Below are 57,671 nucleotides of genomic sequence, written 5' to 3'. Positions count from 1 at the left end.
TTAAAAAGACCAAAAGGAAAAGCAGTCACTAATAAAGATATGGTGATGAAAACAGCGAAAGAAATAGGGTTTCCAGTCCTTGTCAGACCTTCCTATGTAATTGGTGGAAGCCAAATGGAAATCGTATATGACGAAGAAGAACTCGCTACTTATATACAGAAAATAGGGGCCATTAATCCGAATAAACCGTTATTAATAGACCAATATCTAACAGGAATTGAAGTAGATATAGATGCAATCAGTGACGGAGAGACAACTTTTGTTCCCGGAATTATGGAACATATTGAACGTGCTGGAGTTCACTCTGGTGATTCGATAGCAGTTTATCCGCCGCAGCGTTTAAGTGAGTCTGTCAAGCAAAAATGTCTAAAAGCGACAGAAAAAATTGCCAAAGCGCTCGATGTCGTCGGTTTAGTAAATATCCAATTTATTATTCAACAAGATGATGTCTATATTATAGAGGTAAATCCTCGGGCAAGTCGGACAATACCTTTTTTAAGTAAGGTAACGGGAATCACAATGGCTAATTTAGCAACAAGATGTATTCTCGGAAGTAAATTAAGTGAAAATGGATATGAAACAGAAATATATCCAGAAAGTGAAAATGTATATGTAAAGCTTCCTGTATTCTCATTTGAAAAATTGCGCAGTGTCGATACAACATTAGGTCCTGAAATGAAATCGACAGGAGAAGCAATCGGTTATGATATTACATTAGAAAAAGCTTTATATAAAGGCTTTACAGCATCAGGTATTTCTATTCCTTTGGAAGGTTCAGTCTTACTAACTGTTGCGGATAAAGATAAAGAAGAAGTTTATAAAACGGCAAAACAGTTTTATGAACTAGGATTCCAACTATTTGCTACTGAAGGGACTGCAGCATTTTTGAATAAAAATGACCTCCCTGTTATATCAGTTGGTAAAATTGGTTCCCCTGAAAAAAATGTTCTATCTTTGATTCGAAATGGAGATGTTCATTTTGTAGTAAACACGATAACATCAGGTAAAAAGCCGAGATCAGATGGATTTAGAATTCGAAGAGAAGCGGTGGAACATGGAATTATCTGTCTAACAAATTTAGATACTGCGGAAGCAATTTTGCATGTTATAGATTCTGCAACCTTTCGAGTAAGATCATTAACAGACAAAGGGGCAATAATAAAATGATAAAAAAGGAAATCCTAAAGGTAATGTCTGTGAAAGAAATAGCTACAGATTCATATGAGATGTCATTAGAAAATGAATATATAAGTACTCATGCCGTTCCAGGCCAGTTTTTACATCTGTCTATTCCTGGACATACGCTAAGACGTCCGATTTCTATCGCGTCATGTAACCAAATGGATAAAGTGGTGAAAGTTCTTTTCAAAACAATTGGAACAGGAACTAAAGAATTATCGGGTTACCAAAGTGGTGAACAATTGGATGGATTAGGCCCAATTGGGCACGGGTTTCCTATAGAAGATTTAAAGCCGAATGATTCCGTCTTACTTATAGGTGGGGGGATCGGCATACCCCCAATATATTTTTTAGCAACTGCGTTAAAAGAACGTGGCATAAAATTGCAATTTATATTAGGTTTTCAATCAAAAGATTTTGTGTTTTATGAAAAAGAATTTAATATGTTAGGTGAAACATATATTGTAACAAATGATGGTTCTTATGGGCATCGTGGTTTAGTTACCGATCTGATTCCTAATGTCTCTTCTTTTGATCGCTATTATGCTTGTGGTCCATTGCCGATGCTAAAAGCAGTGAAAAAAACATTAGCACATAAAAAAGGATATATATCCTTTGAAGAACGGATGGGTTGTGGAGTTGGAGCATGCTTTGCTTGTGTTCTTAAAACAAATGATGGAATAGGATATAAGAAAATATGTCAAGATGGTCCAGTTTTCGCCGCTGATGAGGTGATAATATGATCGACTTATCTGTAAATTTACCAGGACTTAAATTGAAAAATCCTATTATGCCAGCTTCCGGTTGTTTTGGATTTGGACGTGAATATAGTCAATTTTATGATTTAAGTAAATTAGGAGCTGTTATTATGAAAGCAGCAACTGGATCAAAAAGATTTGGAAATGAGACTCCAAGAGTTGCTGAGACAGCATCAGGAATGCTAAATGCGATTGGCTTACAAAATCCTGGCGTAGAGAAGATAGTTGAAAAGGAAGTGCCTTTTTTAAAACAATATCATATTCCGATCATCGCAAACGTTGCTGGTAGTACAATAGAAGAATATGAACAAGTAGTTACAACATTAAATCATAGTCAGGATATTGCTGCTATTGAATTAAATATTTCATGTCCAAATGTGAAAGAAGGCGGGGTACAATTTGGCTTGGACCCGGCTATGGCTAGCAAAGTGACAGAAAGGGTAAAAAAGCTTAGTAATGTACCAGTCTATGTAAAAATGTCTCCTAATGTAAGTAATATTACTGAAATGGCAGTTGCAATAGAAGCGGCTGGAGCAGACGGATTGTCTATGATAAATACATTAACAGGAATGCAAATTCATTTACCTAGCAAGAAACCCATTCTTTCTAATAAAACTGGAGGGTTATCTGGTCCTGCAATTAAACCTGTTGCCATTCGGATGATCTATGAAGTAAAAAAACATGTAACGATTCCTATCATTGGAATGGGAGGCATTCAAACAGCTGAAGATGTACTTGAATTCTTATTAGCTGGAGCAGATGCTGTCGCGATTGGGACTGCTAATTTTCAAAATCCCTTTGTCTGCTCAGAAATAATTGATGAATTACCTAATATTCTTAATAAATATCAATTTACATCAGTTCAAGAAGCAACAGGAGGAGCGCATCAATGAATAATATTTTTCTCGCATTAGATTTCCCTAATTGGGAACAGACACGCCAGTTTCTAGATGAAAATAACTTACATGGTATACCTGTAAAAGTAGGCATGGAGTTGTTTTATAAAGAAGGAGTTTCTGTTATTGAAAATTTAAAAGATCGAGATCATGCTATATTTCTTGATTTAAAATTACATGATATACCAACTACTGTTATGCGTGCAATGAAAAATTTAGCAGCTTTGGAAGTTGACTACGTAAACTTACATGCTCTTGGTGGGGGGCAAATGATTCAAAAAGCTAAAGAAGGATTACAAAGTAAATCAGCAAGTTCTCATCACACAAAATTGCTCGCCGTTACAATTTTAACATCAACGGATGAACAAAGAATGAACAAAGATTTACGATTAAAAGGAACGGTGGAAGAAAATGTAGTCCATTTTGCAAAACTAGCAAACGATAATGGAGCAGATGGAGTAGTTTGTTCAGTACATGAAGTAAAAAAGATTAAACAAAGCTGTAACGAATCGTTTCTTACGATGACACCTGGAATTCGTTTACGAGAGAGTACTAGTGATGACCAAAAAAGAATCGCAACACCTGCATTTGCAAAAGCGCAAGGAACCGATGCGATCGTGATTGGACGGAGTATTACAAAATCGCAAAATCCGAAGAATGCATATGCACAAGCAGTAGAGGAGTGGGAAAATGGAACTTCAAAATGAAATAGCGAGAGATTTATTAAATATAAAAGCTGTACAAATTAAAACAGACAGTTTCTTTACATGGACATCAGGGATACAATCACCTATTTATTGTGATAATAGATTAACGATGTCATATCCTGCTATTCGTCAAAAAATAACAAAAGCGTTTATTCAGAAACTACAAGACTTAAATATTAAACCTGATATTATTGCAGGATGTGCAACCGCAGGAATTCCTCATGCTGCTTGGTTAGCGAACGAATTAAACATCCCGATGATTTATGTCCGATCAAAACCGAAAGGACACGGTAAAGGAAATCAAATTGAGGGTAAAGTAGAGAAAGGACAAAAGATTGTAGTTATAGAAGACTTAATATCAACAGGTGGATCTTCTCTAGAAACAGCTAATGTCTTACGAAGTAAAGGCTTGGACGTTCAAGCAATTTTAGCAATTTTTACGTACGGATTAGAAGTTTCTGACAAACGATTTAAAGAGGAAAATCTACCAGCTTTTACAATTACAAGTTTTGATAAGCTCCTTGACGTATTGGTAACAGATGATGAAATCACTGAAGTAGATCGTAAAAAGTTACTGAAATGGCGAGATCAATTATAATAATAAACAGAGTTTGAGCAAAAATGTTTTAGTCATAGAGAAATCCGAACTGATTCGATATACATGGAGTCAGTTTAGATTTCTTTTTTTCTTTTTAAAGATGCTGCCGTGCATTGATAACCCAGAGTATGCCAATGAATCTCCTTATGATAAATAGTTTATCGGCGAATTACACTCATATAACGGCGGGGTGGCCTCTAATATCGGCGGTGGAGCAGTTATAACGGTGAAGCAAATTGAATTATTGGCGGAAAACATAAGATAACGGCGATAAATAGTTTATCGGCGAGTTGTACTGGGATAACGGCGGATTGGCCTCAAATATCGGGCGGTTGTGTAGTTTTATCGGGGGCAGAGGTGATTTTATCAGCGGTAATCAGCGTATAGTGTTGCCCGCGGTAAAGGAGACACAGTGAAAGTAAGTGGTAGTGTTTCTTAAACTGATGTCGCTCTTATGCCTGTGGTGAAAGCAATTGTCCGTTGCACAAATTAACGATGCAGTATCTAGGTTTGGAAGAGGGGACATAAATAAAGTACGTCACAGTCTACGTAAACTAGTTAGTAGAAACTATATTCCCCGACTGGTAATCTCTCGTCTACGGAATTAGTTATGTTCAACTTGTAATCTACATTCAACTATCTATTCTTATGTGTAATATGCTTCTTTCACATAATATTAATAATGAATGAAATTATTTTAATATTATTATATAATTAAAAGTGATTGAAAATACTTATACAAGCAAAGGGTTATATAATGAAAATTGAAGACTATGAGTTATTATTGCAGTTAGAAAAGATCGGAACTGTTAGGGGGACGGCAAAAGCAGTGCTTATTTCTCAGCCTGCCGTATCTCAGCGATTAAAATTTATTGAAGAATATTTTGGTGAGCAAATTTTTATTCGAACATCTAAACGTCTGAAACTAACACCTAGTGGGGAAATGATTTTAAGGCATGCGCAGGAAGTTGTAGACCGAGAAAAAGATATTAAAAATAAACTGGCTGCTTCAAGTATTGAAGTACGAGGTACATTATCGATTGCATGTTCTTCGGTCATCAGTCAACGCTATTTACCTTCAATTTTATCGAAATTTACAAAGATGTATCCTCTTGTTTCAATTGACTTAGTAACTGGCATGAGTGAAAATCTAAAGCGAGATCATACGAAATATCATGTAACAATTATTCGAGGGGAAAAGATTAAAGATAATACCTCTATTTTATTATTCAAAGATCCTTTATATATTTTTGATACGAAACCATTTAAAAAGGAAGAAGTGAAGGAGCGTCCACTTATTCAATTTAAAAGTGACGACGATTTACATGATTTAATGAACCATTGGCTATTTTATCATCAAGATAAGATCAAACCTATACAGAAAATTAGTGTAGATCAAATTGAAACATGTAAACAATTTATGAAACAAGGATTAGGCATGGCAATTCTCCCAAAAAGTGTTTCCGATGTATTGATGGATAAATATCCACATTTACCTCTTGAAGTGCAAGGAGAAGCTATTACACGGGATACATGGCTTTGTTACCAAGGTGGAATCCGAAAATTACCACAAGTAAATAGTTTTATCGATCTATTATTAGGTGAACAGTTTGAATAGTTAACTCACCACCATGCAAAAATATTTAGTAAACCCTTCTTCTTAAGTTCGTATTCGTGAACTGGAAAGAAGGGTTTTACTATGTTATACTTTTAATTTTTTTATCACTTCTTCATCTGGAGTGACGTATAATGTCTTTTGATCTGTGTAAATAACAAATCCAGGTTTTGCTCCATTCGGTTTCTTTACATGACGTATTTCAGTATAATCTACCGGAACAGAAGAGGATTGTTGGGCTTTGCTAAAATAAGCTGCTAATTGAGCGGCTTCCTCTATAGTCTGTTCACTAGGATTTGCTGATTTAATCACCACGTGGGAACCAGGAATATCTAATGTATGAAGCCAAATATCACTTTTATTAGCTAATGTATGGGTAACATATTCGTTTTGTTTATTGTTCCGACCAACGTAAATCGTTGTTCCATCTGTAGATATAAATTCATCTGGTATAGGTTTTTTTCGCTTTCTTTTCCGCTTAGTTTGTTTCTTAAGATACCCTTCTTCTCTTAATTCTTCACGTATTTCATCAATATCTTCATCTCTAGCACTATTCATTTGTTGGAGGATACTTTCTAAATAATCGATCTCTGCTTTTGTTTTTATTATTTCTAGTTCTGCATTTTTCTTTGCAGTTGATAGCTTACGATACTTTTTAAACAACAATTGTGCATTTTCACTAGGCGTCTTATCGTGTAAAAGGTCTATTGTAATTTCTTTTTGATTAGGATCGTAATAATCAACAACCGAAATGGATTGGTCTCCTTTTTTTATCAGATGCATATTAGCAGTAAGCAATTCACCTTGCTTTTGATACATTTGTGCATTTTTTGCTTTTTTAATTGTAGTCTGGTGGATGGTAAGTTTTCTATTATTTTTCTCTAATTCATTTTTTACTAGACGTTCTAAATCACGTGCTTGCTGTTTGACACGGTCGCGCTCTGCCTTATTTGAATAAAAAGCATCCACCATGTCATTTGTACTTGTAAAAGCCTGTTTCTGCTCCATATAAGTTACAGGTATGACATGAAAATCCTCTTTATTATTTCGATAAATTGCTGGTTCAAATTTATTTTCGATAATCTGTTTTTGAAAGTTTAAAAATTCTTTCATATAGGTTGTTTCTGATCCTAATTTTGCACGATGAATTAATTCTTTTGCTGCCATCGGTGAAACACCAGTTAATATTTGAACGATTTGTCTATCTAATTTACCTGAATTGAAATCTAATTTTTTAATAAATTCTATTTCATTCGTATTAAGGACATTGAGCTTGTTTTGGGACGGAGGTAATTTATAGTCTGCTCCTGGTAGCAATGTACGATATCTGTTTTGAAACGGAGGTACATGCTTTAAACAATTAATAATCGTGTTTTTATTTTCGTTAACTAAGACAACATTACTATGTCTTCCCATTATTTCAACCATCAACACTTTCATAACGATATCTCCAATTTCATCTATCGCTCGAAAACGAAAGGCGATGATACGTTCCATATCATACTGTTCTATTTCTTCGATGATTGATCCAGCTAGATGTTTCCGTAATAGCATGCAAAACATTGGCGGCTCATCTGGATTTTTATAGGTGTCATTTGTTAAATGAAGTCGCGAATAAGAAGGATGAATCGATAAAAGTAAAGCATGATTTTCTCGATTATTTCTTACAGTAAGTACAACCTCAGTATTTGTAGGCTGATAGATTTTGTTAATTCTACCGCCAACTATTTTTTCTCCCAATTCATTTACAATTGCCCTTGTTACGATTCCGTCAAATGGCATTTTGCTCACCTCACCGGCTATTATAGCATTATTTTGGACGAGTCTGCATACATATTGAACAAGTGGTTTGTATTTCTATATTGCTGAAAATAGGTGGGGATGAAATGTGAAATGGTATCAACTTGATGTAGAAGATGTCGAACGAAAATTACATGTTTACCAGGAAAAAGGGCTGACAGAAAACCAGGTAGAAGAGCGAAGAAAAAAATTCGGTCTTAATGCTCTACAATTTTCTAAAAAACAACCCCTATGGATATTATTTGTCAAGCAGTTTCAAGATTTCATGGTACTCATTTTATTAGCGGCAACGCTGATCGCTGGTATGCTAGGTGAATATATTGATGCCTTAGCAATTATGGTTATCGTGCTATTAAATGGTTTTATTGGTTTTTTTCAAGAACAGAAGGCAGAGAAATCATTAGAAAAATTAAAAGAATTATCTGCACCCCAAATACGAGTCCTTCGAAATGGGGAATGGAAAACCATTCCGTCTGAAGAAGCTGTTGTTGGAGATGTCATTCGGATCACAACAGGAGATCGTGTTCCGGCGGATATACGAATTATTATTGCGAACGAACTTGAGACAGAAGAGTCAACACTTACTGGCGAATCGTTACCGGTACAAAAGACAAGCAATGCCATCCATCAAGATAATATTGCCATGCAAGACCAACATAATATCGGATTTAAAAGCACATTAGTTACAAAAGGAAACGGACTCGGGATTGTTATCCAAACGGGAATGAACACGGCAATTGGACAAATCGCAAGCCTAATGGATAAAACGGAGAAAGTAATAACTCCTCTAGAATTAAAATTAGTCGAATTAGGGAAAGTCTTAATATATGTTGTTTTCCTTCTAACAGCTTTAACAGTTGGAATAGGAATTTATCACGGACAACCATTGTATGATATGGTACTCGCTGGTGTTTCATTAGCCGTTGCTGTAATTCCAGAAGGATTACCTGCAATTGTCACAGTTGCATTATCATTAGGTGTCCAACGAATGATCAAGAGGAAGGCAATTGTGAGGCAGTTAGCCGCAGTAGAAACATTAGGGTGTGCATCGGTAATTTGTACAGATAAAACAGGTACTATTACAGAAAATAAAATGACTGTCAAAGAACTGTATTTAGACGATCAACATGTGTATGTTTCTGGAGAAGGATATACGACAACTGGTGATTTTTTCATAAATAATAAAAAGATTGATCAAAACTATCCTAATTTGGAACAAATGATGTTATATGGTTTATTATGTAATGAAGCCTCCCTCCTAGTTAAAAAAGGAAAATACATTATTGATGGAGATCCAACAGATGGAGCGTTATTAATTGCAGCAAGGAAACTCGGTTTGAATCATGTTGTGAAAGATCAATTTAAAGTTGTAAAACAATTCCCATTTGATTCTACTAGAAAACGAATGACTGTAGTAATTGAAGATAAAAATAAGCGAAGATTTGTCATTATAAAAGGGGCACCAGAAAGAATAGTACCACGATGTACGTATCGAATGAATAAGCATGGCAGGGAAAGATTACAAAACACAATAGAAATTGAAAAACAAATGACTGAAATGGCTGAGAAAGCATTAAGAATTATTGCCATTAGTATGAAGCCGATCAGCAAAGATTATTCATTAGATTTGCCTAGTTTAGAAAAAGATTTAACATATATTGGGTTGTTCGGATTGAAAGATCCGCCTCGAAAAGAAGTGAAGGAATCGATTAAACTTTGTAAAAAAGCAGGTATTAAAACGGTAATGATTACAGGAGATCATAAAAAGACGGCAATTGCAATTGCACGAGAGATTGGCTTGCAAGAGGAGGATGAATTGACATTAGAAGGACATGATCTTAATCAAATGGATACAGATGCTTTGGCTAAAATTATTGAAAAAGTAACCGTTTTTGCTAGAGTAACCCCTGAACATAAATTAAAAATTGTTCAAGCATTCCAAAAGCGGGGTCATATTGTTGCAATGACAGGAGATGGGGTAAATGATGCACCTGCTATTAAAGCGAGTAATATAGGTGTAAGCATGGGGATTAGTGGAACAGATGTTACAAAAGAGGCTTCCTCACTTATTCTAATGGATGATAATTTTAATACGATAAAAGAAGCAATTCGAGAAGGGCGGAACATATATGAAAATATACGAAAATTTATCCGTTACTTATTAGCTTCTAACGTAGGTGAAATCTTCGTGATGATGTCTGCCATGTTGCTAGGATTACCCTTGCCGTTAGTACCTGTTCAAATCTTATGGGTAAACTTAGTGACAGATGGATTACCTGCCATGGCGCTAGGTTTAGATCCTCCAGAAAAAAATGTGATGAATCAAAAGCCACGTGATCCGCGGGAAGGTGTCTTTGCAAGAGGGTTAGGGACAAAAATTATTACTCGTGGTTTAATGATTGGAATCGTATCTCTAATTGCATTTATTGTGGTTTATGATAATAGTCCTGAAAATCTTTCTCATGCGAGAACAATAGCTTTTACTACTTTAGTGCTAGCACAACTCATACATGTATTTGATTGTCGAAGTGAAAATGGGATTTTTACTAGAAATCCGTTTAGCAATATGTATCTAATAGGAGCAGTTATATCATCTATTGCTCTCTTATTAGTTGTATTATATGTCGAGAAATTACAGCCGATATTTTATACAACTGCTTTAGGATTGCATGATTGGCTATTAGTCATCGTGTTAAGTGCAATACCAACTGTTCTTTTTGGATTCTCAAAAAAGATTTAAAATAATATCTTTAACTTCAGCAGTGATTCTCTTAATCACACTGTTTAAAAGAAAATAAACTTTATATTGATAAAATGATTCCTTTAAGCATTTCTCCTTAGAAGGAGAATCTGAAAAGTTTTAACTTATTACCAAGTTTACGTAAACTGCAACATTACTGAAGATGTAATTAGCATAACGCTACGGAAATATGTTTCGCTTTCCATGGGCGGCTGTTGAGCCTCCTTGTGCTAAGCACTGCGTAGTCTCATCTAGGCCTATGCTTCCATAGGAGTCTCCACATATTTCCTCCGCTAGAATTTGTTTTCTGCTATACAGCGTAAATTGCTCTGTTTTGAAGGTTGATTGAAGCAGAGGGCAATCGACTCCTGCAGGAAAAGCGACAGGGGGAACACAGACTAAGTACGCCAAGTCCTGTGGCAACATCTGCACTAGTAAATCCTGTACGTCGGAAGATCCCTGTAGCTTCTCGTTAACGAGAAGCTATAGAAGCAGATCGCCGTGCCTGCGGTAAAGGAGACACAGTGAAAGCGAGTGGTAGCGTAGCTTGAACTGATGTCGCTCTTATGCCTGTGGTGAAAGCGAAGTGTTTTTCAGAAGCGGCATCTGAAAATTATTAAAGTTGATGCAATTAATGTACAGTTTATATCACCACTTAACTAGGAATTTTAAATCAGCAATGGAAGATCCGAATCGATTCATTAATTGAATCGGTGTTCGGATCTTTTTGAAATAAACAATTTGTCTTAGAATCTTCTTTTTATTTTAGAAAAAATCAAGGTGAAATTATTCTCGTTTTTTATTTTCTTAGGATTTTTCTCGAAAAATATTTAAAGGAACAATTTACAAGTTTTTAATAGAGAAAATAGAATGAAGCTTGTATAATAATTAGTATTGGAGTGATACATATGGTAAAGAGTATGACTGGATATGGAATTGATACATTTCAAATGGAAGAAACTTCTATTACAGTAGAGATAAGAAGTGTAAATAGTCGTTACTTGGATTTTATACCTAAAATTCCACGTTCTCTCCATCATTTGGAAATGGAGATTAAGCGAATAATACAAGATAATTTTCAACGTGGAAGGATCGAAGTTTACATATCCATATCAGGTGATTATTTAATTCAAAAAAAGTTACAAGCCGATTGGGACTTAATGGATCAATTCATAAATCATATAAAGTATGCAAAAGAAAAATATGAATTGAATAAAGAGATTCCATTATCAATATTATCTACGGTGGAAGACCTTTTTACTGTCCAAGAAATAAAAAAAGATTCAAGTCAATTTAAACCTCTACTACTCCAAAGTATAAGCCATGCCGCAAAACAAGTCTTATCAAGCCGACAAGGCGAGGGAGATTTTTTGCAAAAAGATATTCAAAATAGAATCAAAACAATAGAAAATATGTTAAAATCAATAGAAGCTAGGAAGGAAGATGTGTCCGTTCATTATCGGGAGCGAATTCAAAATCGTTTACAGCAACATATTGGCGACACATTAGATATCGATTCTGCTTATCTGGTGCAAGAAATAGCTCTCCTTGCAGAAAAAGGAGATATAGCTGAGGAAATAACACGATTACATAGTCATATTCACCATTTCCGACAAATTCTGGATCAAAATAGTCCAGTGGGCAGGAAATTAGATTTTATTACACAAGAAATGCATCGAGAGACCAATACGATCGGCTCTAAATCTGTAGATTCCAAAATAAGTGAATGTATAGTTGGAATGAAAAGTGAAATAGATAAAATAAAAGAACAAGTTCAGAATATAGAATGAGTGAAAGACTTATCTTTCAAGGCCAAGCTATCTTTTATCAAACTTTGAGGGATAAGTACAAATACAATGTAATGTACATTGTACTATGGAGGTTACTGCTTTGGGATTACATCTAATTAATATTGGTTTTGGGAATGTCGTATCAGCCAATCGAATTATTTCGATTGTATCGCCAGAATCAGCACCAATAAAAAGGATTGTTCAAGTAGCACGAGATAATAACAACTTAATTGATGCTACATACGGTAGGCGTACTCGAGCAGTTATCATTACAGATAGTTCGTATATCATTCTCTCTGCTGTACAACCAGAAACAGTAGGTCAACGGGTTATTACTAATGAAGAACTAACCGAGGATTAATTAGGAGGAACAATTTTGTTTGAAGAAAAAGGCATTTTATTTATTTTATCAGGACCCTCAGGAGTTGGAAAGGGAACTGTCAGACAACGTCTATTTGAACAAGAGACGCATTTAAAATATTCCGTATCTGCAACTACACGATCAAAGCGTCCGGGTGAAAGAGATGGAATTGATTATTTCTTCAAGACGAAGCAAGAATTCGAAGAAATGATTAAAGAGAAAAAACTTTTAGAACATGCAAAATATGTTAATAATTATTATGGCACACCGAAAGATTATGTTCTAGAACAATTGGAACTTGGAAATGATGTATTTTTGGAAATAGAAGTCAAAGGTGCTTTGCAAGTAAAGGAAAATTTTCCTGAAGGAGTATTTATTTTCTTATTTCCACCAAGTTTAGATGAATTAAAAAACAGAATCGTTAGTCGAGGAACAGAATCGAACGAGCTTGTTGTAAATCGATTAAAAGAAGCAAAGAAAGAAATTGATATGATGAGCGAATATGATTATGTAGTTGTTAACGATGATGTGGATGTTGCTGTATCAAAAGTAAAGGCAATTATTAAAAGCGAACACTGTAAACGGGAACGAATTGAAAAGCAATATAAAAAGATTTTGGAGGATGACACGAATGTTAGAACCATCAATTGACAGTTTGCAAGAAAAAATTAATTCAAAGTATACTTTAGTAACTATTTCAGCAAGAAGAGCTCGAGAGTTACAAGGTGAAAATAAAGCGCTAGTTGAACATCCTAAATCCTTGACATATGTAGGAATGGCACTTGAAGAGATTGACCAAGAAAAGTTATTCGTGAAAGAAACAGAATAAGATCTAGAAACCCTTGCTAATTAGTTGCAAGGGTTTTTGCGATATGGACCACAGAAAACAAGTGCTTAGAAGTCCGTTTAACCCTGTTAGTAGAATGAAGAGGTGCTTACTATGTTACAAAACAAGAAAATATTATTAGGAGTTACAGGTGGAATTGCCGTCTATAAGGCCTGTGACCTAGCAAGTAAACTTACTCAACAAGGAGCCGAAGTAAGGGTAATGATGACGCCGGGCGCAACGAAATTTGTTTCGCCATTGACATTTCAGGCATTAACAAGGAATCCGGTATATACGGATACCTTTGATGAGAAAGATCCGAATAAAATTGCCCATATAGATATAGCTGATTGGGCTGATATAGCCATTATTGCACCTGCGACCGCTAATATAATTAGCAAAATAGCATTTGGAATAGCGGATGATATGTTAACAACGACGTTGCTAGCAACGAGGGCTGATATTTACATCGCACCCGCAATGAATGTGCATATGTATGAACATCCAGCTGTTATTGAAAATATGAAAAAATTAGTAGAATGGGGATATCATTTCATTGAGCCTGGTGCTGGATATTTAGCATGTGGATACGTAGGAAAAGGCAGATTGGAAGAGCCAGAAACTATTATAAAGACGATATGCACACATCGACAGCATGCGAATTTATTAGAAGGAAAAAAAGTGCTTATCTCAGCTGGGCCGACTCGTGAAGTGATAGATCCCGTCCGTTATTTTTCCAATCGTTCTTCCGGTAAAATGGGTTTTGCCCTTGCAGAAGCGGCAGCAAAATTCGGAGCAGAAGTAACACTTGTAGCTGGACCGGTTGAATTAAAAACTGTGCATCAATCTATTAAACGAATCGATGTTGTAACAGCAGAAGATATGTATCAAGCAATGTGGGAATACTTTAACGAAGCGGATATAGTCATTAAAGCTGCAGCCGTCGCTGATTACCGCCCTAAAGTAGTATACAATGAAAAGATGAAAAAACAACCTGGCGACCTTGTAATTGAAATGGAACGAACAAAAGACATTTTGCAATCATTAGGAGAAAATAAGTCTAATCAATTTATTGTCGGTTTTGCTGCAGAAACGAATACACCGTTAGAATACGGGAAGGAAAAATTACGGAAAAAACATTTGGATGCCATCGTAATAAATAATGTTGTGGAAGAGGGAGCCGGTTTTGCAGTAGATACAAATATAGTTACTTATTTTAATAAATCTGAGGATGAAGTGGCTATACCTCTTGCAACAAAAGATGAGATTGCTGAAAAAATCCTTCATTTCGTTGATAGAGATATGAAAGAAGGATGGAAGTGAATATTGCAAAAGTAATTGTCGACGTCCCGTCAAGTGTTGTAAATCAGACATTTGATTACAGAATCCCTGAAAAGTTTCAAGAGATGTTAAAACCTGGCATGCGGGTTGTTATACCTTTTGGGCCAAGAAAGATTACTGGGTTTGTAATAAAGAGAATACATGAATCGTCGTATGAAAATTTACGTGAAATTATGGATGTCTTGGATATCACCCCAGTATTAACGGATGAGCTACTACAATTAGGGCGTTGGTTAGCAGAAAAAACAGTTTCTTTATATATTTCGACATACCAAGCAATGTTACCACAAGTTTTAAAAGCAAAATACTCAAAAGAAATTATTCGTTTAACAGACATACCGTTGCCAAATGTACTTGAACAAAAACTTCAGCAAAAGAACGCAATTTCATTTGAAGAAGCTCTTGCTGTTTTAGGTTCTTATAAAAATCTTCAGTACTACATTGAAAAAGGGGATCTTGCAGTCCAATATGTAGTAGCATCTAAGGCAACTAAACGATATAAAACATTGGTCTATCCCTCATCACCAGAACATTTAAAAGAGGGATTAAAGAAAACAAACAATCGGGCGATTCGTCAGAAAGAAATTCTCCAGTTTTTTATTCAGCATCCATACCCAATTGACCAAACAGAATTATATCAACAATTACAAATTAATCGAAGTAACCTAAAAGCCTTAATAGACAAGGAATTGCTTACTCTTAAAAAAGTAGAAGTGTACCGAAATCCGTATGAAGAGGAATTCAAGAAAACAAAGAATTTACAATTGACTGATGAACAAGAGCTTGCTATTCGTCCAATTAATAACTCGATAGAAAACAATGTTCATAAAACATTTTTACTGTATGGCGTCACCGGGAGTGGAAAAACTGAAATTTACTTGCAAGCGATAGAAAAAGTTATTCATAAAGGCAAGGAAGCAATTGTTTTAGTACCAGAAATTTCATTAACTCCACAGATGGTAAAACGTTTTAAAGGTCGATTCGGTTCTAATGTAGCTGTACTTCATAGCGCCTTGTCTGTTGGTGAGAAGTATGATGAATGGCGTAAGATCCATCGAAAAGAAGTAAAAGTTGTAGTCGGAGCGAGATCTGCAATCTTCGCTCCGTTTGAAAACTTGGGTATTATTATTATTGATGAAGAACATGAAACGACTTACAAACAAGAAGAATCCCCTCGTTATCATGCTCGAGATGTTGCAATTAAACGTGGTGAGTATAATGACTGTCCAGTTATCCTTGGTAGTGCAACTCCTACTCTCGAGTCGTATGCACGAGGAAAAAAAGATGTGTATCATTTGTTGAAATTAACGAAAAGAACAAATGAGAAACCGATGCCACAAGTTGATATTATTGATATGAGGAAAGAGCTTCATGAAGGAAATCGAACGATGTTCTCTAGAGCGTTAACAGAAAAGATTAAAGCTTGTCTAATAAAACAAGAGCAAATCGTATTGTTGTTGAATAGAAGAGGGTATTCCACCTTTGCCCTTTGTCGTGATTGTGGTCATGTAGAAGAGTGTCCTAATTGTGATATATCGCTAACTTTTCATAAAGGTGAAAATGCTCTTAAATGCCATTATTGTGGACATGAGCAGCCAATGCCTATCTATTGTCCTAATTGTGAGAGTACGTCAATTCGTTTTTTTGGAACCGGAACAGAGCGTGTTGAAGAGGCATTAACAAAACTGATTCCAGAAGCTAAAATTATCCGAATGGATGTAGATACAACAAGAAAAAAAGGAGCACATGAAAGGCTCTTAAAAAGATTTGCCGAAAAAGAAGCAGATATTTTATTAGGTACACAAATGATTGCAAAAGGATTAGATTTTGAAAATGTAACCTTGGTGGGAGTACTTGCAGCAGATTCTATGTTGCATTTACCTGATTTTCGCTCAAGTGAAAAAACGTTTCAACTTATTACTCAAGTAAGTGGACGTGCCGGGCGCCATGAACTAACTGGTGAGGTTATCGTTCAAACGTACACACCAGATCATTACAGTATTGAATTGGCAAGTAAATATGATTTTGAGACGTTTTTTAATCATGAGATGCAAATTAGAAAGACTTTTCTTTATCCACCTTATGTATTTTTAGCGTTAATAACAATATCACACGAAAATGAGCAAAACGTTTATTCTGTTGCACAACAAATACGTAGTAAATTAGAAAATAAATTGCATGACGGTTCTTTTATTTTAGGTCCATCGCCTTCTCCGATTGCTCGGATAAAAAACCGTTATCGTTATCAGTTAATGATAAAGTATCGTCATGAACCATATCTACAACAATCTATTAATAAGATATTAGAAGACTTTCAGGATGAACGAAGAAGGGATTTACAAATTTTAATCGATTTTAATCCATACCAGTTAATGTAGAAAGGAATTAAGTATGAAAAAAATTATTTTTATGGGAACCCCAGATTTTTCTGTACCAATATTACAAGCGCTAATTGAATCCTCGTATGAAATAGTTTTAGTTGTTACTCAACCAGACCGTCCTAAGGGAAGAAAAAGAGAGTTAACTGCACCTCCAGTAAAGGAGAGTGCAATTAAATTAGGGATACCAGTCTTTCAACCCGAAAGATTGTCAGACGAATATGAAGAACTACTAAAATATGATGCAGATTTAATTGTTACTGCAGCGTATGGACAATTACTGCCAAAAGAAGTGTTAAATTACCCGCCATATGGATGTATTAATGTCCATGCATCCTTATTACCTGAATTGCGTGGAGGTGCACCAATTCATTATGCTATCTTAGAAGGAAAAAAAGAAACTGGCATAACCATTATGTATATGGCTGAAAAGTTGGATGCAGGAGATATTATTTCTCAAGAAAAAGTACCTATTCTCCAAACAGACCATGTAGGTACTCTCCATGATACGTTATCAATTGTGGGAGCAAAACTATTGGTAAAAACATTGCCATCTATATTTGATAAAACAAATGAGAGAATAAAACAAGATGAAAATAAAGCAACATTTGCACCAAACATTAAGACAGAACAAGAAAAAATTGATTGGTCTAAATCAAATGAGACTGTTTATAACCAGATTCGAGGACTTCATCCTTGGCCAGTTGCTTTTACTAAATTTGAAGGTAAAAGGTTAAAAGTCTGGTGGGCAGAATTAGATAACAATAAATACGAGAATAGGCAACCTGGCGAGATCGTGCACGTTACTAATAATGAATCATTTACAGTAATTTGTGGAAATAATAAAGGCGTTACTATTACTGAATTGCAACCGGCAGGGAAAAAACGGATGCAAGTTAGTGAGTTTTTGAGAGGAAATCCTGATCTTATACAAGTTGGCCAAAAGATGGAGTGAATACCATGCAAAAAGAACAAAATGTGAGATATATTGCACTCGATCTATTGTTACGAATCGAAAAAGAAGGCAGTTTTAGTCACTTGCTTTTATCACAAATGATCCATAAATCTAAATTGAGCGAACAAGATGAAAGACTCCTAACTGAAATCGTGTATGGAACAATGGAAAGAAAAATGACACTTGATTATTATTTAACACCTTTTATTCAAACTCCAAAAAAAGTAACTGATTGGGTTATGACGTTACTTAGAATGTCTGTGTTCCAGTTACAATTTTTGGATAAGATACCCGCCTATGCGGTAATTGATGAATCTGTAGAAATAGCTAAACATAAAGGCCATAGAGGGATTGCCTCCTTTGTTAATGGCATATTACGTAATATGCTAAGAAAAGGTGTTCCTGCATTAGATAAAATACCAGACCCGATTCTCCAATTATCCATTAGTACAAGCCATCCTAAATGGTTAGTTGAAAGATGGGTCGATCAATATGGGTTTGATTTGACTAAACAAATGTGTGAAACAAATGTTACTAAAAAACCTATTAGTATTCGTATAAACAGATTGCGAACGACTCGTGAACAAATCCTTGATAGATTAAAGGATGAAGGAATCACTGCCGAAGGTTCACCATATTGTAAAGATGGTATAATTATTCGAAATGGGAATATATTGAAAACAAATCTTATCGCAGAGGGATTAATTACTGTTCAAGATCAAAGTTCCATGTTAGCAAGTAGAACATTGCAAGTTGAACAGAACATGCAAGTACTAGACACTTGTAGTGCTCCCGGAGGTAAAGCTACTTATCTTGGCGAGCTAATGAATAATAAAGGGACTATCCATTCATACGATCTTCATAAAAATAAACTTAAATTAATCGAAAACAATGCTTCTAGACTAGGATTAACGAATATTCAAGTTGGACAGTGTGATGCCCGAAGTTTACAAACTGTTTACAAGCCAGAAACTTTTGATCGTATATTGGTTGACGCACCTTGTTCAGGACTAGGGGTTATTCGTACAAAACCAGATATTAAATATAATAAAAATGTAGAAGATATTAATAAACTGCATGATATTCAATTTGCTATACTAGAACATATAGCTCCATTATTGAAAAAAGATGGTAAAATCGTCTATAGTACGTGTACGGTTGATACTACTGAAAATGAAGAGGTTGTACGTCAATTCATAAAAAAACATAGTAATTTTTACGTAGATAAGACTTTTCTTGATGAACTATCTATTCATTCTGAAAATGCTAGGATAACAGAATTTGGAATCCAACTGTTCCCGCACACAATTCAATCGGATGGATTTTTTATTACAAGATTAGAAAAAAATGATCATTAAATTTAAGTTTCTTTGAAAAAGAGGTGATGAAAGTGTATGGGCAATTTATAACAGATCGTGGCCAATTGCGTGCAACAAACGAAGATGCCGGTGGTATTTTTTATAATAAAGCCGGTCAATTACTTGCGATAGTGGCTGATGGCATGGGTGGGCATTTAGCAGGAGAAGTTGCTAGTCAATTAGCTGTTTCATTTATTAAAAAGCAATGGGAATCAATCGATAGAATAGATACCCCAGTCGAAGCAGAAGATTTGCTTCAAACGATAATGACGAAAATGAACACTGAAATATATCACTGTTCATTAGAAAAAGAAGAATACGAAGGAATGGGAACGACTGTTGTCATCAGTATTTGTACAAAGGACTTTGTATCAATCGCTCATATAGGTGACAGCCGCTGTTATTTATTAAATGAAACAAAGTTTGAACAGCTAACAAATGACCATTCGCTTGTAAATGAGTTAATCCGAACTGGACAAATTACTAAGCTTGATGCGGAGCAACACCCAAGGAAAAATGTATTATTAAAAGCAGTTGGTACAGAGGAGTCCGTACACCCTGATATTCAAACAATCAATTGGGAAGCTAATAATATATTGCTACTATGTTCAGATGGGTTAACGAACAAAATAACGGATGAAGAAATTGAACGATATTTACGTGATGGACAGGAAATTGATCATTTAGCAAAGGAATTTATTCATTTATCAAATGAACGTGGCGGAGAAGATAATATATCGCTTGCTCTTATAAAGAAGTCTACTTCAAATCAAGTAGGTGATTCGCCATGTTAGAAGGACACTTACTTAGCGAAAGGTATCGCATTAAACGAACAATTGGTGGCGGTGGAATGGCTAATGTGTATTTAGCCAGAGATATTATTTTAAACCGTGATGTTGCAATAAAAGTTTTGCGACTCGAATTTGCAAACGACCCAGAGTTTATTGAACGGTTTGATCGCGAAGCACAAGCCGCAACGAGTCTTTCACATCCAAATATTGTTAATATTTATGATGTTGGGGAAGAAAATCATATTCTATATATGGTAATGGAGTATATCGATGGATTAACATTGAAAGAATACATTATTCAAAATGGACCACTTGAAGTACATGAATCAATCGAAATCATGAAACAATTGACAGACGCTATTACTCATGCACATGCAAATGGATTAATTCATCGGGATATTAAGCCGCAAAATATTTTAATGGATCGGTTTGGAAATATTAAAGTTACTGATTTTGGAATTGCTATTGCATTAAGCGCAACGTCATTAACGCAAACAAATTCTATATTAGGATCTGTTCATTATTTGTCACCCGAACAAGCGCGTGGAGGGATGGCTACAAAAAAATCGGATATTTATTCCCTAGGGATCGTTTTCTATGAATTGTTAACGGGACATTTACCTTTTTCGGGTCAATCTCCAATCTCTATAGCCTTAAAACATTTGCAAAATGAAACACCTTCAGTTAGAAGTTTAGATGCAAATATACCACAGAGTGTTGAAAATATTGTATTAAAAGCAACTGCTAAAGATCCATTTCATCGCTTTGAAAGTGTATATGAAATGGAAGAAGCATTAAATGTAGCGTTGGATCCTAACCATATGAATGCTGAAGTATTTAAACCTCCAATTGAAGAAGGGGAAGAAACGAAAGCCATACCGATTATTACGGATGAAAAGCTGCAGGTGAACGATAACGACACAATCGTACATACGAACACAAACGTGGAAAAAACAAAGGAACTTAAGAAGGAAAATCAATCATCGACAAAAAAGAAACGATTTTATAAACGCAAAGGATTTATTGCTAGCATAGTTTTATTATTGATCGCTCTTACTGCACTAATTGTATTTGCGATGAATGCTCCAAAGGATGTAACTGTTCCTGACGTAGTTGGTCTCGATTATGATGAGGCAAAAGAAGAGTTGGAAAGCCGACAGCTCAAAGTGAATAAAGAATTAATTCCTTCTGAGGATGTGGAAGAGGGAATTGTTATAAAGACGGATCCAGGAGAAGGAAGAACTATTAAGGAGAAATCAACTGTTGACGTATATGTTAGTTCCGGTAAAGAGAAAGTAGAATTTGGTGATTATGTTGGTAAAAATTTCAGCCAGGTAAAACGTATTTTAGAAGATGCAGGTTATGAAGTGATCGATTATGAAATAGTGTCTGATAAACCTGTTGGAGAAATTGTTAACCAAATTCAACCTGAACCAACTAAAGAGGTAGTTCCAAGTGAAACAACTGTTATATTTGAAGTTAGTGGTGGACCAAATAAAGTAAGTTTAAGTAGCTTAAATGGAATGACAGTAAACCAAGCAAAAGAATATGCAGAAAAAAATGGGTTAAAGCTTGAAGTCAGTGAAGAACATGCAGATGCTGCAGAAGGAACTATCATTAAGCAGAGTCCCGCTGCCAATACGGATATGACAGAAGGAAGTTCTGTACAAGTAATAGTTTCAAAAGGGCCTAAAGAATTACCACCAAAATCACATAATGTAAAATTTACAGTCCCCTTTCAACCATCTGGAGATGATGAAGACGAAGAAAACCAGACACAGACTGTACAAATATATGTAGAAGATATGAACAACTCAATTTCTAACGTTTTTCATGAAGATCAAATTCAAGGAGATCAAGAATATACGTTGACATTGGTAATTGCACCGAATAAAACTGCTGAATATAAAGTTGTACGAGATGGAGAAATTATCATTCAAAGAAATGTTGAATATAAAGAAGGTGGATAAATGGCAGAAGGCAGAATCATTAAAGCGTTAAGTGGATTTTACTATGTTCAGTCTGACAATAAAATCTTTGCATGTAAAGGTAGAGGGGTTTTTCGTAACAAAAAAATAACCCCTTTAGTTGGCGATTATGTTACGTTTGATATCACTGAAAATGAAGAAGGTTATATTCAGAACATAAAGCCAAGGAGCAATGAATTAGTTCGTCCGCCTATTGCAAATATAACTCAGGCGATTATTGTCAACGCTGTATGTCAACCGACTTTCAGTCCATTACTGTTAGATCGATTTTTAGTGATTGTTGAAGCAAAACAAATCCATCCGATGATTATAGTTACAAAAAAAGATTTAGCAACTGAAGCTGAGATAGAAACAATGATAGAGTATAAAGCAGATTATGAAAGCCTAGGATATACGATTGAATTTGTCTCATTAATAGAAGATGATGATTTGACAAAGATTAGGTCCTTCTTTCAAGAAGAAACAACTGTTTTGATGGGGCAATCAGGGGTAGGAAAATCTACTTTACTGAATGCTGTAGAACCGGAATTTAAAATTGAAACCGGAGAAATTTCAACAAGCTTAGGCAGAGGGAAGCACACAACAAGGCATGTTGAATTATGGGCTGTTGATAATGGTCTTGTTGCGGACACGCCGGGTTTTAGTTCCATAGATTTCACCAATATAGAAACAGAAGAGTTGTCAAATTATTTTGTAGAAATTCGCGAAAAAAGTATCCATTGTAAATTTAGATCTTGTGTACATGTTAAAGAGCCTCATTGTGCAGTTAAACAAGCTGTAGAAGCAGGAGAAATTAAACAATATCGCTATAATCATTATTTACAATTTTTACAGGAAATTATTGAGAGAAAGCCGAGGTATTCAAATGACTAAAATAGCACCGTCAATATTGTCAGCCGATTTCGCTAAATTAGGGGATGAAATAAAAGAGGTAGAGGAAGGTGGAGCCGATTATATACATGTTGATGTAATGGACGGTCATTTTGTACCGAATATTACAATTGGACCACTTATTGTTGATGCGATTCGTCCAATCACTTCACTTCCTTTAGATGTTCATTTAATGATAGAAAATCCTGATTCCTATATACCAGCCTTTGCGAAAGCAGGTGCAGATATTATTACGGTTCATCAAGAAGCATGTATTCATTTACATCGTACAATCCAGTTAATTAAAGATGTAGGTGTTAAACCAGGGGTTGTATTAAATCCTGCTACACCTTTAGAAATGATCCGAGAGATTTTGTCAGATGTAGATTTAGTGCTAATTATGACGGTTAATCCCGGCTTTGGCGGACAATCTTTTATTCATGAAATGGTCCATAAAATTAAAGTATTACATCAATTGCGCCTTGAAAACAACTATTCTTTTGAAATTGAAGTCGATGGTGGAGTGAATGTTGATACGGCTAAACTCTGTACAGATGCGGGTGCAAATGTTCTCGTGGCAGGAAGCGCCATTTTTAACGAAATGAATAGAAAGCAAGCGATTCAAAATATTAAAGATGCGATCAAGTAAAGAAATTTTTTTCTCTTTCATTCATTTAAATCATATAATTGGACTTTGTGCATACGATTAATAATAGAAGTACGTGCACATATTTAATATTATCTGTTTTATAGTGATTAGGAGGAGGAATAAATGAAGTTTTATACTATTAAACTCCCAAGATTTATCGGTGGTTTTGTACGTGTTGTTATGGGGATGTTTAAAAAGGATTAATATAAGACCATCCCCTAATTTTTCTACCTATTTAAATGAATAATTGGAACGAAAAAAGCACCTACTAAGGTGCTTTTTTACATGGTTTTGTAAATAGTTCGTGGATATAACATAAGAGGTATATAAACAGTGTTATACACGTTTAATTTTACCTGATTTTAAGGCACGAGCTGAAACATAAACACGTTTAGGTTTGCCATCTACCATAATTCTTACTTTTTGTACATTTGCTTTCCATTTACGTTTATTTGCATTCATCGCGTGTGAACGGTTATTTCCAGTTCCTGTTTTACGTCCAGTAATAACACATTTTCTTGACATACAAACCCCTCCTTACTACATGTGTCAATTCATACCTTATTTAATTTAACATAACAAGTGTAATAATGCAATTGATTTTTATTTCTAAAGGAGGAGCTCTTAATTTGGTGGATTCATTTTATGAATATACTTTTCTAGTTGTTAATACACTCATGGCATCACGTACTTTCTTGGCAAAAGACTCCGGTTTATCAATTGATACCCAATGCATAAACATTAGTCTAGGATCTTCAAATAACCAATGATTATGAACGGCAGTTACAATAATCTCACACTCCCTAAGTTTACTAATAAATGGATTGATTTCTTCCTGAAGAATTACAGTTTCCCCTGCACAAAGTGCAGTCCCATTTCTTGAAATAGATTCGAAGGTAAACATTTGCGGTATAGTAAGAAATGAACGAGTACTTCTACCCAAAATAGTTGGCATAATATTAAGTCGTGACCTCATCACGATACATTGATCGTTCTCGAATGAATGCATCGTGCCTCCCAAAATATCATTAAATCTGTCACAAATAGCAGACAATGATTCTTCATTTTGGTCGGAATATAATTTTGGAAGTAGTGAACCATAATGGTTATTCCTACTATTATCATTAAATTCAGGGTAAAAGGTTCTTGATTTCTCCGCAACGTAAACTGGTTTCTTAATCAGAACTTTCATTGCTTTTCTAATTTTTCTTGCAAATGTGAGAGGATCTTCAATTGATTCAAAGTGCATATACATTAGACGGGGTTTGTCAAAAAGCCAATGATTGTGGATTGCATTAACAATAATATCCTCCTCCCTAAGTATGCTCATAAAAGGGTTAATTTCCTCCTGCAAAAGCACTGTTTCGCCAAGACAAAGAGCACGTCCTTTTCTATCCATATTTTCAAATGAAAAAGCTTGTGGAACAAACATGAAAGATTCAGCAGGTCTGCCTAATACAACTGGATGGATGTTTGTACGTGAACGAGTGGCTATACATACACCATTGATTACTCCCGCAGTTGAATCCAGAATCTCCGCGAACTCTTCACAAAGACCAGATGGTTCCATATTATCCAAAGTGGTATCCCCCTTACAAAATAGTTTTGTATTATTAACGCATTATATGTATGTAGTGGGGAAATGTGCTGTTGACCTAAATAAAAGCTGGTGACTTGGTAAATTGTAGAATATACGAAAAGAAAGGGGTATCATTTCCCTTCTTGTCATTTATGGGTACAATATAGTAGTATGTTTTTATATATAATTAATAAGATCTTTTTATAAGGAAGGGTCGGTTGTGATTTTAAGGAGGACTATAATGTGAATATTAACAAAATCAACAGTGCTTTATTATTAAATATGATTCAAATGGGCGCTAAGAATTTATCTAATCATAGAGATTTTGTAAATAAATTAAATGTGTTTCCAGTTCCAGATGGAGATACGGGAACAAATATGAATTTATCGATGGGCTCCGGGCTCAAGGAAATGATGGTAAGGCAAACGGAAGAGCTGCCTTTAATTCTTAGTGCATTTATTAGAGGATTGTTAATGGGAGCACGCGGAAATTCAGGTGTAATATTATCTCAATTGTTTCGGGGTTTTTCAGAAAGTCTTCAAGAAGAAACTGAAATAAATAGTAGTGCTTTTGCTGCCGCGCTTAACAATGGGGTGAAGGTTGCCTATCAATCCGTAACAAACCCGGTTGAAGGTACTATTTTAACAGTTGCAAAAGATGCAGCAAGGCGAGCGTATGAGGTAGCCGAGACGGAAGACGATCTCGTTAAACTAATGGAAGAAATAGTGATTGAGGCAAAACAGTCATTAGAGCGAACACCAGAATTACTGCCGATTCTAAAAGAAGTTGGTGTAGTAGATTCAGGTGGAAAAGGATTAGTCGTAATATATGAAGGATTCTTAGCTGCATTAAAAGGGGACGAGCTGGGAAATCCTGATTCAGAAATTGATATAGAAACGATGGTACAGTTAGAACATGAACGATCCGCCCAATCCTTCATTAGCGCAGATTCTATAGAGTATGGCTATTGTACCGAGTTTTTCGTAGAATTGGATCAAAAAAATAAAACATCATTTGAGGAAACGAAATTTCGAAATCAATTAAGTGAATATGGAGACTCGTTATTAGTTGCATCTGATGCTAATCTCGTGAAGATACATATTCATACTGAGTATCCAGGCAAGGTTATGAATTTGGCCCAAGCCTATGGTGATTTAGTAAATATTGATATAGAGAATATGCGAAAGCAGTATGAAAAGATTGTTAATAACGAACAGGAAACATCCTCTCTGTTAGAAAAGAAAAAATTTGGAATTATTGCCGTTGCTTCAGGGGAAGGTCTAAAAGAAATGTTTACAAGCCTTGGAACTACTTTAATTATTGAAGGCGGCCAAACAATGAACCCTAGTACAGAAGATTTGCTTGTCGCAGTTCAAAAAGTAAATGCTGAATATACTTTTATTTTACCAAATAATAAAAATATTGTTTTGGCTGCAAATCAAGTTAAGTCACTATCTGAGCAAAACATAATAATTATTCCAACGAAATCTATCCCTCAAGGGATCGGTGCCTTGTTCGCATTTGATTCCGAAGTTTCAATAGAGGAAAACGAGGAAAACATGCTTGATGGAATGCAAAATGTGAAAACCGCTTCAGTGACATATGCGATTAGAGATACAATTATAAATAATATGGAGATTAAACAAGGTTCCTATATGGGTTTAAACGAAGACACAATACTTGTGACGAACCCTGATAAAATTGAAACAGTTAAAGATTTGCTTGAAAAGATTGTTGATGAAGATGACGAGATTGTTACTATTTTTTACGGCGTAGATGTTAGTGAAAAAGAGATAACAGATCTTGAAAAGTATGTAGAAGAACATTTAGAAGATGTAGAGATTGAATTACATGAGGGAGATCAACCAATATATTCATTTATCATTATGGTTGAATAGGTTTCATTAATTAATAAGCAATAAGTCTAATGAAAATACTATTAAGGAAAGTAGAGGGTGATCCATTCATCTCCTACTTTTTTTATTATGCATCTTTAAACCATGTTGTTATAATATAATTGGATATTTTAAGTTCGGTAAAATGATTAGGGTAAAAGAATAGCAGTACATATTTGATGAAGTAGTACTATACATTCATACGAACAACATTTAATAGGATGCTGCCATTTTTAGATTAGAGAAAAGAGTGGATCAATGTGCTAAGTGATTCTGTTGTTACGTTAAAAGGAGTAGGGGAAAAAGTAAAAGAAGATTTACATCATATGGATATTTATTCGATAGAAGACTTACTTGAACATTTTCCGTTTCGATATGATGTTGTTGAATTAAAACCATTGCATGAACTAATTCATGATGATCAAGTGACAATTACGGGTGAAGTGATATATCCGCCTACTGTTACTTATTATGGAAGAAAAAAATCTCGTCTTCAGTTTAATGTTCAAGTGGATCAGGTTACTGTCAAAGCTGTAATGTTTAATCGCACTTTCGCAAAAAAACATTTAAACAAAGGGACAACGGTTACGTTAACCGGAAAATGGGATGCACATCGTCTCCAAATTACAGTTAACCACTATCAGTTAGGTGAACTTAATAAAGATGTTGCTATCAAAGCAATTTATTCTGTTAAAGGCAGTATTACTAGTGGTAGAATAGCTAGTTTGATTAATCAAGCATTAAAAGAAAATGATCATTTCATTAAGGAAATACTTCCTCCGTCCTATTTACAAAAATATAAAATACCGAGTAGAAGTGAAGCAATTAGATGGATTCATCGTCCTGAAAATCAAAACCAATTAAAACATGGCCGTAGAAGATTTGTTTATGAAGAATTATTACTTTTTCAATTAAAGATGCATCTTTTAAAACAGAGAACGCAATTAACTAATCAAGGCTTTGAACAAAGGTTTGACGAGAAAAAAGTGACTAGCTTTATTAATAAAATGCCGTTTAAGCTAACAGAAGCGCAGGAGGCATCATTGGTAGAAATTTTAGCCGATATGAAAGCTCCTATCCAAATGAATCGATTGTTGCAAGGGGATGTTGGTTCTGGTAAGACTGCAGTTGCGTCCATCTGTTTATACGCTACCATTAACGCGAACTTCCAGGGAGCTTTCATGGTGCCAACAGAAATTTTAGCAGAGCAACATTATGATTCTATAAAAGAAATTTTTGGAAGAGAAATTAATATAGCTTTATTAACGAGTTCAGTCAAAGGGAAAAAAAGAAAGGAAATCTTGGAAGGTATCAAGCAACATGACATTAATCTTGTGATTGGAACGCATTCTCTCATTCAAGAAGAAGTTGTATTTCATCGTTTAGGATTAGTTATTATCGATGAACAACATCGTTTTGGGGTGGAGCAACGAAAGGCTCTTAGGGAGAAAGGCTTGCAACCAGATGTTTTGTTTATGACCGCGACTCCAATTCCTAGAACGCTAGCTATTACTGCTTTTGGTGATATGGATATATCTGTTATTGACCAATTACCTATAGGTAGAAAAGAAGTTGAGACCTATTGGATAAAAGAGAATATGTTAACACGAGTATTAGAGTTTATTAAACAGCGAGTTGATGCCGGTGAACAAGCTTATATTGTCTCTCCTTTAATTGAAGAATCCGAAGCATTTGACTACCAAAATGCGATCGATTTATTCTATAAATTACAAGACTATTATGGAGAGGAACTTAAAATAGGTTTGCTTCATGGAAAGCTTCCCGCAAATGAAAAAGAATCAATAATGAAGCAGTTTATGCGAAATGACTTACAAATATTAGTTGCAACAACAGTAATTGAAGTCGGTGTAAATGTTCCAAATGCGACAGTGATGCTTATTTATGATGCGGAACGTTTTGGATTGTCTCAGCTTCATCAGTTAAGAGGCCGAGTAGGTCGGGGAGATAGACAGAGTTATTGTATTTTACTAGCGGATCCAAAAGGAGAGATAGGGAAAGAGAGAATGCGAATCATGACAGAAACAACAGACGGTTTTCGTTTAGCTGAAGAAGATTTAAAGCTTAGAGGTCCCGGTGACTTCTTTGGGAAAAAACAGAGCGGTTTACCCGAATTTAAAGTTGCCGATTTAGTCCATGATTACCGTGCTCTTGAAGTGGCTCGTAATGATGCCAAAGATATTGTTGAGCGTAAATTACTAGAAAATAATTTAGATTTTAAGCAATTGAAAGAGCAATTAGAGGAAGTTTCATTTGATCAGAGATTTGATTAATCTATAACATTTTTCCACTTGCATTAATAGACATGGTGTTATATATTACTATTATTACCTAGTCATAATTAATATGCTATGGATGTGGATAACATGAGAATAAAAAAATCAGAGCGTCAACGATTATTGGTGGAAAAAATTGAACAGACACCTTTTATAACCGATGAAGAACTGGCGAATCACTTCCAAGTAAGTGTGCAAACGATTCGTTTAGACAGACTTGAGTTAGCTATACCGGAATTAAGAGAACGAATTAAATCTGTTGCCACCAATCAATGGAATGAAACGGTAAAATCATTACCTTTAGAAGAAGTGATTGGTGATATCATCGATTTAGAATTAGATCATAGAGCAATCTCCATCATGAAAATTCAACCTGAACAAGTTTTTTCTCGAAATAAGATTGCGCGTGGTCACCACTTATTTGCACAAGCTAATTCGCTAGCTGTTGCTGTAATTGATGATGAATTAGCGTTAACAAGAAAGTCGGAGATTCGTTTTAAGAGACAGGTCAAACTGAACGAACAAGTTGTTGCAAAGGCTGAAGTGAAAGAAGTATTAAAGGATGAAGTAACAGTTGTCCATGTAAAAAGTTACGTGAAAAATGAAATTGTTTTTTCAGGGATTTTTCACATGTATCGCTCGAGTGAAAAGGAGAAATAAACGAATGAGAATAGCTATAGATGCCATGGGCGGAGATCATGCACCAAAAGTAGTCGTTGAAGGCGCAATGCAAGCGATAGCGGATATTAAAAGTTTACATATAACTTTAGTTGGTAATGAAAAAGCGATTAGAAAATATTTGACAAATGAAGAACGAATTTCAATTATTCATACAGATGAAATGATTGCCGGTGATGAGGAGCCAATTCGTGCTGTCCGTCGTAAGAAAAATTCGTCGCTTGCATTAATGGCAAAAGAGGTCAAAGAAAAAAGGGCAGACGCGTGTATTTCAGCAGGGAATACCGGTGCACTTGTTGTCGCCGGATTGTTTGTTGTTGGTAGAACAAAGGGAATTGATAGACCGGCTCTGAGCCCGACTTTACCGACTACAAATGGAAAAGGCTTTTTACTACTTGACGCAGGTGCAAATGTAGATGCAAATGCACATAACTTAGTTCAATATGCAGTAATGGGTTCTATATATAGTGAAAAAGTGAGATTAATCCAAAAACCGACAGTAGGTTTATTAAATGTCGGTACAGAAGATGCGAAGGGAAGCCAACTAACAAAGAAAGCATTTAATCAATTGTCGAATGCACCAATTCATTTTATCGGTAATATTGAAGCTCGTGATCTATTAGACGGAGTCGCAGATGTAGTTGTGACAGATGGATTCAGTGGTAATATTACGTTAAAAGCGATTGAGGGGACAGCGCTTCATGTGATGAAATTATTAAAACAGACATTAACATCATCTATTAAAACAAAATTAGCAGCTGGTCTTATTAAAGGTGATTTGAAAAATTTGAAAAACCAGTTAGATTATCCTGAATATGGAGGGGCTGCGCTATTTGGGTTATCTGCTCCGGTTATAAAATCTCATGGATCTTCTAATAGCCGAGCAATTTATCATACGATAAAGCAAGCTTGTCATATGATTGATAATCAAGTGATTCAAACGATTGAAAAAACAATCAAAACACTAGATTTAGTCGAGGAGGATTAATATGAAAAAGATTGCTCTTATGTTTCCTGGTCAAGGCTCACAAGTGGTCGGCATGGGAAAAGACTTCTATAACCAACACGAAGAAGTAAAGCAATTATATATATTAGCAAATGAGGTTTTACATAAAAATATTACAGATCTTATGTTTCAAGGTCCGGCAGAAGCATTAACTGAAACAGAAAATGCACAGCCAGCCTTATTATTAAGTAGTATTGCCGCTTTTACGTTATTGGCAAAAGAAAATATTCAACCAGTTGCGACGATTGGTCATAGTTTAGGAGAATACAGTGCTTTAGTTGCAGCACAAGCAATTACGTTAGAAGAAGCGCTACCTCTAGTCGCTACAAGAGGCAGATTGATGGAACAAGCATTTCCAAAGGGAAAAGGAACGATGGCAGCTGTTCTAGGGATGGATGAAGCATCCATTGAAAAAGAATTGGAGAAAATCGTTGAAAATGAAGTTGTTGATATTGCTAACTTAAACTGCCCTGGTCAGATCGTTATTTCTGGATCTAAAGGCGGGATCGAACAAGCAGAAACTTTATTAAAAGAAGCTGGTGCTAGACGAGTGTTACCGTTAAATGTAAGTGGCCCTTTTCACTCTCGATTAATGCAGCCTGCTAATGATGAATTTCAGGTGTCATTGAACAATGTCGATGTAGAAAATGCCAATGTTCCTGTATATGCAAATGTTACAGCAAAACCAGTAGTAAATAAAAATGAAATAAAACAGTTACTTATTAAACAGTTATACTCCCCTGTACGGTTTGAAGAATCGATTCGAAACATGTTGTCCGAAGATATAGACGCATTTGTTGAGGTAGGTACAGGTAAAGTATTATGTGGATTAGTTAAGAAGATAGATCGAAAAGTAAAAACATTTGCAGTCGAAGACTCTGCTTCTTTATCTGCATTTTTAACGTGGTATAAGGAGGATGCATAATATGTCTTTGCATGACAAGGTAGCGTTAGTAACTGGTTCGTCACGAGGAATTGGACGAGCTATAGCGATTGAATTAGGAAAAAAAGGTGTCCATGTAGCAGTTAATTATGCAGGAAATGAACAGAAAGCGACTGAAGTTGTCGAAGAGCTGCAAACATTAGGTGTTAAAGCGATTAAAATTAAAGCGAATGTTTCGAACGAAGATGAAGTGAAAAAAATGATTAAAGAAGTTGTAAAAGAATTTGGTCGTCTGGATATACTAGTGAACAATGCTGGGATCACTAGAGATAACCTATTAATGCGTATGAAAGTAGACGAATTCGATGAAGTAATTGAGACGAATTTAAAAGGTGCTTTCTTATGTACAAAAGCAGTAACGAGACAAATGATGAAGCAACGTTACGGAAAAATTATTAATATCGCTTCAATTGTTGGTGTGAGCGGAAATCCGGGACAAGCGAATTACGTTGCAGCAAAAGCAGGGTTAATTGGATTAACGAAATCAACTGCAAAAGAGCTGGCTACTAGAAACATTTTAGTTAACGCTGTTGCTCCTGGTTTTATTACCACTGATATGACAGATATTTTGACAGATGAACAAAAAGATACAATTTTAGCTACGATACCACTAGAGAAGCTAGGTGAACCAGAAGATATTGCAAATGTTGTTTGCTTTTTGGCATCAGACGAATCGAAATATATTACAGGACAGACGATTCACGTAGACGGTGGTATGGTTATGTAAGTAGATTTTAACTAGTAATTTTATTTATTTTCACATATACTATTGAAGGGAGGTGAAAGAAATGTCAGACGTATTTGAACGAGTAAAAGAAATCATTGTTGAACAACTAGACGTGGAAGAGTCACAAATTACAATGGAAGCCTCTTTTAGAGATGACTTAGAAGCAGATTCATTAGATGTTGTTGAACTTGTCATGGAATTAGAGGATGAGTTTGATCTTGAAATTGCTGATGAAGAAGCTGAAAACATCAACACTGTTGGTGATGCTGTTAACTATATAGAAGACAAGCAGTAATTTACGTATAAAAACTGTTATTATACAAAATATTAGTAGTATACATAAGAGCACTTTGTAACTACCACAAATTTAAGTCTCGCATGTGCGGGACTTTTCACTTTATTTAAAGAAGGAGCACACGTATGGATGTAGCAGAGCTAGAAAGAGCATTAAATATCACTCTCTCTAACAAAAAATTAATGATACAGGCTTTTACACATTCATCATATGTGAATGAGCATCATAGAAAGCATTTAGCTGACAATGAGCGACTGGAGTTTTTAGGAGATGCAGTCCTTGAACTTGCTGTTTCTGACTACTTATATAATAAATTTCCCAAAATGACTGAAGGTGAAATGACAAAATTAAGAGCAAGTATCGTTTGTGAGGAATCTTTATTCCATTTTGCAGAAATACTTGAATTCAGTCAATATGTTTTATTAGGTAAAGGGGAAGAAAGAACTGGAGGCAGGAAACGGCAGGCATTGCTTGCAGATGTTTTTGAAGCCTTTTTAGGCGCGTTATATTTGGATCAAGGAATGAATGTATGTCAAGCCTTTTTGGAACGTCATATCTTTCCCAATATAAATACTGATGCTTTTTCGTATGTGATGGATTATAAGACAAAGTTACAAGAAGTCATTCAACAAGAAAGAGGCAATTCGTTGCAATATCGAATCATTGAAGAAAAAGGCCCGGCACACCGTAAAGAATTTGTAGCAGAGGTAATCATTAATGGTGAAAAACGGACTAAAGGGACAGGGAATTCTAAAAAGACCGCAGAACAATTTGCTGCTAAACGAATGTTAGAAGAACTTTCTAAAAATGAGAAATAAAAAAATCTGTACTACTTTTATAGGGAAAAAGAGTACGTGATTAGTCAATTTTGCCCTTATAAAGTGTCCAGACTTTTAGGTTTTCATATGTTAGGATTTTCTAACAGAACGTAATTCATCGATGAATGCATGAGATTCAGCAGGACTCAACGTACCTGACTTTACAACATGATCATATAAAAACTTTAAATCATCGTACCGATTTAAATCATAATCTTTTTCATCGAGTAATATTCTATTCGCGACACCTAATTTATCTCCTAATTGTTCAAGGAGGTATTTCAAGTTTTCCGGTGACGGTTTATCAAGATCCATTCAAGCACCTCACAGTATAATCAATAAGTATATAAAATAGTATAGTTTTAGTTTACAATGATAGATATAATAACACAACCCTTTTAAATCTTTTAGAAACGAAATAAAAAGATAACAAAAATTTCACAATGCAGATAGGAATGTTTCTCACTTCTGCTAAATTAATTCGACAACGGCTTTCATTAGTCTAGCTTTTAAATAAGGAGAATGAATATGTTTTTAAAGCGTTTAGAAACGGTTGGATTTAAATCCTTTGCTGAACGTATTCAAGTAGAATTCGTTTCAGGAGTGACAGCAGTTGTTGGTCCAAATGGAAGCGGGAAAAGTAATATTATTGACGCTGTTCGCTGGGTATTAGGAGAACAATCGGCTAGATCATTACGGGGAAAAAAGATGGAAGATATAATCTTTCAAGGTAGTGATACGAGAAATGCATTAAATTTTGCCGAAGTTTCACTTGTTTTAAATAATGATGGAGAAAAATTACCAATTGATTTTCATGAAGTCAATATAACTAGACGAGTATATCGGTCTGGTGAAAGTGAATTTTTTATTAATAAACAATCTTGTCGTTTAAAGGATATTGTCGATTTGTTTATGGATACCGGACTTGGACGAGAATCTTTTTCTATCATTGGACAAGGAAAAATAGATGAGATTTTAAGTTCTAAAGCAGAAGAAAGAAGAGCTATATTTGAAGAAGCGGCAGGGGTATTAAAATACAAACAACGTAAAAATCAAGCTAAATTTAAATTAACGGAAACGGAAGATAACTTAGACCGTGTAGAAGATATCATCCATGAAATTGAACAGCAAATTGAACCGTTAAAAAAACAAGCCTCTGTTGCAAAAGAGTATAAAGCAAAAAAAGCTGATCTGAAAAAAAATGAAATTGCATTATTAGTAACAGAAATAGAGCAATTACACTCAAAATGGAAACTCTTATTAGAAGAAATTGAAAAAGAGAAATTATTAGAAGTAGAAAAGAAAACTGCTATTCAAAAAAGAGAAGCAGAGTTAACTGAAGAACGCCAAAAAATACAGCAACTTGATAATGAAATTACATCCTTGCAAAATGAACTGGTAGTTGTAACAGAGCAGCTTGAACAGTTTGAAGGAAAGAGAAATGTTTTAAAAGAGCGGTTTAAACATTTATCTGAAAATAAACAGAAGTTAATTCAGGAAAAAACATTGAAAATGGAACGGATTAACGAGATTGAACAACATATTCAACAAGAGAAGACTGTATTAGCGGAAGTAAACAATACAATCATGAAAGCAACTGATGAGATTCAACAAATTGAATCTAATCTTTATGAAGGTCTTGACGAAATTAAAGAAGAAATAGAAGATCTAAAATCAGACTATATTGAACATCTAAATAAACAAGCAGTTTTACAAAGTGATTTAAATACAATTAAAAGACAATTAGAGACTGCCGAAAATAAGACGAAAGATGAATCCGTTGATTATGAACGACTTCAGAAACAGGAACAAACACTAATTACAAGTCTCCATCAATCGGAAACTAATATTACATCCCTTATCGATAAAATAACTGTTACAGAAAAAGAAATTGAGCATGTAAAACATCAAGTCCTAACATCCCGGACTACTTTTGAAGAGATGCAAAAAAGGCTGTACGAAGGTAATGAACAAATAGCTAAGATCATTTCGCGAAAAGAAATGTTAGAAGAAATGAAAGATAGCTTTCAAGGATTCTTTTATGGAGTAAAGGAAATTCTCAAGGCAAGTAAGGAAGATGTTTTGACCGAAATTCATGGGGCTGTCGTTGATTTAATTGATGTTCCTACAGATTATATGACAGCTATAGACACTATTTTAGGGGCACAAGCTCAATATATAGTTGTGCCAAACGATGAAGTTGCGAGAAATGTCATACATTGGTTAAAAAAAGAAAACAAAGGTCGGGCAACGTTTTTGCCTTTAGAATCTATCGAAGCCAGGCAGATCCCTGCATCTATTTGTACTCAATTAGATAAACAGCAAGGATTTATCGGTATTGCTAGTAATTTAGTAAAAGTAGAACCGGAGTTTCAAAAAGTAGTAGAGCATTTAATGGGCAACGTCATTTTAGCTACTGACTTACAATGCGCTAATCAACTGGCAAGATTGACGAACAGAAAATTTCGTGTTGTTACGTTAGAAGGGGATGTTGTATATCCAGGCGGATCAATGTCTGGAGGTGCAAAAAGAAAAGCTAATCAATCATTGTTTACTAGGGAAAAAGAGATAACCTTATTAACAGAGAAGTTGGAACAGTTTACAAAACGAAAAGAATCTTTTATGAAAGAAATAGATGTACAACGAGAAATGATTGCAGATGATGAAGCGAATATAACAACATTAGAAGCAAAGCTTAAGAAATTAAAAGAAGATCTAGAAGGTGAACAGGCAAGACATAATGATATTGCTATTAAATGTCAGTCTATAACTGATGAATTAGCATCTTATCGTATAAGCAAAGAACAAGAAAAGGAATATACAAGTAATCTTCATGTTAACTTGAAAGAAATACAACAAAAATTAGAAACAGTAAACAATCAAATTAAAGCAACAGAACAACGAATTGAAAAACGAACTGCTGAGGAAAAAAATATAGAAGATAACAAAAGAAATCTTGAGACACGATTACATGAGTTGCAAGTAAAATTAGCAGAATTAGAAGAAAGGAAAAAGAGTGTTGAGGATAGAATACATAATTTTTCCAACCAACTTAGTGAACATAGAGATGAATTGGAACAAATCGATGCCCAACTGAATGAATTAGATGAACTGGAGCAATCTGAAAACAAAGAGAATGATTTGATGCAACGTATTCTCTTGCAACGAGAGAAACGTGAAGAGACTACTCAGATGATAGATAATAAAAGAGTAGAACGGGATCAAAAGGTTCAATTATCTGAGGATGAAGAAAGAGAGATAAGGCAAATATATAAGTTACATGAGGACTTTGTTCGTAAAGTTCAAGATAAAGAAGTGCAAGCGAACAGGTTAGATGTATCATTAGAGAATCATTTATCTCTTTTACAGACGGAATATACGATGACGTACGAAAAGGCGGCACAACAATATGAGAAAGTTCAAGATGTCCAGGTAGCCTCTCAACAAGTAAAAGCAATAAAACAAGAAATTAAACAACTAGGTACAGTAAATTTAGGTTCGATTGAAGAATATGAGCGATTATCTGAACGGTATGTCTTTTTATCTGAACAAAAGCAAGATCTAGTAGAAGCAAAAGAAACATTGTATTCTGTTATTCAAGAGATGGATAAAGAAATGACGAGTAGATTTACCGGTATGTTTACAGAAATACAGACAGCGTTTACGGATGTCTTTAAACAGTTATTTGGCGGCGGTCATGCCGAACTTACGCTAACTGATCCAGATAATATTTTAGAGACTGGCATCGAGATCGTTGCTAGACCTCCAGGTAAAAAGTTAAGAACGCTCGGTTTGCTATCTGGTGGTGAAAGAGCTTTAACAGCAATTGCCCTTCTTTTCGCTATTTTACGAGCTCGACCAGTACCTTTTTGTATTCTGGATGAAGTAGATGCTGCACTAGATGAGGCTAATGTCGCCAGATTCGGAAGTTATTTGAAAACCTTTAGTAAAGATACGCAGTTCATTGTTATTACACATAGACAAGGAACAATGGAAGAAGCAGACGCGCTATACGGAGTGACAATGCAAGAATCGGGAGTTTCAAGGCTCGTCTCTGTAAAGCTTGAAGATACAAGTGATTTAGTAAAAGCAACATAAGGGATAGAAAGGAAGTTACAGTATGAGTTTTTTTAATCGACTTAAAAATAGATTTAGCAAAAATGTAGAAGAAACTGAATCCTATAAAGAGGGAATGAAAAAGACACGACAATCATTTACGAATAAATTAAATGATTTAATGGCCCGTTATCGACAAGTTGATGAAGAGTTTTTTGAAGAACTAGAAGAAGCTCTTATCATGTCCGATGTTGGTGTATCAACCGTCATGGATTTAATCGATGAATTAAAGTTCGAAGTTAAACGCCGAAATATTAAAGATACAATTGAAGTTAAAGACGTTATTTCCGAAAAGTTGGTTGAAATCTACTATGGAGATGATGATGAGTCGATTGAAAAGTTAAATATTCAAAACGATGAATTGACAGTAATTCTTGTTGTAGGTGTGAATGGAGTAGGGAAGACAACCTCCATTGGAAAGTTAGCAGCTCAATTAAAAAACGAAGGAAAAAACGTTGTATTGGCTGCCGGTGATACGTTTCGTGCTGGTGCGATTGAACAGCTGGAAGAATGGGGGAAACGGGCGGAAGTCGAAGTCATTAAACAATCAGCAGGAAGTGATCCTGCTGCAGTTATTTTCGATGGGATTAAAGCTGCAAAATCGCGTAAAGCTGACGTGTTAATTTGTGATACAGCTGGTCGATTACAGAATAAAGTAAATTTAATGAATGAACTTGCAAAAATCCACCGTGTAATTGAAAGAGAAGTTCCAAATGCGCCCCATGAAGTTTTACTCGTATTAGATGGTACGACGGGACAAAATGCACTTAGTCAAGCCAAAACTTTTTCAGATGCTACAAAAGTATCAGGCATCGTTCTTACTAAGTTAGATGGTACAGCAAAAGGTGGAATTGTTCTAGCGATTCGAAATGAGTTAAACATACCGGTGAAATTAGTTGGATTTGGTGAAGGCATTGATGATTTGAAACAATTTGATGCTCATAAATTTGTATATGGCCTATTTGCTGACATGTTGGAAGAAGATAATTAAAGGATGGAGTACATGCTTGAAAAAACGACAAGAATCAATATGTTATATGATTTCTATCATTTATTGCTCACTGATAAACAAAAAACGTACATGGAATTATACTACCGTGAAGATTATTCTTTAGGAGAAATTGCAAGTGATAGTAACGTGTCAAGACAAGCTGTTTATGATAACATTAAAAGGACGGAACAATTACTAAATTCGTACGAAGAAACTCTTAAATTATATGAGAAATTTCTTCGACGTCAAGAACTCTTATCTCAATTAAAAGAAAAAGTTGTTAAAATGGAACGTTCAGAAGAACTAATTATCTTAATCGATCAGATACAGAAAATAGACTAGGAGGATACCTTCTATGGCATTCGAAGGATTATCAAGTCGTTTACAAGAAACGATAAAAAAGATAACAGGTAAAGGAAAAGTAAGTGAACAAGATGTAAAAATAATGACGAGGGAAGTACGACTTGCTCTTCTTGAAGCTGACGTTAACTTCAAAGTAGTAAGAAATTTCATTAATGAGATTAAGGAACGAGCTATTGGTCAAGAAGTAATGGAAAGTTTAACGCCAGGTCAACAAGTTATTAAAATAGTCCAAGAAGAGTTGACAAAATTAATGGGTGGGGATCAAAGCAAAATTGCCGCAAGTGATCGACCTCCCACTGTCATTATGATGTCAGGACTACAAGGTGCGGGTAAAACAACGACAACAGGTAAATTAGCTAATCTACTAAGAAAACGATATAACAAGCGTCCATTACTAGTTGCATGTGATATTTATCGTCCGGCTGCGATTAAGCAGCTGCAAACACTCGGTAAGCAATTGGATATGCCTGTGTTTGAGATGGGGACAGATGTAAGTCCTGTTGAAATTAGTAAAAAAGCGATTGAATATGCTAAGGAAGAACATTTAGACTATGTGTTAATTGATACTGCAGGGAGATTACACATTGATGGTGAATTAATGCAAGAGCTCACCGAAGTAAAAGACGCCGTTAAACCAGATGAAATCTTTCTTGTTGTTGATGCAATGACAGGACAAGATGCTGTGAATGTTGCAGAAAGTTTTAACGAACAACTGGATTTAACAGGAGTAGTGTTAACAAAGCTCGACGGTGATACTCGTGGTGGAGCAGCATTATCGATTAAAGCTGTTACAGATAAACCGATTAAATTTATCGGTATGGGTGAGAAGTTAGATGAGCTGGAAGAATTTCACCCAGAACGGATGGCATCACGGATCCTTGGTATGGGGGATGTTCTAACACTTATTGAAAAAGCACAAGCAAATATCGATGAGAAGAAAGCCAAACAGTTAGAAGAGAAAATGCGGACAATGTCTTTTACATTCGATGATTTTCTTGACCAAATGAGTCAGGTGAAACAAATGGGTCCACTGGAGGACTTATTGGCAATGATCCCTGGAGCAAACAAGATGAAGGGGATGAAAAACATTCAATTCGATGAAAAGCAACTTGTCCACGTAGAGGCAATCATTCAATCAATGACGAAAGCGGAACGGCAAGATCCATCAATTATGAATGCTAGTAGAAAGAGAAGAATTGCTAAAGGATCAGGGACCAATGTATCCCAAGTAAATCGTTTGCTGAAGCAATTCAACGAGATGAAAAAGATGATGAAACAGATGACTAATATGCAGAAAGGTAAAAAAGGGAAAGGGTTCCAATTACCTTTTATGTAGCCTGTCATGTAAAAACACTTTACAGATAAAATGATCCATGTTACTATAAGTAAGGTGCTAGATGAAACATAGGAGGTGTAAGTATGGCAGTTAAAATTCGTTTAAAAAGAATGGGTGCAAAGAAAAACCCTTTTTACCGTATTGTTGTAGCAGATTCTCGTTCACCACGTGACGGACGTTCTATTGAACAAATTGGAACATATAACCCTGTAGCAGATCCAGTAGCAGTTAACATTGATGAAGAAAAAGCGTTAGACTGGATGAAAAAAGGTGCAAAACCAAGTGATACAGTACGCAATTTATTCTCTAAACAAGGCATTATGCAAAAATTTCACGATGCGAAAAATCAATAGTAAAGTAGTGTGATTACATGAAACTTTTAATTGAATCAATCGTGACCCCGTTAGTAGATCATCCAGAGGATGTTGTAGTGAATGAACGGGAAGAAGATAACAAGATTGTATACCATTTAACTGTTAACGAGAACGATGTCGGAAAAGTGATTGGGAAAAATGGCAGAATCGCTAAAGCCATTCGTACAATTGTCTATTCTGCCCGCCAAGAAACTAATAAACGGGTTTATTTGGATATAATGTAAAACTGCAAGGGAAAAGGATTACCTTTTCCCTCGTATTTTATTTCCTCAATTTTAACTCCCCAAAAAAATTATCGATTAACTCTACATGTAGTTTACATCCCCATCATTTATGTCATACTGTCAATGATCGATATTTTTTGCATTTTCTAGAATTCTGTTAGAGAGTGAGGATCAAAGATGCAAATTATTAAGAGAATTCAGATCAAACAAGTGATAACAGAAAAGAGTAAAGATAACTTACGAAAAAAATTTGAACAAAATAAAATTCAGTTAGAACGGGAATGTCAACAATTACTGTTTGAACAAAGAAAACTTATAAACAAGTTGGGTAATTCTAAGCATAATATTAAGGAACGCTTTGAACACGAGATTTCCGCTCGTAAAGATAAAATAACTATTTTAGACTTTAAATTGGACCAATTAGATTTATTAGATATTGGTAGTGAGATTATTGAACAGGAAGTTGATGCAATTATCGACGTTAAAGTTGGGGCGAATTGGGAAGAGCTAGTCGGTAATCAGTCGATTGTAATTAAAGACAATATTGTGGAAAGAATTGATAATAAATAGGTGATTATATGTTTGTAATTGGTAAAATAATAAATACCCATGGAATTAAAGGAGAAGTAAAAGTAAAACAGATTTCTGACTTCCCAGAGAGATTTAAACTTGGATCAACAGTCTATTTAACTAATCATGATGATGAATTAATTACGTTAAAAATAGCTGGAATGCGATTACATAAAGGCTTTTTATTACTTCAATTTGAAGGATATGAATCGATTAACGATGTTGAACATTTAAAAGGGGTAGAATTAAAAATAAAAGAAGAACAACAAGAACCTTTAGGAGAAAATGAATACTATTATCATCAAATTATAGGTTGTAATGTTGTTACTACAGAGGGAGAAGAAATAGGTATAATAGAATCTATCCTATCTCCCGGTGCAAATGATGTATGGGTGATTCGGGGAAAAAACAATCAAGAAATTTTAATACCTTATATTGAACCGGTTGTAAAAGACGTAAATGTGGAAGGAAAACAGGTTATAATAGAATTAATGGAAGGATTAATAGATTGATGCAAATTGATATTTTAACATTATTTCCAGAAATGCTTGATGGGGCATTTAATAGTTCTATCTTAAAAAGAGCAATAGAGAAAGAGCAATTTAACTATAACCTAATTAACTTTCGAAATTTTTCTACGAATAAACATAAAAAAGTCGATGATTATCCATATGGTGGAGGAGCAGGTATGGTATTAACTCCCCAACCAATTTTTAATGCTGTAGAACATATTACGAAAGATAAAAAGACAACTCCTCGTGTCATTTTAATGTGTCCTCAAGGAGAAACATATACACAAAAGAAAGCGGAGGAATTAGCTGAAGAAGACCATCTTATTATCATTTGCGGCCATTACGAAGGCTATGATGAACGAATTCGAACATCTCTAGTAACAGATGAGATATCAATCGGTGACTATATTTTAACAAGCGGAGAAATAGGAGCCTTAGTTGTAGTTGATAGTGTCGTTAGACTACTTCCAAACGTATTAGGGAATACCGAATCGGCTAAAGAAGATTCGTTTTCGACTGGTCTTTTAGAACATCCTCACTACACAAGACCAGCTGAATTTAAAGGGATGAGGGTTCCTGATGTTTTATTACAAGGTCACCATGCCGAGATTGATCGTTGGCGGATGAAGGAATCCCTAAGAAGAACGTATGAACGCCGACTAGATTTACTTGAAAGTTTACAGTTAAACGAAGAACAATTGCGTTTATTGGAAGAGATAAAAAATGATGAATAATGGATTTGTTTAATACTGCTTAGTTGAAGAATCGATTATATCGTATGATAATTTTCTTTTAAAATTATTTGTATATATTTTAGTTGTTACCTTACCAATCTTATGGTATATTATAAAATGTGCTTAATTCGTTTAAGCTTGAAAACGATGTTCCGCTACCTACTTTTTAAGGTAAGAGCATTAGTTTGGAAGGAGTGAAAGAACATGCAAGATCTAATTTCAGAGATTACAAAAGATCAATTGCGTACAGACCATCCTGATTTTCGTCCTGGTGATACTGTAAAAGTTCACGCTAAAGTAGTAGAAGGAACGAGAGAAAGAATTCAGATTTTTGAAGGGATCGTCATTAAAAGACAAAATGGTGGAATTCATGAAACATTTACAGTAAGAAAAATTTCTTACGGTGTAGGTGTGGAGCGTACTTTCCCATTACATTCACCACGTGTTGATAAAATTGAAGTTACACGTCGTGGACGAGTACGTCGCGCTAAATTGTACTATATCCGTAACTTACGCGGTAAAGCGGCACGTATTAAAGAGAGAAGATAATAAATACAAGAAAAAGGAGCTATGCTATGTGCAAGCTCCTTTTTTGGTAATATAGGCGCTCAATCATTAAAAAAAAGATAATTTACAAACTATCGTCAAATTGTTTTGTTTTTACATCATTTATTTTACATTTATATGACGTTATTATAATTATTGGCAAAATCATTCTTGCTACATTACAATAATGGAAGATATAAAATGTATTAATGGAGGGGGAAAATATGTCATCCAATAGAGGTACAGATGAATCTTCGGATTGGCTGAAGATATTTATTATTGCACTCATTTTAGCATTAATAATTCGAAAGTTCTTTTTTTCCCCAATAATTGTTGATGGGCCCTCCATGCAACCAACTCTTTACGACCGTGACCAAATGATTGTTAATAAATTTATATATTATGTTAAGGATCCCGACCGTTTTGATATTGTTATTTTTCATGCATCAGAGGAAAAAGATTTTATAAAACGTGTCATTGGACTTCCTGGAGAACATGTAATGGTAAAGGATAACATCTTGTATATTAATGGAGAAAAAGTAGATCAGCCATTTCTTCACCATAATGAAAATACGCCGATTGTTTATCCGATCATCACGAATGATTTTACATTAGAGATGTTACCGGGTCACCATAATGTTATACCGGAAGGGTATGTATTGGTTTTAGGGGATAATCGTAGCAATTCAACCGATAGTCGTTCAATTGGATTAATAAGTATCGATCAAATTGTTGGGAAAACTAATCTTGTTTATTGGCCTTTTGAACGAATGCATTTAGTCAAAGAATAGGAGTGACAATAGTGATACAATGGTTTCCGGGCCATATGGCGAAAGCAAGAAGGGAAATAAATGAAAATTTAAAATTAGTAGATGTAGTTATAGAACTTGTAGATGCCCGTGCACCCCATGCTTCGCAAAATCCGATGTTGCAAGAATTAATACAAAATAAACAAAAAATTATTTTATTGATGAAAAATGATTTGGCGGATGCGGCGAAAACGGAAGAATGGGTACATTACTTTCACACCCAAGGAATAGAAAGTCTCGCAGTCAATGTAAACAATAACTCAGATATTTCTAAAGTGATTGAACTTGTTACTAGTAAAGGGATGGAGCAACAGAAAAAAAGATTGGAAAAAGGAATACAGAAGAGATCTGTTCGTGCTTTAATTGCTGGAGTTCCAAACGTGGGGAAATCTACTTTGATTAACCGGTTGGCTAACAAACGGATAGCGAAAATTGGAGACAAACCCGGTGTTACGAAGCAGCAGCAATGGATAAAGGTAAGAGAAAAATTTGAGCTGCTTGATACTCCCGGTATTCTTTGGCCAAAATTTGAGGAAGAATCCATTGGAATGAAATTAGCAGCAATTGGGACGATTAAATATGAATTAGTTCCTACTCAAGATGTTGCCGCGTTTGTCATTACATATTTAGCGGAGCATTATCCTCAATGTCTATTTACACGATATAAGCTTGAAGAGCATATCGAGATGTGGGATACGTTTGAACATATTGGTAAAAATCGAGGTGCTCTTGAAAGTGGCGGTCATGTAAACTTTGATAAAGTTGCTGATATTGTTTTGCAAGATTTCAGAACCGGAAGATTAGGAGAAATAACATTAGAAATACCGAAAGAAGGTGTGTGAGACATAAAGTCTGAACACACCTTCTTATATTATTATAAAGATATCCGATATACATAATAAGGAGATAAATCATGAATAAAACACCTATACATATATTACAAAAACAGCTTGAATCAGGACAATTTGATGAGGGAGTAGTTGATCTGCTTAGAAGCGATAGTAGAAAAGGTGTTCAGCGCCTAATTGCTCAATATGATAAAAAGCGACAAATAGAAAAACGATTGGCAGAAGAAGTTCAAAATAAATTGGCTTTTGATGATCAGTTTCGTTTGAGAGATGATTGCTACTTAGCAGGAATTGACGAAGCCGGAAGAGGACCGTTAGCGGGACCTGTTGTAGCTGCAGCAGTTATTTTACCAAGAGACTTCAAACCACTTGGTTTAAATGATTCAAAACAAATGACTGAAAAAGACCGATCGTTATTATTTGAAGCAATTATTAAACATGCAATTAGTTATTCAATCTCTACTTTATCTGCACAACATATTGATGAACTCAATATTTTTCAAGCAACTAAACAAGTTATGGGTAATGCATTAAACAGTTTACATAGACATCCTGAAGTAGCACTTATTGATGCAGTAAAATTATCGGATTTCCCTTTTTCTACACATGCGATTATAAAAGGAGATGAAAAAAGCTTAGCTATTGCAGCTGCTAGCGTCTTAGCAAAAGTCACTAGGGATAAAATAATGGTTGACCTGCATGATATGTACCCTGAGTATGATTTTAAGCAAAATAAAGGTTATGGAACGAAAAAACATCTCTTAGCATTAAAAAAGTACGGACCAACCGAACATCATCGAAAGAGTTTTTCTCCCGTTCAAAATACATATGAAAAAATGTCCTAAAGGAGGTAAAGTAATTGCCGGTTACTGAGATTTTCCGTGATCGATTTGGAGCAATCCAGACCGAACCGAAACTTATTCTAAGAAAAGGACAAATTATCCAAGGAAATATAGTGAAATTATTTCCACATAATAAAGCCGAAATTCAAATAGGGGCCCATCGATTAGTTGCTGAATTAACTACATCATTACGAGCTGGAGATAGCTATTACTTCCAAGTACAGGAAAAGGATCAACAAATTCAATTAAAAGTGCTTAGTGATTACAAAAATAATCACAGTGAGAATATCAATGATTTAGCAAGATTATTAGGCTTTAAACCGACTAAATCCATCACAAACTTAATTGAAGTATTAACAAATGCAAGAATTCCATTTGATAAAACCCAAATTGCACGTGCAGTTAATATTATTGAGTCGAATGGTTCTACTCACGAATCCATATCTTTGCTTAAAAAAATGATTCGCAACGGATTACCGATAACAGAAAATACATATCAAGCACTACATACAGCTTCAACTGAATCATTAACAAAGATAATGACAAATCTATTGCAAGCTCTTCCTGCTTCTTCACAAGGAAATGAGACGGAGCAAATTCTGTCCAATTTACTTAAGCAGTTATTAATGAAAATGGAACCAATGCCAGGGAAGCAAACTAATGCGACTGTTCCAAATGAAGTTATGAAGACTTTGCGCACATTAACAACGATGCCAAATATCAATACAGTTAATAATCATTATATTTCTGAACTAATAAGACAATTACCTAATAATCCGATTACTAATGCTCTTGAGTCCATTATTAAAAATGAAGTAGAATTAAAAGAGCAAGCTCAAAATATCCTAAAACACTATTCAGACATTAAATATGGCAGGTTAACAACAGATCAAATACCAATGGTAACGAAGGAAATAATAGACCATTTGGCACCTCGCTTACCTAAACCTGCTCAAGAAGTATTGTTTCGGCTTGTAAATGAGCCCACTCAATCAAACCAAATAGAGTTAGCTAAATTCCTTATTTCGTTAACCGAAGACCAAACATATGAAGCAGCGGTAAAAGAGGCGAAAGGGAATTTAAATCCTTTATCCATACAACGTCAGTTTATTTCATTCGCCCAACAATTTATAACAATTATGGGATTACAAGATGAAAGTATTTTAAAACATATATTTCAAAATAATGATGAACCCGAGCATTTACAGACAATAAAATCACATTTGCTCAGTCTTCTTTCGGATAATAAAGCTCAAGCAATTGAAAAGTATCAACCACTATTACATTTTATCAATGGGATGCAATTACAATCAGTTCAAGATACAAATCATTTACTTATTGCTACTTTACAGTTACCTGGAGAAAAGTTTTCATTAAATGAAGATCTTTTAATGAAATTTGAGGGGAAAAAGTCAGAAGATGGGAAGCTTGATCCTGACTTTTGTCGTATTCTTTTCGTACTGAATTTGCAAAACTTAAAAGAAACGGTTATCGATATGAATATACAAAAACGTGTAGTAACTATCACGATTTATAACGATCTTTATAAAAACTCCCAAGTTCATAAAAGTTTAACGCAACTATTAGATAATAATTTAAACCAGTTAAATTATCAGCTTTCCTCCATAAAGTGGAAAGAACTACATGAGCAAAAAAGAACAAAACAAATAAGTATACAAGACAAAATTAATCATAAAAAGGGGTTTGATTATCGAATATGAAGGAAAATGGAAAGAAGGCAGCCGCATTATCTTATGATCGATCTGTTGATATGACACCTAAAGTTACTGCACTTGGGAAAGGGTTAATAGCTGATGAAATTATTCAAAGAGCAAATGAACACGATATACCTATATTAGAAGATCCATCTTTAGTTGAATTATTAGCAAATTTAAATATAAATGAAGCGATACCAAGTGAACTATATGAAGCTGTAGCAGAAGTTTTTGCATTTATTTATCAAATGGATCGAAAATTAAGTTAATAATAAGAAAAATGAATCAGTAGAGATAATAATAGCTTATTCTTTGTGAAATTGGTTTGTTTTTATTACAATAGGATTGCAGTCAATTTTTTAAACGGAGGCATTTAGGATGAACATACATGAGTATCAAGGGAAAAATATTTTAAGGCAATATGGAGTAAATGTTCCTAATGGACATGTTGCATACTCAATTGATGAAGCAGTTGAATATGCAAAACGAATTGGCAGTGACGTAACTGTTGTTAAAGCTCAGATCCATGCAGGTGGTCGAGGTAAAGCAGGGGGCGTTAAAGTTGCACATAATTTGGATGAAGTACGTGCCTATGCAAAAGAAATCTTAGGAAAAGTTTTAGTAACCCCTCAAACTGGCCCGGAAGGAAAAGAGGTTAAACGTCTTTTAATTGAAGAAGGCTGTAATATTGATAAAGAGTATTACTTAGGACTTGTACTAGATCGTAATATTTCTAAAATTGTTTTAATGGGCTCTGAAGAAGGCGGAATGGAAATCGAAGAAGTTGCCGCTAAAAACCCGGAGAAAATTTTCAAAGAAGTAATTGATCCTGCAATTGGATTGACAGGTTTCCAAGCTAGAAGACTTGCTTTCAATTTAAATTTTCCTAACAAAGTAATTAATAAAGTAGCTAACTTAATGGTGAATCTATATAAAGCATTTATTGAAAAAGATTGTATGATCGCTGAAATTAATCCTCTTGTTACTACAAAAGAAGGCGATGTATTAGCACTTGATGCTAAGATGAATTTTGATGGAAATGCACTTTATCGTCAAAAAGATATTTTGGAATTACGTGATCTTGATGAAGAAGACCGAAATGAAATTGAAGCATCCAAATACGATCTAAGCTATATTCAGCTTGATGGTGATATCGGGTGTATGGTTAATGGTGCAGGACTTGCTATGGCTACAATGGATATTATTAAGTATGAAGGTGGTAATCCAGCAAACTTCCTAGATGTTGGAGGAGATGCGACACCTGAAAAAGTAGCTGAAGCATTTAAAATAATTTTATCTGATCCGAAAGTTAAAGGAATTTTGGTGAATGTATTTGGTGGAATTATGAAATGTGATTATATTGCACAAGGAATTATTTCTGCGACGAAACAATTTGATCTAAAAATCCCTCTAGTTGTTCGTCTTGAAGGAACAAATGTCGATAAAGGGAAACAATTATTAAATGAATCAGGTCTCAATATTACTGCAGCAGACTCAATGGGTGATGGTGCTAAGAAAATCGTGAGTATGGTAAAAGAAGCAGTAAAATAAAAATTGTTTTCTTGTTACGAAAATATAAAACTAAAATAAAACACTGGACGCAAAAGCTATTTTAGAGTCAGAAAGGACGTTTCCGGAATGAGTATTTATGTCGATAAAGATACAAAAGTAATTGTTCAAGGTATTACTGGTTCAGCTGGAATGGACCATACAGAACAGATGTTAAAATACGGTACGAAAATCGTAGGAGGAGTGACTCCAGCAAAAGGAGGCACAACTATTTTAGGTGTTCCAGTTTTTAATACGGTTGAAGATGCAGTCAAAGAAACAGGCGCTACTGTTTCAATCATCTACGTACCAGCTCCATTTGCAGCTGATGCAATTATGGAAGCAACAGATGCAGGGCTAGAATTGACTATTTGTATTACAGAACATATTCCAATTACTGATATGATTAAAGTAAAGAATTATATGGAAGGTAAAAAGACTAGATTAATTGGGCCAAACTGTCCAGGACTAATCACAGCTGATGAATGTAAAATAGGTATTATGCCAGGTTATATTCATAAAAAAGGCCATATTGGAGTTGTTTCACGTTCAGGAACATTAACATATGAAGCGGTCCATCAGTTGTCCGAAGCTGGTTACGGTCAAACTACTGCTGTAGGTATTGGAGGAGACCCGGTTAATGGGACATCATTTATTGATGTATTAAAAGAATTTAACGAAGATCCAGACACATATGCAGTTATGATGATTGGTGAAATCGGAGGTACTGCAGAAGAAGATGCAGCTAGATGGATCAAAGAAAATATGAAAAAACCAGTCGCTGGATTTATTGGTGGTGCAACTGCTCCCCCAGGAAAACGAATGGGCCACGCTGGAGCAATTATTTCTGGTGGGGAAGGAACTGCAAAAGAAAAGAAACGTGTCATGACAGAGTGTGGCATCAAAGTCTCTGAATCACCTGCTAAAATGGGCGAAACTATGATCAGTCTTTTAAAAGAGACAGGCCTTGCAGAAAAGTGTAAAACACACTAAAAGGTGAAATTGTAAGTATTTGAATGTTTTCTTAACAAAATTACTAATATTTGATAAGCTAATCTAAAGGAGAACCTATAAAAGGTTCTCCTATTCATATAGAATGGAAGTGAATAAGTGGAAGAGATCAGAGAAAGATTACTATATTTACACCGCGTTCCGCCTCTCACTCGTCGTATGATATATAAAGTAATGACATACGATGAAAGTTTATTATCCTTTTTTTCCTTTACACCTTCTGAAATAAGCCAACTTCTAAAAATTCCGATTAAAAAAGCGAATGTCATTTTCACTTGGTTGAAAGATGTCGATAAGTTAGAAGCAGCAATTAATAGAGATCAAAAAACATGTACCATATTGACAATTTTTGATGAACAGTATCCTCCTTTATTAAAAAATATTCAAGACGCTCCACTAGTATTATATACATTGGGAGATACATCCTTAAGTAAACACGTACCTTCCATCAGCGTAATTGGCACTAGAAATCCTTCCAAAACAGCTCCTAATAAATTACTCCACATTGTAGGTCCCTTATTACAAAAAAACTGGTTAGTTGTCAGTGGGCTAGCATATGGAGTTGACAGTCTAGCACATCAGCTTGCACTTCAGTATAATCGTAAAACTATTTCTATATTAGGAAGTGGGTTTGATCATATTTATCCAAAGAGAAATATTCCTTTATTTAAAGATATAGTACGAAATGGGCTTGTTATTTCAGAGTATCCTCCAAATATTGCCCCAAAACGTTATCATTTCCCGGAAAGAAACCGTATTATAAGTGGAATAAGTAAAGCGACTTTAGTGATTGAAGCGACAGAAAAGAGTGGGACGCTAATTACAGTCGAGCAAGCACTTGATCAAGGGAAAGAGGTTTATGCTGTACCAGGTTCTCCGTATATCCCTCAAACAGTAGGTTGTCATAAAATGATTCAAGACGGAGCAAAATTGGTAATGTGTGCGAATGATGTTCTAGAAGACTGGTAACAATCACAAAAAGAATTAATTCAAGATAAACCGTATAAAATAAGGATAAATGGCCTTTTTTATACATTCAATCTATTTATAAATAATCGCTATATTTGACAAAACAAATCTATCTCCTTACTATAAGTGGAGATTTGAAATTTAAAATTGACGTTATATAATCGGATTGTTATATTTCTAACTACAACTTGATTTACCTCAACTTTATAGGAGGAACGAGTAAATATGTCAAATTATCTAGTTATTGTGGAATCACCCGCAAAAGCAAAAACGATAGAACGATATTTAGGAAAAAAATATAAAGTGAAAGCATCAATGGGACATGTACGCGATTTGCCTAAGAGTCAAATGGGTGTAGATGTGAATGAACAATATAAACCTAAATATATTACCATTAGAGGAAAAGGTGAAATATTAAAAGAATTACGTAAAGAGGCAAAAAAAGCAAAAAAAGTTTATCTTGCAGCTGACCCCGACAGAGAAGGTGAGGCGATTGCCTGGCATTTAGCCCATGCGCTAAATGTGGATGAAAACTCTGAATGTAGAGTAGTATTTAATGAAATAACGAAAGATGCGATAAAAGAATCATTTAAACATCCGCGAAAAATCGATTATGATTTAGTTGATGCACAACAAGCAAGAAGGATTTTGGACCGACTGGTTGGGTATAATATTAGTCCTTTACTATGGAAAAAAGTAAAAAAAGGATTAAGTGCTGGTAGAGTACAATCAGTAGCTGTTAAAATGATTATCGATCGAGAAAATGAAATTAAAAACTTTATTCCTGAAGAATACTGGTCAATTGAAGGAACTTTCTTAAAAGAAAAAGATGACTTTATTGGAAAATTCTACGGGGTAAAAGGTAAAAAGCAAGAATTAAAAAATGAAACTGAAGTAAAGGAAATTTTGAAACAGTTAACTGACAAACAATTTAAAATTGAAAAGGTAAATAAACGTGAGAGAAAAAGAAATCCTGCCAGACCATTCATAACGTCAACACTGCAACAAGAAGCCGCTAGAAAATTAAATTACAGGGCAAGAAAAACAATGATGGTCGCTCAACAACTGTACGAAGGAATTGATTTAGGAAAAAAAGCAGGGGGAATAACGGGGTTAATTACGTACATGCGTACGGACTCCACTCGTATTTCTGAAACAGCTACCACCGAGGCTGCAGCGTACATTGAAGACAAATTTGGAAAACAGTATGTCGGTTATACAAAGAAGGGAAAACAAAAAGAAGGTGCTCAAGATGCTCACGAGGCGATCAGACCTACCTCAGTACTAAGAGAACCGGCTTCCTTAAAAGGAATTTTATCTAATGACCAGTTTAAATTATATAAGCTAATATACGAACGTTTTTTAGCAAGTCAAATGGCACCGGCTGTCATGGATACGATGACAGTACATTTAATGAATAATGGTATTGAGTTTAGAGCAACTGGTTCAAAAATTAAATTTAAAGGTTTTATGAGGGTTTATATTGAAGGAACCGATAATGAAAAGCAGGAAGAAGAAAATTATCTTCCTGATTTAATAGAAGGCGAATATGTTGATTTTAAAGATGTTAAGCCGAATCAACACTTCACACAACCACCGCCAAGATATACAGAGGCTACACTGGTCGGAACATTGGAGAAGCAAGGGATTGGTAGACCGTCTACGTATGCACCGACTCTTGATACGATACAGAGAAGAGGCTATGTGAGTCTTGATAATCGACGTTTTGTACCTACAGAATTAGGAGAAATTGTGATTGACCTTGTCAATGAATATTTTCCGGAAATAACAAATGTCGATTTTACTGCACTAATGGAGGGTAATTTAGACTTAATCGAAGAAGGAAAAATTGGTTGGATTAATATTATCGATGATTTTTACAAAGATTTTCATATCCGTTTAGAAAAAGCCGAAGAAGAAATGAAAACAATTGAGATTAAGGATGAGCCTGCTGGAATAGATTGTGAAAAGTGTGGTCACCCAATGGTATTTAAAATGGGTAGATATGGGAAATTTATGGCATGCTCCAATTTTCCAGATTGTAGAAATACAAAACCAATATTAAAAAAGATAGGGGTTACTTGTCCGTCATGTAAAACAGGCGAGATTGTGGAACGTAAATCTAAGAAGAATCGAGTGTTCTATGGATGTGATACGTATCCAGAGTGTGAGTTTGTTTCGTGGGATAAACCTGTCGGAAGAAGTTGTCCTAAATGTGAATCTTACCTAGTTGAAAAACGATCTAAAAAACAAGTGCAAATAAAATGTAGTAATTGTGACTATAAAGAGAATGTACAATCTTAATATGCATTTTAATTGACTAATGGGTAGTAGAGGAGTAATATTTCTGTTTGGGATATTATAAAAAAATTATAGTATCTCAAACATTTATTTTCGTAAGAGCAATTCAGAATTTTGTTACAATTTAGTTAAGTTTATTGAAGCTGTTTTTTTTATATGTTATGATTGAATCGTCCTTCACTATTACAATCGATGGAGTGTCTATTTTGAATAACGTTCTTAAAAAGTTTATTCAATATCTTGAAGTTGAACGAAACGCATCAGAATATACGATTACCTTTTACCAAAATGATGTTTTATTATTTTATAAATTCCTTGATACAGAAGGAATTACTGCATTAAATGAAGTTAATCCACAAACAGTTAGATTGTTTTTAACTGAATTATATAATCGTAAATTAAGCAGACGGTCAATATCTAGGACACTTTCTTGCCTAAGATCATTTTATAAATTTTTAGAAACTGAACAACTGATTAACCAAAATCCCTTTATACACGTCCCATTACCTAAGCAAAATAAACGTATTCCTAATTTCTTTTACAGTGAAGAATTGTCTGAATTGTTTGAGGTGAATGACTTAGATACACCCCTTGGCTTGAGAGATCAAGCTTTACTTGAGGTTATCTATGCGACAGGTATTCGGGTTAGTGAATGCAAAGGACTTCAATTACATAATATTGATTTTTCAATTGGAGTGTTAAATGTTCTTGGTAAAGGTAGAAAAGAAAGGTATATCCCATTTGGACAATATGCACAGGAAGCTTTACAGTCATATATTAAAGATGGAAGACCTAAATTATTGAATAAGACGAAGGAAACAACTGAGTACGTTTTTTTAAACGCTCGTGGCAATCCAATAACAACAAGAGGGATCCATTATATATTAAACAATATGATTAAAAAGACTTCTTTAACCGTAGAGATGCATCCTCATAAACTACGGCATACTTTTGCGACCCATTTATTAAATGAAGGAGCCGACTTACGTTCAGTTCAAGAATTGTTGGGACACGAGAATTTATCTTCAACCCAGATTTACACTCATGTAACAAAGGATAGGCTGAGAAATGTATATATGCATAGTCATCCACGAGCTAACCTGAAAAAATGACATCTTCTGTATAGGAGTGATGAATGATGAGTGAGCAAATGCATGCTACAACGATATTTGCCATACAACGCAATGGAGAAAGTGCTATGTGTGGTGACGGACAGGTGACTCTTGGTAACACGGTTGTGATGAAGCATAAAGCTAAAAAAGTGCGAACATTATTTAAAGGGCAAGTAATTGCAGGATTTGCTGGTTCTGTAGCAGATGCTTTTACTTTATTTGAGAAGTTTGAAGGTAAACTTGAAGAATACAATGGTAATTTAATGAGGGCATCCGTTGAACTAGCTAAGGAATGGCGGAGTGATAAAGTGTTGCGACAGCTAGAAGCAATGCTTATTGTGATGAATAAAGATCAAATGTATTTAGTTTCTGGAACAGGTGAAGTGATTGAACCTGACGATGGAATACTTGCAATTGGATCAGGTGGTAATTTCGCATTAAGTGCAGGGAGAGCTTTAGCAAAATACTCTCCGCAGTTATCAGCAAAAGAGATTGCTCAGGCGGCATTACAAATTGCTGGTGAAATATGTGTATACACAAATGGTCATTTAACTACTGAAGTTTTAACGTAATACTTACGATAGGAAGGAGTTTACTAAATGGAAGTGAATTATACTCCTAGAGAAATTTTAGAGAAGTTAGACCGTTATATAATCGGTCAGCAAGAGGCAAAAAAATCTGTTGCTGTTGCTTTACGAAATAGGTATCGCAGAATGAAGTTGGATGAGTCAATTAAAGATGAGGTAGTACCGAAAAATATATTGATGATCGGTCCTACTGGAGTTGGAAAGACAGAAGTTGCCAGACGATTAGCGAAATTAGTAAAGGCCCCTTTTGTCAAAGTTGAAGCGACTAAATTTACAGAAGTGGGATATGTCGGTAGAGATGTTGAGTCGATGATTCGCGATTTAGTTGAGATGGCAATGAGGATCGTCAAGGAAGAAAAAATGGAAGCCGTAAAAGATAAAGCTACAGAAGAAGCGAATAAAAAGTTAGTTCAACTAATTGTTCCACAAGCAAAGAAACAGAAGACAATGAAAAACCCATTTGAGATGTTATTTTCTAATATGGAAGATAATGAAACAAATCAAGAAACCGACCAACAAGAAACTGAAGTTTTTGAAAAAAGACAAAGAATTAAAAAAATGTTAGAACTCGGCGAGTTAGAAGATCAAATAGTAAGTGTAGAGATCGAGGAGCAAGCCCCATCTATGTTTGATATGTTGCAAGGTTCGGGTATGGAACAAATGGGGATGAATATGCAAGATGCGTTTGGGCAGCTACTGCCGAGTAAAGTTAAAAAACGTAAACTCCCGGTAAAAGAAGCTAGAAAAGTACTAGCACAGCAAGAAGCACAGAAAATGATTGATATGGAAGAAGCTCAGCAAGAGGCGATACATCGAGCGGAGCAAGCCGGAATAGTATTTATTGATGAAATTGATAAAGTTGTTGGAGCAGATCAACAAGGTCCAGGCGTTTCAAGAGAAGGAGTTCAGCGAGACATTTTACCAATTGTTGAAGGATCAACTGTTATTACGAAATATGGCCCTGTAAAAACAGACCATATACTATTTTTTGCAGCTGGAGCTTTTCATATGGCAAAGCCATCAGATTTAATCCCTGAATTACAAGGTAGGTTTCCTGTTCGAGTAGAATTTAATAAATTAACAGTTGAAGATTTTGTTCGAATTTTAACGGAACCTTCTAATGCATTATTAAAGCAATATAAGGCTTTATTAAGTACAGAAGGTATAAATCTTGTGTTTACAGACGAAGCTGTAAATAGACTAGCCGAAATTGCATACCAGGTAAATCAAGATTCCGATAATATCGGTGCAAGAAGACTACACACTATATTAGAAAAACTATTAGAGGATTTATCTTTTGAGGCACCAGGTATAACATTGGAAACAGTAGAAATTACTACAGACTATGTAAATGAAAAACTTAACAATATTGTAGAAGATAAAAATTTAAGTCAATTTATTTTATAAAAATCGAAAAAAAATAGAACTATAAAACAAAGAGTGTATTCTATCCCACATGGTGGTGTATAAGAATACATGAACATTAACGGAGGATGGAAGTAATGAATCTATTAGAACGAACAAGAATAATCAACGCATTATTGCAAAAAGCTGCAGGTAAACCGGTTAATTTTAATGAGATGTCAAAAACTCTTTCAGAAGTAATAAATGGGAATGTATTTGTACTAAGCAGAAAAGGTAAATTACTTGGCGTAGCAATTAATCAGGAAATTGAAAATGAGCGTATGAAAAAAATGCTTGAGGAAAGACAGTTTCCAGAAGAATATACAAAGGAACTGCTTAATATTCAAGAAACTACTGCAAATATTGATACAGATAGTATTTATACTGTTTTTCCATATGAAAATCGTGAACTTTTTCAAGATGGTTTAACGACAATTATTCCGATTATTGGTGGTGGAGAGCGACTTGGTACGTTAGTTATAGGCAGACTTACTGAAAGTTTTAATGATGATGATCTTATCTTGGCGGAATATGGGGCTACTGTAGTAGGAATGGAAATTTTACAAGGAAGAGCTGAAGAAATTGAACTAGAGGCAAGAAGTAAAGCAGTAGTTCAAATGGCGATCAGTTCACTTTCATTCAGTGAGTTAGAAGCTATAGACCATATTTTCGAGGAATTAAATGGTAAAGAAGGTTTACTTGTTGCAAGTAAAATTGCAGATCGAGTAGGAATTACTCGCTCCGTTATTGTTAACGCATTAAGAAAATTAGAAAGTGCAGGAGTGATCGAGTCTAGATCACTTGGAATGAAAGGTACGTATATTAAAGTATTAAATGAGAAGTTCTTAGTCGAATTAGAGAAAATTAGAGCGAATTAATCTGTTATAGAACCAGCCGTTTTCAATCAAGAAAACGGCTTTTTT

At 34.9% G+C, this 57,671-nt stretch carries 55 protein-coding genes (1 of these 55 running past the window's edge); 51 read left to right on the top strand and 4 right to left on the bottom strand.

Annotated elements, in window-relative coordinates; all coding sequences use genetic code 11:
• The 6 genes from carB to SPD48_RS13405 form a co-directional block, all read left to right on the top strand.
• Nucleotides 1-1,167 carry the 3' portion of a carbamoyl-phosphate synthase large subunit gene (carB, locus tag SPD48_RS13430; RefSeq protein WP_336258638.1) on the top strand. 2,034 nt of this gene lie to the left of the window's left edge, so the window shows 1,167 of its 3,201 coding nt (coding positions 2,035-3,201); its start codon lies beyond the left edge, outside the window; the stop codon is at nt 1,165-1,167.
• Nucleotides 1,164-1,922, top strand: a complete 759-nt coding sequence (locus SPD48_RS13425; protein ID WP_336258637.1) for a dihydroorotate dehydrogenase electron transfer subunit — start codon at nt 1,164-1,166, stop codon at nt 1,920-1,922. The genes carB and SPD48_RS13425 overlap by 4 nt, the downstream gene beginning before the upstream one ends.
• On the top strand, nt 1,922-2,830 hold the full coding sequence (locus tag SPD48_RS13420; RefSeq protein WP_336258823.1) for a dihydroorotate dehydrogenase: 909 nt from the start codon (nt 1,922-1,924) through the stop codon (nt 2,828-2,830). The genes SPD48_RS13425 and SPD48_RS13420 overlap by 1 nt, the downstream gene beginning before the upstream one ends.
• Entirely contained in the window at nt 2,827-3,540 is a 714-nt protein-coding gene (pyrF, locus tag SPD48_RS13415; protein WP_336258636.1) for an orotidine-5'-phosphate decarboxylase, read from the top strand. Before SPD48_RS13420 ends, pyrF begins: the two co-directional genes overlap by 4 nt.
• Nucleotides 3,524-4,138, top strand: a complete 615-nt coding sequence (pyrE, locus tag SPD48_RS13410; RefSeq protein ID WP_336258635.1) for an orotate phosphoribosyltransferase — start codon at nt 3,524-3,526, stop codon at nt 4,136-4,138. Before pyrF ends, pyrE begins: the two co-directional genes overlap by 17 nt.
• Nucleotides 4,139-4,895: 757 nt before the next feature.
• Nucleotides 4,896-5,756, top strand: coding sequence for a LysR family transcriptional regulator (locus tag SPD48_RS13405; RefSeq protein ID WP_336258634.1), 861 nt, complete (start codon nt 4,896-4,898; stop codon nt 5,754-5,756).
• A gap of 84 nt (nt 5,757-5,840) precedes the next feature.
• Here SPD48_RS13405 and SPD48_RS13400 read toward each other — a convergent pair whose 3' ends face one another.
• Nucleotides 5,841-7,535 (bottom strand): Rqc2 family fibronectin-binding protein, encoded by a 1,695-nt coding sequence (locus tag SPD48_RS13400; protein ID WP_336258633.1) that lies wholly within the window; start codon nt 7,533-7,535, stop codon nt 5,841-5,843.
• Between the two features lie 106 nt (nt 7,536-7,641).
• Between SPD48_RS13400 and SPD48_RS13395 the strand changes: the two genes are divergently transcribed.
• The 14 genes from SPD48_RS13395 to spoVM all read left to right on the top strand — a co-directional run bounded on the left by SPD48_RS13395 (nt 7,642) and on the right by spoVM (nt 23,804).
• The gene (locus tag SPD48_RS13395) at nt 7,642-10,293 is read left to right on the top strand and encodes a cation-translocating P-type ATPase (RefSeq protein ID WP_336258632.1); all 2,652 of its coding nucleotides are present in this window, start codon (nt 7,642-7,644) and stop codon (nt 10,291-10,293) included.
• Between the two features lie 908 nt (nt 10,294-11,201).
• The gene (locus SPD48_RS13390) at nt 11,202-12,083 is read left to right on the top strand and encodes a YicC/YloC family endoribonuclease (RefSeq protein WP_336258631.1); all 882 of its coding nucleotides are present in this window, start codon (nt 11,202-11,204) and stop codon (nt 12,081-12,083) included.
• Between the two features lie 100 nt (nt 12,084-12,183).
• Complete coding sequence (gene remA, locus SPD48_RS13385; RefSeq protein WP_336258630.1) at nt 12,184-12,444, top strand: extracellular matrix/biofilm regulator RemA; 261 nt, start codon at nt 12,184-12,186, stop codon at nt 12,442-12,444.
• Nucleotides 12,445-12,459: 15 nt separating this feature from the next.
• Nucleotides 12,460-13,095 (top strand): guanylate kinase, encoded by a 636-nt coding sequence (gene gmk / locus SPD48_RS13380; RefSeq protein WP_336258629.1) that lies wholly within the window; start codon nt 12,460-12,462, stop codon nt 13,093-13,095.
• Nucleotides 13,076-13,273 (top strand): DNA-directed RNA polymerase subunit omega, encoded by a 198-nt coding sequence (rpoZ, locus tag SPD48_RS13375; RefSeq protein WP_336258628.1) that lies wholly within the window; start codon nt 13,076-13,078, stop codon nt 13,271-13,273. The genes gmk and rpoZ overlap by 20 nt, the downstream gene beginning before the upstream one ends.
• A gap of 111 nt (nt 13,274-13,384) precedes the next feature.
• A complete protein-coding gene (gene coaBC, locus SPD48_RS13370) occupies nt 13,385-14,593 on the top strand; it encodes a bifunctional phosphopantothenoylcysteine decarboxylase/phosphopantothenate--cysteine ligase CoaBC (protein ID WP_336258627.1) in 1,209 nt (402 codons plus the stop codon).
• Nucleotides 14,590-16,989 (top strand): primosomal protein N', encoded by a 2,400-nt coding sequence (priA, locus tag SPD48_RS13365; protein ID WP_336258626.1) that lies wholly within the window; start codon nt 14,590-14,592, stop codon nt 16,987-16,989. Before coaBC ends, priA begins: the two co-directional genes overlap by 4 nt.
• A 13-nt stretch (nt 16,990-17,002) precedes the next feature.
• Complete coding sequence (fmt, locus tag SPD48_RS13360) at nt 17,003-17,944, top strand: methionyl-tRNA formyltransferase (RefSeq protein WP_336258625.1); 942 nt, start codon at nt 17,003-17,005, stop codon at nt 17,942-17,944.
• 5 nt (nt 17,945-17,949) lie between these two features.
• Complete coding sequence (gene rsmB / locus SPD48_RS13355) at nt 17,950-19,302, top strand: 16S rRNA (cytosine(967)-C(5))-methyltransferase RsmB (RefSeq protein WP_336258624.1); 1,353 nt, start codon at nt 17,950-17,952, stop codon at nt 19,300-19,302.
• Between the two features lie 26 nt (nt 19,303-19,328).
• A complete protein-coding gene (locus tag SPD48_RS13350; RefSeq protein ID WP_336258623.1) occupies nt 19,329-20,096 on the top strand; it encodes a Stp1/IreP family PP2C-type Ser/Thr phosphatase in 768 nt (255 codons plus the stop codon).
• Nucleotides 20,090-22,063: a Stk1 family PASTA domain-containing Ser/Thr kinase gene (pknB, locus tag SPD48_RS13345; protein ID WP_336258622.1), complete on the top strand. Its 1,974-nt coding sequence runs from the start codon at nt 20,090-20,092 to the stop codon at nt 22,061-22,063. Before SPD48_RS13350 ends, pknB begins: the two co-directional genes overlap by 7 nt.
• On the top strand, nt 22,064-22,954 hold the full coding sequence (rsgA, locus tag SPD48_RS13340; protein WP_336258621.1) for a ribosome small subunit-dependent GTPase A: 891 nt from the start codon (nt 22,064-22,066) through the stop codon (nt 22,952-22,954).
• On the top strand, nt 22,947-23,600 hold the full coding sequence (gene rpe, locus SPD48_RS13335; protein WP_336258620.1) for a ribulose-phosphate 3-epimerase: 654 nt from the start codon (nt 22,947-22,949) through the stop codon (nt 23,598-23,600). The genes rsgA and rpe overlap by 8 nt, the downstream gene beginning before the upstream one ends.
• Before the next feature lie 123 nt (nt 23,601-23,723).
• Entirely contained in the window at nt 23,724-23,804 is an 81-nt protein-coding gene (spoVM, locus tag SPD48_RS13330; protein WP_336258822.1) for a stage V sporulation protein SpoVM, read from the top strand.
• 132 nt (nt 23,805-23,936) lie between these two features.
• Here spoVM and rpmB read toward each other — a convergent pair whose 3' ends face one another.
• Nucleotides 23,937-24,125, bottom strand: a complete 189-nt coding sequence (gene rpmB / locus SPD48_RS13325) for a 50S ribosomal protein L28 (RefSeq protein WP_336258619.1) — start codon at nt 24,123-24,125, stop codon at nt 23,937-23,939.
• Nucleotides 24,126-24,243: 118 nt separating this feature from the next.
• The gene (locus SPD48_RS13320; protein WP_336258821.1) at nt 24,244-25,170 is read right to left on the bottom strand and encodes a DUF1259 domain-containing protein; all 927 of its coding nucleotides are present in this window, start codon (nt 25,168-25,170) and stop codon (nt 24,244-24,246) included.
• 252 nt (nt 25,171-25,422) lie between these two features.
• Between SPD48_RS13320 and SPD48_RS13315 the strand changes: the two genes are divergently transcribed.
• From SPD48_RS13315 to rnc, 8 genes are all read left to right on the top strand, one after another.
• On the top strand, nt 25,423-27,078 hold the full coding sequence (locus tag SPD48_RS13315; protein ID WP_442962156.1) for a DAK2 domain-containing protein: 1,656 nt from the start codon (nt 25,423-25,425) through the stop codon (nt 27,076-27,078).
• Nucleotides 27,079-27,335: 257 nt separating this feature from the next.
• Nucleotides 27,336-29,366, top strand: coding sequence for an ATP-dependent DNA helicase RecG (recG, locus tag SPD48_RS13310; protein WP_336258618.1), 2,031 nt, complete (start codon nt 27,336-27,338; stop codon nt 29,364-29,366).
• 93 nt (nt 29,367-29,459) lie between these two features.
• On the top strand, nt 29,460-30,029 hold the full coding sequence (fapR, locus tag SPD48_RS13305; protein WP_336258617.1) for a transcription factor FapR: 570 nt from the start codon (nt 29,460-29,462) through the stop codon (nt 30,027-30,029).
• Nucleotides 30,030-30,033: 4 nt separating this feature from the next.
• Complete coding sequence (gene plsX, locus SPD48_RS13300; protein WP_336258616.1) at nt 30,034-31,035, top strand: phosphate acyltransferase PlsX; 1,002 nt, start codon at nt 30,034-30,036, stop codon at nt 31,033-31,035.
• 1 nt (nt 31,036) lies between these two features.
• A complete protein-coding gene (gene fabD / locus SPD48_RS13295; RefSeq protein ID WP_336258615.1) occupies nt 31,037-31,978 on the top strand; it encodes an ACP S-malonyltransferase in 942 nt (313 codons plus the stop codon).
• A gap of 1 nt (nt 31,979) precedes the next feature.
• Nucleotides 31,980-32,723, top strand: a complete 744-nt coding sequence (fabG, locus tag SPD48_RS13290; protein ID WP_336258614.1) for a 3-oxoacyl-[acyl-carrier-protein] reductase — start codon at nt 31,980-31,982, stop codon at nt 32,721-32,723.
• 61 nt (nt 32,724-32,784) lie between these two features.
• Nucleotides 32,785-33,018: an acyl carrier protein gene (gene acpP, locus SPD48_RS13285; protein WP_336258613.1), complete on the top strand. Its 234-nt coding sequence runs from the start codon at nt 32,785-32,787 to the stop codon at nt 33,016-33,018.
• Between the two features lie 125 nt (nt 33,019-33,143).
• Nucleotides 33,144-33,836, top strand: coding sequence for a ribonuclease III (rnc, locus tag SPD48_RS13280; protein WP_336258612.1), 693 nt, complete (start codon nt 33,144-33,146; stop codon nt 33,834-33,836).
• A 90-nt stretch (nt 33,837-33,926) separates the two neighbouring features.
• Here the strand turns inward: rnc and SPD48_RS13275 are convergent, their stop codons facing one another.
• A complete protein-coding gene (locus SPD48_RS13275) occupies nt 33,927-34,151 on the bottom strand; it encodes a DUF1128 domain-containing protein (protein ID WP_336258611.1) in 225 nt (74 codons plus the stop codon).
• A 213-nt stretch (nt 34,152-34,364) separates the two neighbouring features.
• Between SPD48_RS13275 and smc the strand changes: the two genes are divergently transcribed.
• The 23 genes from smc to codY all read left to right on the top strand — a co-directional run bounded on the left by smc (nt 34,365) and on the right by codY (nt 57,626).
• The gene (smc, locus tag SPD48_RS13270; RefSeq protein WP_336258610.1) at nt 34,365-37,934 is read left to right on the top strand and encodes a chromosome segregation protein SMC; all 3,570 of its coding nucleotides are present in this window, start codon (nt 34,365-34,367) and stop codon (nt 37,932-37,934) included.
• Between the two features lie 22 nt (nt 37,935-37,956).
• Nucleotides 37,957-38,943 (top strand): signal recognition particle-docking protein FtsY, encoded by a 987-nt coding sequence (gene ftsY, locus SPD48_RS13265; protein WP_336258609.1) that lies wholly within the window; start codon nt 37,957-37,959, stop codon nt 38,941-38,943.
• A 12-nt stretch (nt 38,944-38,955) separates the two neighbouring features.
• Complete coding sequence (locus SPD48_RS13260; protein ID WP_336258608.1) at nt 38,956-39,285, top strand: putative DNA-binding protein; 330 nt, start codon at nt 38,956-38,958, stop codon at nt 39,283-39,285.
• Between the two features lie 13 nt (nt 39,286-39,298).
• Nucleotides 39,299-40,642 carry a signal recognition particle protein gene (gene ffh, locus SPD48_RS13255; RefSeq protein WP_336258607.1) on the top strand — a complete coding sequence of 448 codons (1,344 nt, stop codon included), beginning with the start codon at nt 39,299-39,301 and terminating at the stop codon, nt 40,640-40,642.
• Nucleotides 40,643-40,725: 83 nt separating this feature from the next.
• Nucleotides 40,726-40,995, top strand: coding sequence for a 30S ribosomal protein S16 (gene rpsP, locus SPD48_RS13250; RefSeq protein WP_336258606.1), 270 nt, complete (start codon nt 40,726-40,728; stop codon nt 40,993-40,995).
• A gap of 17 nt (nt 40,996-41,012) precedes the next feature.
• Nucleotides 41,013-41,240, top strand: coding sequence for a KH domain-containing protein (locus SPD48_RS13245; RefSeq protein ID WP_336258605.1), 228 nt, complete (start codon nt 41,013-41,015; stop codon nt 41,238-41,240).
• A 177-nt stretch (nt 41,241-41,417) separates the two neighbouring features.
• Nucleotides 41,418-41,810, top strand: coding sequence for a YlqD family protein (locus tag SPD48_RS13240; protein WP_336258604.1), 393 nt, complete (start codon nt 41,418-41,420; stop codon nt 41,808-41,810).
• 8 nt (nt 41,811-41,818) lie between these two features.
• Nucleotides 41,819-42,322: a ribosome maturation factor RimM gene (rimM, locus tag SPD48_RS13235; protein WP_336258603.1), complete on the top strand. Its 504-nt coding sequence runs from the start codon at nt 41,819-41,821 to the stop codon at nt 42,320-42,322.
• Nucleotides 42,322-43,056: a tRNA (guanosine(37)-N1)-methyltransferase TrmD gene (trmD, locus tag SPD48_RS13230; protein ID WP_336258819.1), complete on the top strand. Its 735-nt coding sequence runs from the start codon at nt 42,322-42,324 to the stop codon at nt 43,054-43,056. Before rimM ends, trmD begins: the two co-directional genes overlap by 1 nt.
• A gap of 204 nt (nt 43,057-43,260) precedes the next feature.
• Nucleotides 43,261-43,605 (top strand): 50S ribosomal protein L19, encoded by a 345-nt coding sequence (gene rplS, locus SPD48_RS13225; protein WP_336258602.1) that lies wholly within the window; start codon nt 43,261-43,263, stop codon nt 43,603-43,605.
• Nucleotides 43,606-43,826: 221 nt separating this feature from the next.
• On the top strand, nt 43,827-44,393 hold the full coding sequence (gene lepB, locus SPD48_RS13220) for a signal peptidase I (RefSeq protein WP_336258601.1): 567 nt from the start codon (nt 43,827-43,829) through the stop codon (nt 44,391-44,393).
• A gap of 8 nt (nt 44,394-44,401) precedes the next feature.
• The gene (gene ylqF, locus SPD48_RS13215) at nt 44,402-45,253 is read left to right on the top strand and encodes a ribosome biogenesis GTPase YlqF (RefSeq protein WP_336258818.1); all 852 of its coding nucleotides are present in this window, start codon (nt 44,402-44,404) and stop codon (nt 45,251-45,253) included.
• Nucleotides 45,254-45,324: 71 nt separating this feature from the next.
• Entirely contained in the window at nt 45,325-46,104 is a 780-nt protein-coding gene (locus SPD48_RS13210) for a ribonuclease HII (protein WP_336258600.1), read from the top strand.
• Between the two features lie 14 nt (nt 46,105-46,118).
• Nucleotides 46,119-47,822 (top strand): hypothetical protein, encoded by a 1,704-nt coding sequence (locus SPD48_RS13205; protein ID WP_336258599.1) that lies wholly within the window; start codon nt 46,119-46,121, stop codon nt 47,820-47,822.
• On the top strand, nt 47,819-48,085 hold the full coding sequence (locus SPD48_RS13200; RefSeq protein ID WP_336258598.1) for an EscU/YscU/HrcU family type III secretion system export apparatus switch protein: 267 nt from the start codon (nt 47,819-47,821) through the stop codon (nt 48,083-48,085). Before SPD48_RS13205 ends, SPD48_RS13200 begins: the two co-directional genes overlap by 4 nt.
• Before the next feature lie 109 nt (nt 48,086-48,194).
• Nucleotides 48,195-49,367, top strand: a complete 1,173-nt coding sequence (gene sucC / locus SPD48_RS13195; RefSeq protein ID WP_336258597.1) for an ADP-forming succinate--CoA ligase subunit beta — start codon at nt 48,195-48,197, stop codon at nt 49,365-49,367.
• An 87-nt stretch (nt 49,368-49,454) separates the two neighbouring features.
• Entirely contained in the window at nt 49,455-50,357 is a 903-nt protein-coding gene (sucD, locus tag SPD48_RS13190; RefSeq protein WP_336258596.1) for a succinate--CoA ligase subunit alpha, read from the top strand.
• 117 nt (nt 50,358-50,474) lie between these two features.
• A complete protein-coding gene (dprA, locus tag SPD48_RS13185; protein ID WP_336258595.1) occupies nt 50,475-51,344 on the top strand; it encodes a DNA-processing protein DprA in 870 nt (289 codons plus the stop codon).
• Between the two features lie 225 nt (nt 51,345-51,569).
• A complete protein-coding gene (topA, locus tag SPD48_RS13180; RefSeq protein WP_336258594.1) occupies nt 51,570-53,648 on the top strand; it encodes a type I DNA topoisomerase in 2,079 nt (692 codons plus the stop codon).
• A gap of 194 nt (nt 53,649-53,842) precedes the next feature.
• Nucleotides 53,843-54,757, top strand: coding sequence for a tyrosine recombinase XerC (gene xerC, locus SPD48_RS13175; protein WP_336258817.1), 915 nt, complete (start codon nt 53,843-53,845; stop codon nt 54,755-54,757).
• Between the two features lie 26 nt (nt 54,758-54,783).
• Nucleotides 54,784-55,329, top strand: coding sequence for an ATP-dependent protease subunit HslV (gene hslV, locus SPD48_RS13170; RefSeq protein ID WP_336258593.1), 546 nt, complete (start codon nt 54,784-54,786; stop codon nt 55,327-55,329).
• 27 nt (nt 55,330-55,356) lie between these two features.
• Nucleotides 55,357-56,751 (top strand): HslU--HslV peptidase ATPase subunit, encoded by a 1,395-nt coding sequence (gene hslU / locus SPD48_RS13165; RefSeq protein WP_336258592.1) that lies wholly within the window; start codon nt 55,357-55,359, stop codon nt 56,749-56,751.
• A gap of 95 nt (nt 56,752-56,846) precedes the next feature.
• Nucleotides 56,847-57,626, top strand: a complete 780-nt coding sequence (codY, locus tag SPD48_RS13160; protein WP_336258591.1) for a GTP-sensing pleiotropic transcriptional regulator CodY — start codon at nt 56,847-56,849, stop codon at nt 57,624-57,626.
• Nucleotides 57,627-57,671 lie beyond the last annotated feature (45 nt).

The sequence above is a fragment of the Pseudogracilibacillus sp. SE30717A genome (assembly GCF_037071985.1).
Lineage (GTDB): Bacteria > Bacillota > Bacilli > Bacillales > Amphibacillaceae > Pseudogracilibacillus.
Note: the sequence above shows the minus strand (reverse complement) of the source record. Positions and strands in the feature narration are given on the sequence as shown.

Coding starts and splice junctions, on each gene's coding strand:
- SPD48_RS13425 (WP_336258637.1), top strand. CDS start 1,164: ATGATAAAAAAGGAAATCCTAAAGGTAATGTCTGTGAAAGAAATAGCT.
- pyrF (WP_336258636.1), top strand. CDS start 2,827: ATGAATAATATTTTTCTCGCATTAGATTTCCCTAATTGGGAACAGACA.
- pyrE (WP_336258635.1), top strand. CDS start 3,524: ATGGAACTTCAAAATGAAATAGCGAGAGATTTATTAAATATAAAAGCT.
- SPD48_RS13405 (WP_336258634.1), top strand. CDS start 4,896: ATGAAAATTGAAGACTATGAGTTATTATTGCAGTTAGAAAAGATCGGA.
- SPD48_RS13400 (WP_336258633.1), bottom strand. CDS start 7,535: ATGCCATTTGACGGAATCGTAACAAGGGCAATTGTAAATGAATTGGGA.
- SPD48_RS13390 (WP_336258631.1), top strand. CDS start 11,202: ATGGTAAAGAGTATGACTGGATATGGAATTGATACATTTCAAATGGAA.
- rpoZ (WP_336258628.1), top strand. CDS start 13,076: ATGTTAGAACCATCAATTGACAGTTTGCAAGAAAAAATTAATTCAAAG.
- coaBC (WP_336258627.1), top strand. CDS start 13,385: ATGTTACAAAACAAGAAAATATTATTAGGAGTTACAGGTGGAATTGCC.
- fmt (WP_336258625.1), top strand. CDS start 17,003: ATGAAAAAAATTATTTTTATGGGAACCCCAGATTTTTCTGTACCAATA.
- rsmB (WP_336258624.1), top strand. CDS start 17,950: ATGCAAAAAGAACAAAATGTGAGATATATTGCACTCGATCTATTGTTA.
- SPD48_RS13350 (WP_336258623.1), top strand. CDS start 19,329: ATGAAAGTGTATGGGCAATTTATAACAGATCGTGGCCAATTGCGTGCA.
- pknB (WP_336258622.1), top strand. CDS start 20,090: ATGTTAGAAGGACACTTACTTAGCGAAAGGTATCGCATTAAACGAACA.
- rsgA (WP_336258621.1), top strand. CDS start 22,064: ATGGCAGAAGGCAGAATCATTAAAGCGTTAAGTGGATTTTACTATGTT.
- rpe (WP_336258620.1), top strand. CDS start 22,947: ATGACTAAAATAGCACCGTCAATATTGTCAGCCGATTTCGCTAAATTA.
- spoVM (WP_336258822.1), top strand. CDS start 23,724: ATGAAGTTTTATACTATTAAACTCCCAAGATTTATCGGTGGTTTTGTA.
- rpmB (WP_336258619.1), bottom strand. CDS start 24,125: ATGTCAAGAAAATGTGTTATTACTGGACGTAAAACAGGAACTGGAAAT.
- SPD48_RS13320 (WP_336258821.1), bottom strand. CDS start 25,170: ATGGAACCATCTGGTCTTTGTGAAGAGTTCGCGGAGATTCTGGATTCA.
- fapR (WP_336258617.1), top strand. CDS start 29,460: ATGAGAATAAAAAAATCAGAGCGTCAACGATTATTGGTGGAAAAAATT.
- plsX (WP_336258616.1), top strand. CDS start 30,034: ATGAGAATAGCTATAGATGCCATGGGCGGAGATCATGCACCAAAAGTA.
- fabD (WP_336258615.1), top strand. CDS start 31,037: ATGAAAAAGATTGCTCTTATGTTTCCTGGTCAAGGCTCACAAGTGGTC.
- fabG (WP_336258614.1), top strand. CDS start 31,980: ATGTCTTTGCATGACAAGGTAGCGTTAGTAACTGGTTCGTCACGAGGA.
- acpP (WP_336258613.1), top strand. CDS start 32,785: ATGTCAGACGTATTTGAACGAGTAAAAGAAATCATTGTTGAACAACTA.
- rnc (WP_336258612.1), top strand. CDS start 33,144: ATGGATGTAGCAGAGCTAGAAAGAGCATTAAATATCACTCTCTCTAAC.
- SPD48_RS13275 (WP_336258611.1), bottom strand. CDS start 34,151: ATGGATCTTGATAAACCGTCACCGGAAAACTTGAAATACCTCCTTGAA.
- smc (WP_336258610.1), top strand. CDS start 34,365: ATGTTTTTAAAGCGTTTAGAAACGGTTGGATTTAAATCCTTTGCTGAA.
- ftsY (WP_336258609.1), top strand. CDS start 37,957: ATGAGTTTTTTTAATCGACTTAAAAATAGATTTAGCAAAAATGTAGAA.
- SPD48_RS13260 (WP_336258608.1), top strand. CDS start 38,956: ATGCTTGAAAAAACGACAAGAATCAATATGTTATATGATTTCTATCAT.
- ffh (WP_336258607.1), top strand. CDS start 39,299: ATGGCATTCGAAGGATTATCAAGTCGTTTACAAGAAACGATAAAAAAG.
- rpsP (WP_336258606.1), top strand. CDS start 40,726: ATGGCAGTTAAAATTCGTTTAAAAAGAATGGGTGCAAAGAAAAACCCT.
- SPD48_RS13245 (WP_336258605.1), top strand. CDS start 41,013: ATGAAACTTTTAATTGAATCAATCGTGACCCCGTTAGTAGATCATCCA.
- SPD48_RS13240 (WP_336258604.1), top strand. CDS start 41,418: ATGCAAATTATTAAGAGAATTCAGATCAAACAAGTGATAACAGAAAAG.
- rimM (WP_336258603.1), top strand. CDS start 41,819: ATGTTTGTAATTGGTAAAATAATAAATACCCATGGAATTAAAGGAGAA.
- trmD (WP_336258819.1), top strand. CDS start 42,322: ATGCAAATTGATATTTTAACATTATTTCCAGAAATGCTTGATGGGGCA.
- rplS (WP_336258602.1), top strand. CDS start 43,261: ATGCAAGATCTAATTTCAGAGATTACAAAAGATCAATTGCGTACAGAC.
- lepB (WP_336258601.1), top strand. CDS start 43,827: ATGTCATCCAATAGAGGTACAGATGAATCTTCGGATTGGCTGAAGATA.
- SPD48_RS13210 (WP_336258600.1), top strand. CDS start 45,325: ATGAATAAAACACCTATACATATATTACAAAAACAGCTTGAATCAGGA.
- SPD48_RS13200 (WP_336258598.1), top strand. CDS start 47,819: ATGAAGGAAAATGGAAAGAAGGCAGCCGCATTATCTTATGATCGATCT.
- sucC (WP_336258597.1), top strand. CDS start 48,195: ATGAACATACATGAGTATCAAGGGAAAAATATTTTAAGGCAATATGGA.
- sucD (WP_336258596.1), top strand. CDS start 49,455: ATGAGTATTTATGTCGATAAAGATACAAAAGTAATTGTTCAAGGTATT.
- topA (WP_336258594.1), top strand. CDS start 51,570: ATGTCAAATTATCTAGTTATTGTGGAATCACCCGCAAAAGCAAAAACG.
- hslV (WP_336258593.1), top strand. CDS start 54,784: ATGAGTGAGCAAATGCATGCTACAACGATATTTGCCATACAACGCAAT.
- hslU (WP_336258592.1), top strand. CDS start 55,357: ATGGAAGTGAATTATACTCCTAGAGAAATTTTAGAGAAGTTAGACCGT.
- codY (WP_336258591.1), top strand. CDS start 56,847: ATGAATCTATTAGAACGAACAAGAATAATCAACGCATTATTGCAAAAA.